The 57,671-nt window shown below is 27.5% G+C and carries 45 protein-coding genes, 1 tRNA gene and 3 pseudogenes (1 of these 49 running past the window's edge); 32 read left to right on the forward strand and 17 right to left on the reverse strand.

What is annotated here, in order from left to right; genetic code table 11:
* Nucleotides 1–312, forward strand: a pseudogene (locus tag BFL38_RS07645) (variable surface family protein); the annotation flags it as partial.
* 180 nt (nucleotides 313–492) lie between these two features.
* Nucleotides 493–639 (forward strand): annotated as a pseudogene (locus tag BFL38_RS14640) (cell surface protein); the annotation flags it as partial.
* Nucleotides 640–651: 12 nt separating this feature from the next.
* Here BFL38_RS14640 and BFL38_RS07650 read toward each other — a convergent pair.
* The 3 genes and pseudogenes from BFL38_RS07650 to BFL38_RS07660 all read right to left on the reverse strand — a co-directional run.
* Nucleotides 652–966: pseudogene (locus BFL38_RS07650) on the reverse strand (PD-(D/E)XK nuclease family transposase); the annotation flags it as partial.
* A 58-nt stretch (nucleotides 967–1,024) separates the two neighbouring features.
* Nucleotides 1,025–3,301, reverse strand: a complete 2,277-nt coding sequence (locus tag BFL38_RS07655; protein ID WP_083249404.1) for an ankyrin repeat domain-containing protein — start codon at nucleotides 3,299–3,301, stop codon at nucleotides 1,025–1,027.
* A 575-nt stretch (nucleotides 3,302–3,876) separates the two neighbouring features.
* On the reverse strand, nucleotides 3,877–5,430 hold the full coding sequence (locus tag BFL38_RS07660) for a xylulokinase (RefSeq protein ID WP_069726505.1): 1,554 nt from the start codon (nucleotides 5,428–5,430) through the stop codon (nucleotides 3,877–3,879).
* Between the two features lie 194 nt (nucleotides 5,431–5,624).
* Between BFL38_RS07660 and BFL38_RS07665 the strand changes: the two genes are divergently transcribed.
* From BFL38_RS07665 to BFL38_RS07685, 5 genes are all read left to right on the forward strand, one after another.
* Nucleotides 5,625–6,770: an ROK family protein gene (locus BFL38_RS07665; RefSeq protein ID WP_069726506.1), complete on the forward strand. Its 1,146-nt coding sequence runs from the start codon at nucleotides 5,625–5,627 to the stop codon at nucleotides 6,768–6,770.
* A gap of 116 nt (nucleotides 6,771–6,886) precedes the next feature.
* Nucleotides 6,887–8,200, forward strand: a complete 1,314-nt coding sequence (gene xylA / locus BFL38_RS07670) for a xylose isomerase (protein ID WP_069726507.1) — start codon at nucleotides 6,887–6,889, stop codon at nucleotides 8,198–8,200.
* Between the two features lie 27 nt (nucleotides 8,201–8,227).
* The gene (gene xylF / locus BFL38_RS07675) at nucleotides 8,228–9,253 is read left to right on the forward strand and encodes a D-xylose ABC transporter substrate-binding protein (RefSeq protein WP_069726508.1); all 1,026 of its coding nucleotides are present in this window, start codon (nucleotides 8,228–8,230) and stop codon (nucleotides 9,251–9,253) included.
* 109 nt (nucleotides 9,254–9,362) lie between these two features.
* Nucleotides 9,363–10,877, forward strand: a complete 1,515-nt coding sequence (locus BFL38_RS07680; protein WP_069726509.1) for an ATP-binding cassette domain-containing protein — start codon at nucleotides 9,363–9,365, stop codon at nucleotides 10,875–10,877.
* A 2-nt stretch (nucleotides 10,878–10,879) separates the two neighbouring features.
* Nucleotides 10,880–12,001, forward strand: coding sequence for a sugar ABC transporter permease (locus tag BFL38_RS07685; RefSeq protein WP_256097226.1), 1,122 nt, complete (start codon nucleotides 10,880–10,882; stop codon nucleotides 11,999–12,001).
* Between the two features lie 56 nt (nucleotides 12,002–12,057).
* Here BFL38_RS07685 and recN read toward each other — a convergent pair whose 3' ends face one another.
* Entirely contained in the window at nucleotides 12,058–13,773 is a 1,716-nt protein-coding gene (gene recN, locus BFL38_RS07690) for a DNA repair protein RecN (protein WP_069726510.1), read from the reverse strand.
* Nucleotides 13,773–14,642: an NAD(+)/NADH kinase gene (locus BFL38_RS07695; protein ID WP_069726511.1), complete on the reverse strand. Its 870-nt coding sequence runs from the start codon at nucleotides 14,640–14,642 to the stop codon at nucleotides 13,773–13,775. Before BFL38_RS07695 ends, recN begins: the two co-directional genes overlap by 1 nt.
* Nucleotides 14,643–14,889: 247 nt before the next feature.
* Between BFL38_RS07695 and BFL38_RS07700 the strand changes: the two genes are divergently transcribed.
* On the forward strand, nucleotides 14,890–15,504 hold the full coding sequence (locus BFL38_RS07700; protein WP_176720560.1) for a lysophospholipid acyltransferase family protein: 615 nt from the start codon (nucleotides 14,890–14,892) through the stop codon (nucleotides 15,502–15,504).
* 494 nt (nucleotides 15,505–15,998) lie between these two features.
* Nucleotides 15,999–17,471 (forward strand): 4Fe-4S dicluster domain-containing protein, encoded by a 1,473-nt coding sequence (locus BFL38_RS07705; protein ID WP_069726513.1) that lies wholly within the window; start codon nucleotides 15,999–16,001, stop codon nucleotides 17,469–17,471.
* 67 nt (nucleotides 17,472–17,538) lie between these two features.
* Here BFL38_RS07705 and BFL38_RS07710 read toward each other — a convergent pair whose 3' ends face one another.
* A complete protein-coding gene (locus BFL38_RS07710) occupies nucleotides 17,539–18,180 on the reverse strand; it encodes an ankyrin repeat domain-containing protein (protein ID WP_069726514.1) in 642 nt (213 codons plus the stop codon).
* 194 nt (nucleotides 18,181–18,374) lie between these two features.
* Here BFL38_RS07710 and BFL38_RS07715 point away from each other — a divergent pair, with 194 nt between their 5' ends.
* The 5 genes from BFL38_RS07715 to BFL38_RS14645 all read left to right on the forward strand — a co-directional run bounded on the left by BFL38_RS07715 (nucleotide 18,375) and on the right by BFL38_RS14645 (nucleotide 23,216).
* Nucleotides 18,375–19,787, forward strand: a complete 1,413-nt coding sequence (locus BFL38_RS07715) for a fibronectin type III domain-containing protein (protein ID WP_069726515.1) — start codon at nucleotides 18,375–18,377, stop codon at nucleotides 19,785–19,787.
* A 14-nt stretch (nucleotides 19,788–19,801) separates the two neighbouring features.
* Nucleotides 19,802–20,665, forward strand: coding sequence for a tetratricopeptide repeat protein (locus BFL38_RS07720; RefSeq protein WP_069726516.1), 864 nt, complete (start codon nucleotides 19,802–19,804; stop codon nucleotides 20,663–20,665).
* Nucleotides 20,666–21,039: 374 nt separating this feature from the next.
* Nucleotides 21,040–22,311, forward strand: a complete 1,272-nt coding sequence (locus BFL38_RS07725) for a tetratricopeptide repeat protein (protein WP_069726517.1) — start codon at nucleotides 21,040–21,042, stop codon at nucleotides 22,309–22,311.
* Between the two features lie 326 nt (nucleotides 22,312–22,637).
* A complete protein-coding gene (locus BFL38_RS07730) occupies nucleotides 22,638–22,985 on the forward strand; it encodes an immunity 51 family protein (protein WP_069726518.1) in 348 nt (115 codons plus the stop codon).
* A gap of 60 nt (nucleotides 22,986–23,045) precedes the next feature.
* Entirely contained in the window at nucleotides 23,046–23,216 is a 171-nt protein-coding gene (locus BFL38_RS14645; RefSeq protein WP_256097238.1) for a hypothetical protein, read from the forward strand.
* Nucleotides 23,217–23,315: 99 nt separating this feature from the next.
* On the opposite strand, the gene BFL38_RS07735 is transcribed toward BFL38_RS14645, so the two are convergent.
* From BFL38_RS07735 to BFL38_RS07745, 3 genes are all read right to left on the reverse strand, one after another.
* Complete coding sequence (locus tag BFL38_RS07735) at nucleotides 23,316–23,951, reverse strand: NAD(P)-dependent oxidoreductase (RefSeq protein WP_069726519.1); 636 nt, start codon at nucleotides 23,949–23,951, stop codon at nucleotides 23,316–23,318.
* Between the two features lie 115 nt (nucleotides 23,952–24,066).
* Entirely contained in the window at nucleotides 24,067–24,909 is an 843-nt protein-coding gene (locus tag BFL38_RS07740) for an SIR2 family NAD-dependent protein deacylase (protein WP_069726520.1), read from the reverse strand.
* A 15-nt stretch (nucleotides 24,910–24,924) separates the two neighbouring features.
* A complete protein-coding gene (locus BFL38_RS07745) occupies nucleotides 24,925–25,698 on the reverse strand; it encodes a protein-ADP-ribose hydrolase (protein ID WP_069726521.1) in 774 nt (257 codons plus the stop codon).
* A gap of 157 nt (nucleotides 25,699–25,855) precedes the next feature.
* Between BFL38_RS07745 and BFL38_RS07750 the strand changes: the two genes are divergently transcribed.
* The 3 genes from BFL38_RS07750 (at nucleotide 25,856) to pepT (ending at nucleotide 29,173) form a co-directional block, all read left to right on the forward strand.
* Nucleotides 25,856–26,275 carry an Rrf2 family transcriptional regulator gene (locus BFL38_RS07750; RefSeq protein ID WP_069726522.1) on the forward strand — a complete coding sequence of 140 codons (420 nt, stop codon included), beginning with the start codon at nucleotides 25,856–25,858 and terminating at the stop codon, nucleotides 26,273–26,275.
* Nucleotides 26,276–26,341: 66 nt separating this feature from the next.
* A complete protein-coding gene (locus tag BFL38_RS07755; protein ID WP_069726523.1) occupies nucleotides 26,342–27,907 on the forward strand; it encodes an AbgT family transporter in 1,566 nt (521 codons plus the stop codon).
* Between the two features lie 24 nt (nucleotides 27,908–27,931).
* Nucleotides 27,932–29,173, forward strand: a complete 1,242-nt coding sequence (gene pepT / locus BFL38_RS07760; protein ID WP_176720561.1) for a peptidase T — start codon at nucleotides 27,932–27,934, stop codon at nucleotides 29,171–29,173.
* A gap of 655 nt (nucleotides 29,174–29,828) precedes the next feature.
* Here pepT and BFL38_RS07765 read toward each other — a convergent pair.
* From BFL38_RS07765 to BFL38_RS07780, 4 genes are all read right to left on the reverse strand, one after another.
* Complete coding sequence (locus BFL38_RS07765; RefSeq protein ID WP_069726524.1) at nucleotides 29,829–30,866, reverse strand: hypothetical protein; 1,038 nt, start codon at nucleotides 30,864–30,866, stop codon at nucleotides 29,829–29,831.
* 456 nt (nucleotides 30,867–31,322) lie between these two features.
* The gene (locus tag BFL38_RS07770; RefSeq protein WP_069726525.1) at nucleotides 31,323–33,977 is read right to left on the reverse strand and encodes a valine--tRNA ligase; all 2,655 of its coding nucleotides are present in this window, start codon (nucleotides 33,975–33,977) and stop codon (nucleotides 31,323–31,325) included.
* Nucleotides 33,978–34,135: 158 nt separating this feature from the next.
* On the reverse strand, nucleotides 34,136–34,549 hold the full coding sequence (locus BFL38_RS07775) for a hypothetical protein (protein WP_069726526.1): 414 nt from the start codon (nucleotides 34,547–34,549) through the stop codon (nucleotides 34,136–34,138).
* A 360-nt stretch (nucleotides 34,550–34,909) separates the two neighbouring features.
* Nucleotides 34,910–35,365: a hypothetical protein gene (locus BFL38_RS07780; RefSeq protein ID WP_069726527.1), complete on the reverse strand. Its 456-nt coding sequence runs from the start codon at nucleotides 35,363–35,365 to the stop codon at nucleotides 34,910–34,912.
* Between the two features lie 416 nt (nucleotides 35,366–35,781).
* On the opposite strand from BFL38_RS07780, the gene BFL38_RS07785 reads away from it, so the two are divergent.
* A complete protein-coding gene (locus BFL38_RS07785; RefSeq protein WP_069726528.1) occupies nucleotides 35,782–37,092 on the forward strand; it encodes a bifunctional folylpolyglutamate synthase/dihydrofolate synthase in 1,311 nt (436 codons plus the stop codon).
* 362 nt (nucleotides 37,093–37,454) lie between these two features.
* Here the strand turns inward: BFL38_RS07785 and BFL38_RS07790 are convergent, their stop codons facing one another.
* Together BFL38_RS07790 and BFL38_RS07795 are read right to left on the reverse strand one after the other, a co-directional pair.
* On the reverse strand, nucleotides 37,455–38,165 hold the full coding sequence (locus BFL38_RS07790) for a hypothetical protein (RefSeq protein WP_069726529.1): 711 nt from the start codon (nucleotides 38,163–38,165) through the stop codon (nucleotides 37,455–37,457).
* Nucleotides 38,166–38,500: 335 nt separating this feature from the next.
* Complete coding sequence (locus tag BFL38_RS07795; RefSeq protein WP_069726530.1) at nucleotides 38,501–39,196, reverse strand: hypothetical protein; 696 nt, start codon at nucleotides 39,194–39,196, stop codon at nucleotides 38,501–38,503.
* Between the two features lie 278 nt (nucleotides 39,197–39,474).
* Between BFL38_RS07795 and BFL38_RS07800 the strand changes: the two genes are divergently transcribed.
* The 9 genes from BFL38_RS07800 to BFL38_RS07840 all read left to right on the forward strand — a co-directional run bounded on the left by BFL38_RS07800 (nucleotide 39,475) and on the right by BFL38_RS07840 (nucleotide 46,427).
* Complete coding sequence (locus tag BFL38_RS07800; protein WP_069726531.1) at nucleotides 39,475–40,104, forward strand: hypothetical protein; 630 nt, start codon at nucleotides 39,475–39,477, stop codon at nucleotides 40,102–40,104.
* A gap of 20 nt (nucleotides 40,105–40,124) precedes the next feature.
* Nucleotides 40,125–40,799, forward strand: coding sequence for a ribonuclease HII (gene rnhB / locus BFL38_RS07805; protein WP_069726532.1), 675 nt, complete (start codon nucleotides 40,125–40,127; stop codon nucleotides 40,797–40,799).
* A 39-nt stretch (nucleotides 40,800–40,838) separates the two neighbouring features.
* Nucleotides 40,839–41,630 (forward strand): Cof-type HAD-IIB family hydrolase, encoded by a 792-nt coding sequence (locus BFL38_RS07810; RefSeq protein WP_083249405.1) that lies wholly within the window; start codon nucleotides 40,839–40,841, stop codon nucleotides 41,628–41,630.
* An 84-nt stretch (nucleotides 41,631–41,714) separates the two neighbouring features.
* Nucleotides 41,715–41,787 (forward strand) — tRNA-Gly (locus BFL38_RS07815).
* Between the two features lie 80 nt (nucleotides 41,788–41,867).
* Nucleotides 41,868–43,178 carry a trigger factor gene (locus tag BFL38_RS07820; RefSeq protein WP_069726533.1) on the forward strand — a complete coding sequence of 437 codons (1,311 nt, stop codon included), beginning with the start codon at nucleotides 41,868–41,870 and terminating at the stop codon, nucleotides 43,176–43,178.
* Between the two features lie 44 nt (nucleotides 43,179–43,222).
* Nucleotides 43,223–43,804, forward strand: a complete 582-nt coding sequence (gene clpP / locus BFL38_RS07825) for an ATP-dependent Clp endopeptidase proteolytic subunit ClpP (RefSeq protein ID WP_008729298.1) — start codon at nucleotides 43,223–43,225, stop codon at nucleotides 43,802–43,804.
* A 192-nt stretch (nucleotides 43,805–43,996) separates the two neighbouring features.
* A complete protein-coding gene (clpX, locus tag BFL38_RS07830) occupies nucleotides 43,997–45,238 on the forward strand; it encodes an ATP-dependent Clp protease ATP-binding subunit ClpX (RefSeq protein ID WP_069726534.1) in 1,242 nt (413 codons plus the stop codon).
* 62 nt (nucleotides 45,239–45,300) lie between these two features.
* Nucleotides 45,301–45,864, forward strand: a complete 564-nt coding sequence (gene efp / locus BFL38_RS07835; protein WP_008723578.1) for an elongation factor P — start codon at nucleotides 45,301–45,303, stop codon at nucleotides 45,862–45,864.
* A complete protein-coding gene (locus BFL38_RS07840) occupies nucleotides 45,864–46,427 on the forward strand; it encodes an energy-coupling factor transporter transmembrane component T family protein (protein WP_069726535.1) in 564 nt (187 codons plus the stop codon). The genes efp and BFL38_RS07840 overlap by 1 nt, the downstream gene beginning before the upstream one ends.
* A 405-nt stretch (nucleotides 46,428–46,832) precedes the next feature.
* On the opposite strand, the gene BFL38_RS07845 is transcribed toward BFL38_RS07840, so the two are convergent.
* Both BFL38_RS07845 and BFL38_RS07850 read right to left on the reverse strand, forming a co-directional pair.
* Complete coding sequence (locus BFL38_RS07845) at nucleotides 46,833–48,419, reverse strand: peptide ABC transporter substrate-binding protein (RefSeq protein ID WP_069726536.1); 1,587 nt, start codon at nucleotides 48,417–48,419, stop codon at nucleotides 46,833–46,835.
* A 92-nt stretch (nucleotides 48,420–48,511) separates the two neighbouring features.
* A complete protein-coding gene (locus tag BFL38_RS07850; RefSeq protein ID WP_083249406.1) occupies nucleotides 48,512–50,122 on the reverse strand; it encodes a peptide ABC transporter substrate-binding protein in 1,611 nt (536 codons plus the stop codon).
* A gap of 633 nt (nucleotides 50,123–50,755) precedes the next feature.
* Here BFL38_RS07850 and BFL38_RS07855 point away from each other — a divergent pair.
* The 5 genes from BFL38_RS07855 to prfA form a co-directional block, all read left to right on the forward strand.
* Entirely contained in the window at nucleotides 50,756–52,102 is a 1,347-nt protein-coding gene (locus BFL38_RS07855) for a butyryl-CoA:acetate CoA-transferase (protein WP_069726537.1), read from the forward strand.
* A 64-nt stretch (nucleotides 52,103–52,166) separates the two neighbouring features.
* Complete coding sequence (locus tag BFL38_RS15460) at nucleotides 52,167–54,086, forward strand: acyl-CoA dehydrogenase family protein (protein WP_083249407.1); 1,920 nt, start codon at nucleotides 52,167–52,169, stop codon at nucleotides 54,084–54,086.
* Nucleotides 54,087–54,124: 38 nt separating this feature from the next.
* On the forward strand, nucleotides 54,125–55,339 hold the full coding sequence (locus BFL38_RS07865; protein ID WP_069726538.1) for an FprA family A-type flavoprotein: 1,215 nt from the start codon (nucleotides 54,125–54,127) through the stop codon (nucleotides 55,337–55,339).
* A gap of 137 nt (nucleotides 55,340–55,476) precedes the next feature.
* A complete protein-coding gene (locus BFL38_RS07870) occupies nucleotides 55,477–57,096 on the forward strand; it encodes a hypothetical protein (RefSeq protein WP_069726539.1) in 1,620 nt (539 codons plus the stop codon).
* 87 nt (nucleotides 57,097–57,183) lie between these two features.
* Nucleotides 57,184–57,671, forward strand: the 5' portion of a protein-coding gene (gene prfA, locus BFL38_RS07875; RefSeq protein ID WP_069726540.1) for a peptide chain release factor 1. It continues 589 nt past the right edge of the window; 488 of the gene's 1,077 nt are visible here — the first part of the coding sequence; the start codon lies at nucleotides 57,184–57,186; its stop codon lies beyond the right edge, outside the window.

Here is a 57,671-nt window from a genome sequence, read left to right on the forward strand (position 1 = left end):
AAAAAAAAAAAAGATATAGTTACTTTATATGTTGAACCTTCTTTAGGTTATACTGCTACTTATGATGGAAAACTAACTGCTAACTATGGCGGAACTACTGATCCTAAAGTAAAACATAGCTTAGCTTGGGGAGCTTATACAGAGCTTTATATCAGACCTACTCAAGACTTAGAATGGTACTTCGAGATGGATGTTAATAACAGCGGAACAAAACAAGGTTCTACAGTAAATAATACTTTCATAGGAAGCGGTATTCCTGTATACTTTGAAACTACTACAGGTATAACTTGGTATTTACCTGCTTTCAATTAATTAGTAATTGACTAGAGAATATATAACTTATAAGGGGGGCTTAAACCCCTCCTTTTTTTATTTGAATTTTTTATCAATTTTACAGCAAATTGAGTGAAATCAAAATAATATTTACATTTAAAAAATATTACTATATAATATAATGAATAAAAAACATTTAATATTTATGGAGAAAATAAGATGAAAAAAATTTTATTAACAGCCATAGCTCTATTGACTATTGCAAGTGCATCAGCATTAGCTATGTATGGAGACCAGGACGACTGGATTGATTTTCTTACAGATGGAAATCAGTTTAGAGCTAGAATGGATCAATTAGGATTTTTATGAGAAATATTAATGTTTTAATAATTTACTATAATTTGAAGCCCAATAATATAATATGCGTTCTGGAAATCTTGAATTACCTTGTAACTGTATTTCTATAATGACAACTGTACCATTTTGAGTTATACATTTAACATCTGCTATTGTTTCTTTATCCTCATAATTTTCCTTATAATTAAATGGTGTGAGTATTTCTACTGACCTAAAAGTTTTCATATTAGAATCGAGCATTGTAGAGTTAATAAAATCAAGCAGTATTAAATTACTGTCTGGTGATGAGAATAGATATCTCACAAAATAGTCATTTAAAACATTAATATCTCTCATAACTTTATTATACTAAATTATAATATAAATATAAAGTTACAAGTTTAATCATCAAAATTTAATTTCTATTTCTTTGAGCTTTTTTTAGAATACCTGCAATTTTTCTAAGTTTAAAATACTCTGCCATATCTAAAGCAGTATCTCCATCGTCATCTTCTATATTTACATCGGCTCCTTTTTCTACTAGAAATTTAACAAATGATTCATTAGATTTTCTTGTACAAGCCCACATTAAAGAAGTGTATCCATTATAATCTTGAGCATTAATATCTGCACCTTTTTCTAATAAAACTTCAGCTAATTTTATACGATATTTCTGAAAACTTTTATTATTAAAATTACCTTCACCCATACCAAGATATATCAAAGGAGTATATTCTCGTTTATTCTTTATGTTTACATCAGCACCTTGCTCTATTAAAAAATTAGCTATTTCAAAGTCTAGTATATCAATACTGCCTTCACCTGAAGTATCAAGAGTTTTATTTAAAGCTGTGTTTCCTTCATTATCTTGGGCATTTATATCGGCATTTTTTGAAACTAAATATTTTATTACATCTATATTTCTTTCATGACTATACTCACATGCTGATATTAAAGCAGTACTTCCTCCTTTATAAAAGTTTATATCAGCACCATTTTCCACTAATAATTTTACTGTTTCTAAATTATTTACACCATATATTAAGGCTGTATTTCCATAATCATTGAAAGCATTTATATCTGCACCTTTTTGTATTAGAAGTTCTACCACTTTTATATTATGAACTTTGGAAGCATACATTAAAGGTGTCTCTCCATCCTCATTTGTTACATTTATATCTGCACCATTATTTATTAAAAATTCTGCAGCAGATGAATTTTCATTTTTATAATAATAATATCTATAGTCAGGATGTTCATTATCTAATGAGAGTAATAGGGGAGTTTCTACTGAGCTATGTTCAGAATGTGTTTTAGCATTTACATCGGCACCTTTTTCAACTAAAAATTTAACCATATCATAGTCATTTCTTAAAGCTGCTATCATTAAAGGAGTATAATCATAATCAGCAGGAGAATAATACTCCCCACCCTTTATTCTTGATTCTAAGTCAAAACCATTTTCTACTAATACTTTAAACATTTCTCTATTTAGTGCCAATTCTGTTGTATAAGCTGTATCAAGAAGTGATGCTCCATAATTGTTTTTAGTATTTACATCAGCACCATATTTTATTAATAAATTAAATATTTTTTTAGCATTTTCTAGTTTTTCTTCTTTTTCGTAATGATCATAGCGAATATTGTAATATAATACAGTGTTTCCATCATTATCTTTAGTATTTATATTGGCACCATTTTCTAGTAAAAATTTAACCATTTCATAGTCTCCTATCATAGCAGCGTTCATTAATGCTGTAAGACCGTGTTCATCTTGTGTGTTTATATTTGCACCTTGTTGTATAAGTAATTTTGAAATATCAAATTTTCCATAATCATTAGCAATCGTTAAAGCTGTTTTGTTTTCATTATTTGCTGTATTAGGATTGGCACCTTTATCAAGCAAATATTTAACCATATCATAATCATTTCTTAAAGCTGCTATCATTAAAGGAGTATAATCATAATCATAATCAGATATACCCGTCTTTATTCTTGACTCTAAATCAAAACCATTTTCAACTAATATTTTAAACATTTCTTTATTTTTATCAAAAGAAATTCTATAGGATACATCAAGGAGAGATGCTCCATCATTGTCTTTAGTATTTACATCAGCACCGTATTTTATTAATAAATTAAGTATTTTTATAGCATTTTCTTGCCCGAAACTATCATGCTTAATACTATAATATAATGCAGTTTCTCCTGATGTATCTCTAATGTTTACATCGGCACCATTTTTTAATAAAAATTCAGCCATTTCATAATTTGTATTTCTAGCAGCATACATTAATGCTGTAGCACCTGCATTATCTTTAATATTGACATCAGTACCTTCTTCTATAAGTAATTTTGCTATATCATCATATCCCATTAAAGCAGCGTACATTAATGCTGTAAAACCGTATTCATCTTGAGAATTTGGATTTGCTCCTTTAGCTAAATATGATTTAACTCCTTCTATGTTATTATATCTTACAGCTGAAAAGAAAGTCTGAGAATACATAGGATACATTTTTGTAACTTGAACATATTCATTAGTATTTGTAGTTGTTGGATTAATATATACTTGTTCATTTGTTTGAGTTTGATTAGTTTGAGTATTTTCTGTTTGTTTAGTATTGCTGCTGCAGGAAATTATCAAAACTATTAAAACAAAAATAGAAATAATGGAAATAATATTTTTCATATATACCCATCCAATGCTTGCCGTATATAATTGGATTATATAATTATAATTATTTTATGTCAATTAAAATTTGCTTTATGAAAATGTTTAAAATATATTTCATACTTTTTAGTTAAAAAAAGCGTGTATTCATCATAATTTAAATTATCACAATAATCGAAAGTATAATACCTATCAAAATAAAGAGAAAAAAATAATGAAAAAACATAGATGAAAGCATGCTTTTTATATCAAATAAACTAGTACGATGTATGACTTTTACTGAAAAGATTCAAATTTATGAATAAAAGAATTTTAGAATTAAATTCAAAATATATTTTAAATATGGATCCATATTTATTAAAAGGGAATACATAGTTATGTGCTTTGTCAAAAGAGGTATTGGTAATGTGCAGATATAAATACAATTAGAGAAATGATATTATGGTCAAAAATAGCATGAGTATATAATAGTACATATAGTAATGCAGCATTTATAGGAACGCCGATATATCATTGCTATTATACTAATAATGCATACATACAGAAGAATGGCTTATAGAAAAAAGCTTTAATTATAATACAGTTGTATTATTTTATAATGTACCTTTATTTATTTCATTAAATTTTTCTTTTAAAAGTATCATATAGTCATGATATTTATTTGCAAGATTATCATCAGGTTCTATTACTGTATTATCAATTAAAGAATTTCTTATATCATCTAATGAAATTTTTTTTCCTAATAATAATATAGCAGATAAAGCAGCACCAAGTGAAGCACCGCCTGAAGGAAGTGTTCTTATAGGGCATTTCCAGATATTTGCTATTATTTTTAATATCTCTTTATCTTTTGTAGGTCCTCCTGTAACAGCAAGATCCATTTTATCTTTGGAAGTAAATTTTTCAGAGTATAAAGCTACTAAACCCAAAGAACTTAATACTATGCCTTTATAATCATTATCAAAAGAAGGAGTTTCATGGAATCTTTTTATAGGGAATGCCATACTTATAGGCACTGATTCATTTTCCTTCTGCCATAGTACTATAGGCATGTTATCAATATTTTTTTCTAAAGATTCTGTAATTTCTTTATAATCTCTTGTATATAATTTCATTATTTCGTCCCATAATATAGCACCATTAGTTCGGCAGAATATCATAAAAGGATTTCCTGTTCCGTCATACATAGCATTTGATACTCCGGAATAATCTCTGCTGTTTTCATCAATATTTAGCATATAAACAAAACTGCTTCCTAATGATAATATATCGCCTTTATACAAAACCTTTGTTTGAGGATTATCTCCGCTTCCTATACCAACTATGCATTCACTATCAAATCCGTATTTTGTTATAAAATATTCGCTTATATATCCTGCAAAACTAGAAGGATCATTTATATTTCCTAATTTTTCTTTTAAATCATTTGATACAGTATTTAATAAAGTATTATTCCATTCTCTTTTTGTATAATCCATTAAACTCATTCCTGAAGCATTTCCAAAATCTACAGGTATATTATCTTTTGCTGTTAGTATTGATGCTATAAATGTATTTAATAAAAATATTTTATATGTATTTTTTGATAATTCAGGATTGTTGTCAAAATTGTATTTTATTATTGCCCCTGTAAATCTGAGCGGAGAATTTGAAGCGGTTATTTTTATCATATTGTCTTTTCCGCCTACTGCATTTCTCAATTCTTCAGCCTCTTTCTGAGTACATGAAGTTCTCCATATAGGAGCATAATCATAAGAATATGAATCTTTTAATATTTCAGCTAAACTATTATTTATTGATGATTTGTCTTTTAATTTTTCTATATTTGATTTATATTTTTCTGAAAGATAAACATGTCCATGCTGCTGAGCTGATATTTGTATTGCTTTTATGTCTTTTGTATTAAATTTTTCTTTTAGCTGTAATAGTGATTTATCCAATGCCGCTAAAAATATATTTATATCTTGTTCCGATTTTCCTTTGATATTTGAATCTATCAGCAATGTATTTTTATTCATTTTTGAATATTTCATTTCTTCCATTGAATTAAATGCTATTGAAATATTTAATTCATTTTTATAGTTCTCACAATTTATAATACTTAAAGTTATACTCTGTGTGCTTAAATCTATTCCTAATGTATACATTTTCCTATCCTTGAAAATATTTATTAAATCATTTTACTAAATTGTTATATTTGAAGTATATAAAAATATATATAAAAAATCAATATTTTTAATACTAAATTATAAAAAACTTTATATTTAGAAATTGATTTTTATATATTTTTAGTATTTAATATTATCTGAAAAAATTAATAATTTTCATTTAATTAATAATTATGAAATATCAAGTATTAGCAAAAGAAAAAACTTTAAGAAATATTTTAAAAGAATGCATTAAAAAAGATAGATTTACAAGTATTGATATAGTTGAAAGTTTGAAACTTACAAAACCTACTGTAAATGAATCTTTGGATATATTATTTAAAAATGATTTTATAACAAAAGAAAATTTTACAGAAGGTATGGTTGGCAGAAAAGCACAGATTTGGAAAACAACTCTTCATAAAAAAAAATCTTTGGCAATAGATATAGATTTTAATTTAGTAAAGATAGCTATTGTTGATATGGCTGGAAATTATTATAATTATCAAGAGTATAAAAAGACTATTAATAATAATAATTTTTTTAATGTTATATTGTTTATCATAAATGATTATAGAAAAAAATATAAAGAATCTGAAGAAATAAAAAGATTGGGAATATCAATACCTGGAAATATTAGTTTTGATAGGAAAAATATATTATATGCTACCAACTTGGGGCTTGAAAATATTAATATAAGGTATTTGGAAAACGAATTAAATTTGGATATTATTTTGGAGAATGAGGCGAACAGTGCGGTATTGGGAGAATTTTTTCTGTCAAAAGAAGCTGATAAAAATAATTATATGCTTATATCCATATCCAATTTCGGAGTAGGAGGAGGTCAAATAGTTGATGGTAAATTATTAAAAGGTGCCCATAGATTAGCTGGAGAAATAGGGCATTTTACTATTATTATGGATGGTGAACCTTGCACTTGCGGAAATAGGGGATGCTTTGAAAGATATGCATCTTATGAGGGATTAAAAAATATTATGAAAAAACAAAAAATCGATTTTGATGATATTAATCAGCTTTTTGAAAGTTATGATAAAAAGAGTGAAAAAGTGATAAAAGAATACTGCAAATTTTTAGGCAGAGGAATAAGAAGTTTGCTTTCTATATATGATTCTAATAAAATTATTTTAAGCGGAAAAATGACTGATTATTGGGATAGAATTTACCCTTATATACAAAAAGAAATATTTGAAAATAATAATTTTTATTCAAAATTCAATGTTCTTCTATTAAAATCTAAATTAGGCGATAAAGCTTCTCTAGTAGGTGTAGGTCTTATCAATTTTTTTGATTTTATATATGACAGTGATTTTTTTAGTTAAAAATGATATTTTTTCTTGACAAATCTAATTTTTTTACTAAAATTTAATTAGTAAAATGATTTTATTATTTATTAAGTAAACTCATTTTACTAAATTAATGATCGGAGAGTAAAGAAATGGAATATTTTACAAGTACAGATAAAGTGTTTTATAAAGGAAAAGATAGTAAAGATGCTTTTTCATTCAAACAATATAATGCTTCAGAAGTTATATCAGGTAAAACTATGGAAGAGTGGATGCCTTTTGCAATGAGTTGGTGGCATACATTAGCTGCCGGAAGTGCTGATCCTTTTGGTGCTCCTGCTGCAAGCAGACCTTGGAATGGTAAAGAGGCATTAGAGGCTTCTAAGATGAGAGTAGAGGCTGGATTTGAACTTATGCAGAAGTTAGGAATGAATTATTTCTGTTTTCATGACAGAGATTTAGCTCCTGAATATAAAACTTTGAAAGAAACTAATGAAAAATTAGACATGATAGTAGATTTAGTAGCAGAAAGTATGTCTAAAACAGGCAAAAAACTTTTATGGGCTACTTCTTCTTTATTTACAAATCCTAGATATATGCATGGTGCTGCTACTAGCCCTTATGCTGATGTTTTTGCAGTTGCTGCTGCTCAGACTAAAAAAACTATGGATATAGCTAAAAAATTAGATGCTAAAGGATATGTATTCTGGGGTGGAAGAGAAGGTTACGAAACTTTACTCAATACTGATATGAAAAGAGAATTGGATCATTTAGCTTATTTCTTATCTATGGCAGTTGAATATAAAGAAAAAATAGGATTTAAAGGACAATTCTTCATTGAACCAAAACCAAAAGAACCAACAAAACATCAATATGATTTTGATGCTGCTGCTACTTTAGAATTCTTATATCACTATAATTTGGATAAATATTTTGAGCTTAATTTAGAAGTCAATCATGCCACTTTGGCAGGACATACTATGCAGCATGAAATGCAGGTTGCTAGAAATCATGGAAAATTGGGCTCTGTTGATATTAACTATGGAGATACTTTCTTGGGTTGGGATACAGATATGTTCCTTACTAATGTATATGATGCTGTATTAATGATGGTAGAGATTATAAGAAACGGCGGATTAAAAAACGGCGGATTTAACTTTGATGCTAAAGTAAGAAGACCATCTCATACTATGGACGATTTAATGTATGCATACATTGCTGGAATGGATACTTTAGCTTGGGGTTTAAGAATAGCTGACAAAATAGTTAAAGATGGATGTTTTGATAAATTTATAGAAGAAAGATATAGTTCTTATAATAGCGGAATCGGTGCAAAAATAGAAAGTAAATCAACTTCATTAGAAGAATTATATAATTATGCACTAGAGTTAGAAGAAAAAGAACTTCCTAGCGGAAATCAGGAATTACTTGAAGCCAAATTAAATCAATTTATATATAATTTATAATTATAATAATTTTAAGGAGACATCATTATGAAAAAAATCATAGCCATTTTAATTTCTTTATCTCTATTTGCTTTATCATGTTCAAATAAAGCATCTGATACAGCAGCTGATAAAGGAGGGGATAAAATCAAAATAGGTTTATCTTTAGATGACTTGAGACTTGAGCGTTGGCAAAAAGATAGAGATTATTTTGTAAAAGAAGCTGAAAGTTTGGGTGCTGAAGTTATTTATATTTCAAGCGATGGAAATGCTACTAAACAGCTTGCTGATATTGAAAATTTAATAGCACAGAATGTTGATGTTTTAGTAGTTATAGCAAATGACGGAAATAGTCTTTCTCCAGCTATAATGCAGGCATCTCAGGACGGTATACCAACATTAGCCTATGACAGAATGATAAATAATTGCGATATAGCACATTATGTAACTTTTGACTTAGAAAAAGTTGGAAGAATGCAGGCAGAAGGTATATTGGAAATTACTAATAAAGGAAGATTTTATTATTTAGGAGGATCTCCTACTGATAATAATGCTCAATATTTCAGAAAAGGTGCTATGGATGCTCTTAAACCTTATATAGACAGCGGAGATATAGAACTTATAGGCGAACAATCTACAAGAGATTGGCTTCCTGATGTTGCTTTACAAATAATAGAGGATATGTTAACAGCTCAGAATAATAATGTTACTGCTATAGTAGCAGCTAATGATGCTATAGGCGGTGCAGCTGTTCAGGCTTTAAAAGCTCAAGGATTAGCAGGAAAAGTACCTGTTTCAGGACAAGACGCTGATTTAGCAGCTTTACAAAGAATAGCTAGAGGTGAGCAGGCTGTTACAGTTTATAAACCTATACATTTAATAGCTAAAGAATGTGCTAAGGCAGCTGTAGCATTAGCTAAAGGAGAGCAAGCATTAAGCAACAGTTCATTAAATAATGGCTATAAAGATGTTCATACATTTTATATTGAACCAATCAAAGTTACAAAAGATAATTTAGATTCTACTGTAATAGCTGATGGTTGGGCTACAAAAGAAGATGTTTATGGGAATTAATTATAAATTATAAAGTTTGGGTTATAAAATAATAATAAAATTACTGCTAAAATAAATTTATGTAATCAATTATTTTAGCAGTAATATTAAATTAATGGGGAACATATCTATGCAAGAGTGCATTCTTGAAATGAAAGATATACATAAAAGTTTTTCCGGTGTAAAAGCATTATCTGGAATATCCTTATCTTTAAGGAAACAGGAGATATTAGGACTATGCGGAGAAAATGGGGCTGGTAAATCTACATTAATGAAAATATTATCCGGAATATATCCTTTTGGTACTTATGATGGAAGTATATTTGTTAATGGTAAAGAAATGAGATTTAACGGCATAAAAGATGCAGAAAGTGCGGGTATTGCTATTATACATCAGGAGCTTAATTTAATACCTGAAATGAATGTTGTAGAAAATTTATTTCTTGGAAATTTTATTAATAAATTCGGTATTCTAAATAAAGATGAAATGTATATAAAAGCTAAAGAGGCTTTATCCGTTATAGCACCTAATATAGATCCTGAATCTAAAATAAAAGATTTAGGTACAGGCGAACAGCAGATGGTAGAAATAGCAAAAGCTATTTTAAAAAATGCAAATATATTAATATTTGATGAACCTACATCTTCGTTAACAGAAAAAGAAATTTCAAAACTTATAGAAATAATATTTTCACTTAAAGAAAATGGTTTAAGTGCCATATATATAAGTCATAAATTAGATGAGATAGAAGCTGTTACTGACAGTGTAGAAGTTATAAGAGATGGTAAAAGTGTAGGCGGCGGAAAAACTATTGAAATGAATAGCAATAAAATTATATCCATGATGGTTGGAAGAAGTATAGATAATTTAATACCTAGAAGAAGCAGAGAAATAGGAGATATAATTTTTGAAGCTAAGAATTATACTTTATATGATAAAGTAAATTCAAATATAAAAAAAGTTGATGATGCTTCATTTTTCCTAAGAGAAAGAGAAATATTAGGTTTTTCAGGTTTAGTAGGATCCGGAAGAACCGAACTTCTTTCTGCCATATATGGAGCTTATAGCGGTGATTATGTAGGAGAAAGTTACTTATATGGAAAGAAACTTAATATAAAAAAGACAGAAGATGCTGTAGATTTAAAAATAGGTTTTGTTCCTGAAGAAAGAAAAACTCAGGGCGTAATTTTAAATGATAGTGTGCAAAACAACATAGTTCTTTCTACTATTAAAAACTATGCAGTAAGGGGTATTTTAGATAAAAATTTACAAAAAGAAGCAGCTTTAAATTATAAAGAAAAGCTTTCTATTAAGATACCTAGTTTAGATTTTCCTATAAAGAATTTAAGCGGAGGTAATCAGCAAAAATGTGTTTTAGCAAAAAGTCTATTAATTAATCCTAAAATATTAATATTAGACGAGCCTACAAGAGGTATAGATGTAGGGGCAAAATATGAAATATATCAATACATATTTTCTATAGTAGAGGAGGGATGTTCTGTGATACTTATATCCTCAGAATTACCAGAAATACTCGGTTTAAGCGATAGGGTTATAGTTATGCATGAAGGTAAAATAAAAGCCTCATTAGATAATAATGGATTAACTCAAGAAACAATAATGACAGCAGCAATAGGAGAATAATAATGTTCAGATTAAAAAACTTTTTAAAAAAATATAATTTATTCATGTTATTTATAATAGTTATTATTCTTTGGGGTTTTTTTGGTGCAATAACCTCAGGAAGTTTTTTATCTTCTAGGAATATATCAAATTTATTCAGACAGATGAGTATTACAGGTATACTTTCTATAGGGATGTCATTCGTAATTATTACCTCAAATATAGATTTATCAGTTGGTTCTATGTTAGGTTTACTAGGGGCTATATCCGGAATCTTATTAAGAAGTGATATAAATGCACCTTTGGCTATAGCTATTACATTAATATTTGGTTTAATAATAGGTGCTATCAATGGTTTTTGGTGTGCATATAGAAAAGTACCGGCTTTTATTGTTACATTAGCAGGATTATTGGCATATAGAGGAGTTGTTTTATATATAACAAAGGGACAGACATTAGCAATACAAGATAATCATTTTAATTATATAGGAAACGGAAATATTTCTCCTATAGCAGCTTGGATAATATTGATTATTTCTATAATTATATTGATATTATCTAATATGAATAAATTGCTTCATAGCAGAAATAAAAGTGAAAAGAAATCTTTGATAATGAATTTAGCTTTTATAATAGTAATTTCTTCAATATTTGTTTATTGGATGAATGGATATAGGGGTATTCCTTTACCTGTTATTATTATGATGATTATTACTGTTATCGCTTCTTATATATCCAATAATACAGTTTATGGAAGAATAGTATATTCTATAGGCGGTAATTCAGAGGCTTGTAAATATTCTGGTATAGATATAAAAAAATATATATTTATGGTATTTACTGTTAATGGCGTTATAGCTGCCGTTGCTGGTATAATAAATACTGCCAGATTAGCTTCTGCAGTACCTTCAACAGGTGTTAATAGTGAATTAGATGCTATTGCAGCTTGTGTTATAGGAGGAATAAGTTTAAGCGGAGGTACAGGAGCTGTACTTGGTGCTTTACTTGGTTCTTTAATAATAGCTAGTTTGAATAATGGTATGAGTATTATAGGACTAGATTCATCTTGGCAGAATATCATTAAAGGTATAGTTTTACTATTGGCTGTTTGGATGGATATTGCCACTAAAAATAAATCTAATTAATATTTTCTAGTTAGAACAGAAATATCTAATTTATTTCTGTTCTAATTTTTTATCATTTAAATATTATTTTTGGCATGTTCAAGCATTTCTTCGGCATGTTTTATGCTTGCTTCTGTGATTTCTTTTCCTGTTATCATTCTTGCTATTTCATTAACTCTCATACTGTCATCAAGCTCTTCAATAGTTGAAGTAACAATATCATCGCCTTCATTTTTTGTAACTTTAAAATGATTATTAGCATATATTGCAATTTGTGCTAGATGAGTAACGCTAAGCACCTGTTTTCTTTTTGATAAAGCAGCTATTTTTTCGCCTATAACTTCAGCAATTCTTCCTCCAACACCTACATCTATTTCATCGAATACACATGTTTCAGAGTAATCTCCTAAAGAAAGTACATTTTTTAGTGAAAGCATTATCCTAGATATCTCACCTCCTGAAGCAATTTTTCTAAGAGGCTGAAACATACTCTGCTTATTCGGTGCTATTATAAATTCTATATTATCAATACCCGTAGAATTAGCCTTTATATTAGCACCGTCTATATTAAGTATACCATCATCATCTTCATCTAAAGTTATTTCAACATCAAATTTTGTAGACGACATTCCTAAATCATTCATTTCATTTTCTATTGCTTTTATAAAATCTTCTTTTCTATTATGTCTTATATCAGATATTTCTTTTGCAAGTACGGAAGTTTTTTTTCTTAATTCTTCTATTTCTTTTTTTAAGTTTTCAATATCCTCTTCAGAGAAATTTAGAGATTCTAATTTTTCTTTGGATTCTTTGGCATAAGATATTATTTCTTTTATATTAGAACCATATTTCTTTTTTAAATTATTAATGAAGAAAAGTCTTTCATTAAGAGATTGAAGTTCTTCAGGATCAAATTTGGTTTTGGATCTTATTTCAGTTAAAACAGTTTTTATATCTTCAAGATTTAATGTTATGCCTTCTATTTGCGATGCAATATCTGAAAGTCTATTATCATATTTTGATATGCTTTGTAATGCCGAAATGCTTCTAGTTAATTTTATATAAGCTCCTGATTCGCTTCCAAATATATCTTTATTAATAGAAGATAGCGATGAAGCTATGCTTTCGGCATTTGACATCATTGTAATATCATTTTTTATATCTTCATCTTCATTTGGCTTTAATTTAGCCTTTTCTATTTCATCTATTGCATATTCTAAAAAAGATTTTTCTTTTAAAATATTATTTTTATTTTGATATATTTCATTATACTGTTTTATTAATTTTATAAGTTTATTATAATGATTTTTATAATTTTCAAGCTTTTCATCAATATTTAAATAACTGTCATAAAAGTTTAAATGATTTGCCGGATTAAAAAGAGACTGATGTTCATGCTGTCCATGTATATCTACTATTAAATCTCCAAGTTCTTTTAATTCGGCTACTTTAACACCTACATTATTGATGAAAGATTTGCTTTTTCCGTCTTTTGTTATTTCTCTTTTTATATTAAGCTCATCATTATTTATTTCTATATTCCATTCTTTTAATTTATTTTTTACAATATCTGCAGATGACTGCAGAGAAAAATTTCCTGAAACAATTAATCTGTCGCCATTAGCTCCAACCATTCTAGTAGAACCTTTTTCACCTGTTATAAGCTCTAATGCACTGATTATAATGCTTTTACCAGCACCTGTTTCACCTGTAAGTACATTGAAACCGCTGCTGAAATTTATTTTTAATTTATCTATTAAGACAAAATTTCTAATTTCGAGATATTTAAGCATTATCTACCCCAATTAAGTTTATTCCTAAGTATATCATAAAATAGCCTGTTTGCACTTTGAAATATATAGCAGTTCTTATTACTTATTTTTGCTTTTATTTTATCATTATTTTTAAATTGACATATATCATATCCGTCTACTGTTATCATAGCCTTTAATGATTTTTGTGTCAATTCCAATTCTATATTATCATGTTTAGGAATAACAAGCGGTCTGAAAGTTAATGAATGAGGTGCTATAGGTACAAAAGACATAGCATCAATGGTTGGGGCAAGTATAGGTCCGCCTGCACTTAAAGCATAAGCAGTTGAACCTGTAGGGGTTGCTATTACAACGCCATCTCCAACTATTGAAGATATTAGTTTACCTGATATTATAATATTTATATGTATTGCTCTGCCGTCGCATTTACTTAGAACTAACTCATTAACAGCAAGATGTTCCCTATATGTATCTTTTTCTTTTGAATAAACACTTATAGATAATAATGTTCTAGGTTCTATTTCATATAATGTTTTTTTATTTTCAAAATATTCTTCTAATATTAAATATGCTTCTTCAGGGGGTATTTCTGAGATAAAACCTAATGTACCGTTATATATTGGAAGAACTGATATATCATATTTTATTGCTATTTTTAAAGCTGAAAGCAATGTACCATCTCCGCCTATAGATATCAGCATTGATACATTTTTTAATTCTTTTGCCGCTTTTTTTACATTATTGTAAGATGATATATCATAATTTATTATTATAGCTTCTATATTATATTTTTTAATTATAGTATTTATTTTTTTTAAAATTCCATCAGTATCAGTTCTAAGAACATTAACTATGATTCCTATTTGTTGCTTTTTACTGTTATTCATAATTATTAATTAATTTAATTAAAAATAAAAAAATATTCATTAATTATAACAAACAGTTATTAATATATCAAGTTGTATATTGATAATTTTTTATTTTTATAATAAACTACTTATTATGATATTATTTAGTTTAATTTATTTTTTATTAAGTTTTATTTTTACATTATTGTGTATAATTGCTGCCTTTTCAATTTATCCTTTTATCAGGTTATTTTCTAAGAGAAAAGCTTCGCAATATGTTCATACTATGGCTAAATTTTGGGGCAGAATGCTTATGAAAATGGCATTTATTTCTTTTGATATAGAAGGAAAAGAAAATTATGATCCTAATAAAACTTATTTATTAACTCCTAATCATCAAAGTGCTTTTGATATATTTGCATGCTTCAGTATATTTAAAAATTCTTTTGCATTTGTATCAAAGGATACTTATGGAAAAGTACCTTTAATTGGTTTTGGTATGTCTCTTGCCAATTATATATTTGTTAAAAGAGGTACGGTTGGTGCTGTAAAATCTATATATGATATGGAAAACAGATTAAGAAATAATATAAGTATAGTTATTTATCCTGAAGGAACAAGAAGTGCTACAGGAGAAGTCAAAAAACCTAAAAGGGGAATATTAAAGATATCAGAAAGATGCTCAGATATACCTGTTCTTCCTGTTGTTATATATGGTACTAGAGATATTATGAAAGCTAGAAGTATTAAGATTGTTCCATTTAAAAAGATAACTGTGAGATTTTTAGAGCCTTTCTATTTTAAAGATATAAATGGTGATGATAATGATAAATTGGATTATTGGTATGATATTATGAGTAAAAATTATAATGAATTAAGAGATAAATTAATATCAAATTAAGTTTTGACTATTGGACTTGTTTGAAAAGCACTTGATAAGATTAAGTATAGAATTATTTAATTTTTAAATTAATATATAATGTTTTATATGTTATATAAATTACTATTTTAGTATATAAACATGTACTATTTTGCAAAGCGTATACGAGCTTGTCTAGTATAGAATCTTTTTACATACAGGCATTAAAGTAGGATTTTTGCGGAATAGAGAAAGGATGCAAAATAATAATTAGATATTATCAAATGCGTAATTTTGCAATTAATAAATAAAATTAGTTTTGAAACAACTTTATTATTAGGAATACAGATATTTTTATAGAATATATAGAAATAAGAGTTTTATATACTAATAAATGTTTTTATTCTATAATAAGAGGTTAAAATGTATATATTATTTTTATGTTATACTTGAAAAAAATAATCTTCGTATTATAATTATATGAATTATGCGTTTATATTAAACCAAAAATCACTTAAAAAATTAGGAGTATAAAATTGAATATTAATAATAACGCTTCTCAGTTAAAAAAAGATATCTTGGTAAAGATTGCATTAATGTTTATTGAAGACAGGCTTGTAGAAGATATTGATAGATTACCTATAGAGATAATACCTAGAGATAGCAAATCTATAAGATGCTGTATACACAATGACAGAGAGATAATAAAAAATAGAATTATGGCAAGACTTGGAATAAGTGTTGAGGGTAAAGAGGATAGCGGAATACCATTATCCGGATATGCTAAATTAGCATTAGAAAGAGATAAACCTACTTGGCCTATGCTCACAGTTCTTGATGAGGCTTGCAATGCTTGTGTAAGGGCTAATTTTATGGTAACTAATGCATGTCAGGCTTGTTTAGCTAGACCTTGTATAGTTAATTGTCCTAAAGATGCTATAACAATATTAGATGAAAAAAGGGCGCATATAGACAGCAGTAAATGTATTAACTGCGGATTATGTTTAAAAAACTGTCCTTATCATGCTATTATTTATATACCTGTTCCTTGTGAGGAGTCTTGTCCTGTTGGAGCTATTAATAAAAATGAGTATGGCAAAGAAGTAATAGATTATCATAAATGTATATTCTGCGGAAATTGTATGAGAGAATGTCCATTTGGTGCTATGATGGATAAGGGTCAGCTTATAGATGTTTTAAAGCATTTAAAAGAGGATAAAAAGGTTAATGTAATGTATGCTCCTGCCATAGCTTCTCAATTTAATGCTAAACCGGGACAATTAAAAAGTGCTTTATTAAAAATAGGCTTTAATAAGGTATGGGAAGTTGCTTTGGGAGCAGATGTTACATCGGATAAAGAGGCTGCTGAGTTTGAAGAGAGAATGGAAAGAGGGGATAAACTAATGACCACTTCATGCTGTCCTGCCTATGTAAAAGCGGTAAGAAAGCATGTACCTGAACTTATTCCTTGCGTATCTGAGACTAGAACCCCTATGCATTATACGGCTGAAATGATGCATAAAGATGATCCTGATGCTATTAATGTATTTATAGGACCTTGTCTTGCAAAGAGAAGAGAAGGTTTAGATGATGAGTTAGTAGATTATGGTTTATCTATGGAAGAGCTTGATGCTTTATTTATAGCTACAGGTACAGATGTATCAAAAGAGCCTGATTTGGATATAGAAACTGTTCCTACTGCTTCAGGAAGAAAATATGCTATGAGCGGCGGTGTGGCTGAGGCTGTTAAAGTAAGATTAAAACACCCTGAAAAATTAAAAGCTGCTGTGATTAACGGACTTGATAAAGAGGGTATGAAACAGTTAAAAGGTTATGGAAAAGTTCAGTCAGGAGAAACTCCTATGACAGATGCTACTCCTAATCTTGTTGAAGTTATGGCTTGTAATGGAGGCTGTGTAGGCGGTCCTTGCGTAGTTAAAAATCCTAAGGCTGCTGCTGTTCAATTACAGAGATATGCTTCTACAGGTACTGAAGTAAAAAAAGATTAATTAATTTTTAATAAACTATTAAATAAAGGTAAAAGTCTTATTTTTTAGGCTTTTGCCTTTATTTTTATTATTCCGCTAATAGTTTTTCTATATTTTTTAAATTTCTTGCTTTGGCATAATATAGAGCATCATGTCCGTTTTTATCTTTAATAGTCTTGTCGGCTCCATGTTCTAATAGAATCTTAACTATTTCAGCATAATTTAAACTGTCATTTCCAACAATGGTAACTTCTAATAATGCTGTATATGATAGGTGATTAATATGATTAACATCTATATCAGTGTTTTCAAGAAGAAATTTTACTGTTCCTAAATGCTCTTTTTCGCATGCTAATATTAATGCATTTGATCCGAAAATATTTAAAACATTTCTTGTATCAGCTTTTTTATATATTAGTTTTATTATATTAAGCATTCCTCTCGAACTTGCATATAGAAAAGGAGAATTCAATTTCTCGTCTTGTATATTGACATTTGCATCATTATCAACTAAAAGTTTAACCATTTTTATATCATTTTTATATGCAGCTATCATTAAAGGAGTTCTTTTTCTTTCATCTTGTAAATTTATATTTATTCCCATTTCTATATATTCTTTTACAGACTTTATATCTCCGCTATTTACAGCAGAAAAAAAATCTATTCTTGTATCAGCCAATAAAATACTGCCTATATATAAAGTAAATGCAAATACAAATGACAATTTCATAATCGCTCCTAGTATATTTTTATTATTTATTTATATAACAAATCTTTTTTTAATTAGTTTTATTAATATAGTTTAATTATAGTTTTTACAACTATATAAACATACATTATGGTTTTTATTATATTTTTAATAATGATATTTAAAAAATATCCGAATAAGTATTAAAGAATTATAATAATAACTGGGACTTGAAAATGCATTATATATGTTTTTTAATGGCTTTTGTTTTATATTTTGCAGCTAATTTAAATGCTGCTGTTTATGATGTTTTTTCAAACACAAATAATATTTATTATACTACATTAAATAATATTACTAATAGTTATATATTGAGCGATAGCGACTCGGCACTTAATTATCTAAAAGGCGATACGGCTCTTGATTCTAGTATTTTACAGGGGCTTATATATAGTAAAGACATTAAAGCTATAAAAGGTGCTAATGGCGGAGATGCCATATTCTTCCATAACATTAAATCTTATGTAAAAATAGATTATTATGTAGGAGATGGTACCCATAATTTTGATGATACTATGACTAGTTTTACTTTGGAGTTTTATTTGAATCCTTATAAAATAAGAATGAACTCTCAGGTATTATCAAAAACTGCTATATATAATGAAAATGGTGTTACAAAATCTTCAGGTATAAAAGCTAATATTGTTAATGGCAGATTAGTTTGGCAGTTTAATAATCTATTTTCCTATAATGGAGTATATACAAATGTTATATTATCTGAAGGAGAATATTTGAAAGAAAATGAATGGAGACATCATAGCGTAAGTTTCAATGCCTCTACAGGAAAATTAGTGAAATATATAGACGGACTTGAAGAGCAGGTTGTATATTTGACTAGTACCGGAGATGCAACAGGTTCTCCTTATAATATAGAGTTTGATAATATAAAATTGGATCCTCTATATTTAGGAAATGGTTTTATAGGCGGATTAGATGCCTTCTATTTTACACCTCGTTATAAGCAGATTTTTAATTTATATAATTATACTTCAGACGGAGAGATAATAAGTAAAGTTATAGATTTTGGAAATATAAATACATTTATTGACTCAATAAATTATGTTGGAAATTCTACAAATGGAAGTTATATAGATTTGTATTATAGAACTTCAGATTATTATTTTGCTCCTGAAGATGTTAATATAGCTTGGGAGACTTTAAAAAATTATACAAATATAATGACAAATACAATGACTAGATATATTCAGCTTAGAGCGGTATTGAAGAGTAATGTTGATAGAAATGTTACACCTATATTGAATAATGTTTCTATAGATTATCATTATCCTGAAAAACCTTTGGTGCCGTCTAATTTAAGAGCTAATGTTGTAAGCGGAACTTCTGTTATGCTAAGTTGGAATGGCTCTCATGAAAATATATCAGGATATAAAATTTATTATGGAACTAAGTCAGGTGAATATAATGAAGCACAATATACACCTATAGTAATAGAGAATGTACATGAATATACAATAGAAGGACTTGAAGAAGGAAAGGTTTATTATTTTACCATTACAGCTATAGGCGGAGAGGGCGGAAATATAGAAAGTGGTTTTTCTGAAGAAGTTTATGTAAGACCAATTCAATAAAAAGGAGTATGAACGTGTCTACTAATACTAAAGCAATGAAATTAAGTAATCTTGCCGAAGAATTATTAAAGAAAGGAGTAAATGAAGAAGCTATAGAAGCTTTGAAAAGAAGTATGAGATTAAGTACTTCTGATGATATGAAGGCATATTTACAAGTAGCTGTTTCTTTATTTGAAAATGGGGATTATGATCATGCTAAAATATTTTTAAATACTTTTCTGGAATATTGGATGGCGGCAGAAGCCTATTTTATTTTAGGGGCTATTGCTAAAAAAGAATATAGACTTGAAGAGGCTTTTGAACTTTATAGAAAAGGAATTACTTTATATACTTCATCAAATCTTGATCCTTATTATGAATTTTTATCTTTATGTACTCTTCTTAAGGAAGAAGATAAAGGATTGGAAGCTGCTAAAAATGTACTTAAAATCAATTCCAAAGATAGGGTTGCTTTAGTTTATATGGCTAATTACTTCTTTAGAAATAAACTTTATAAAGAAGCTATGAATTTTTATAAGATATTAGTAGATAATAAATTGGCTGATCATAATGATTATCATTATTATGGTGTTTGTTTGCATGAAATTAAAGATTATAAAAAGGCAGAAAATATGTATTTGCAGGCTTTGGCTATGTATCCTGTTGATACTCCTGAAGTTTTAGCTCTTAAAAACCTTAGAAGTAAAACTCTAAAAGATAATTATCCTAATTTAAAAGAAAGCAGAGAAAAGTATACAAATAAAATAAAAGAAAATCCTGAATCTAGTGATTATTTCCATTTAGGCAATATTGAATTTATTGATGGAAATTATGAAAAGGCTGCTGAATTTTATTCTAAAGCTAAAGAAGTTTATGAAGAGCAAGTTTGCATTTCATAATATAAGTTGTTAGTATTGCTTTTATATTTTTATTATATATCCTATATATAATTTAATTTTAGATTAATATCTTAATAAATTTTTCTATATCTATTTTATAAAATAAATTTTTTATTTGTGTGTATGATATTTTTATAATAAAAAATACAAAAATATAATATAAAATTTCTTGCAAAAATATTATTTTATTTTATATTTCAATTTAATAATTATGTGTCTCTGACAAGTTTACTTGTCAAAGTATTTATTTATAAATTATAATTAATACTAATTTTAAAGCTATAAACGAGCAGCTGATAACTTTAGTTGTCAGCTCTTTTAAGCGAGTTTATAGCTAGCAATAATAAACAATTTTTATTAATTAAGGAAGGCATATGTCATATTTTGAAGAAGGTTTGCAATTATTTAGAGAAACTCAGTTTGCGAAAGCATCAGAATTATTTATTAAAGCATTAGAAGAAGATTGTAATAATTCTGAAATATATAATTATTTAGGTCTTTCTAAACAGGCATTAGGATTTTTTGAAGAGGCTATTAATTATTATAGTAAAGGTATAGAAATAGATGAAAACTACGGAGAACTTTATTATAATAGGGCAAATTGTGAATGTAATCTTGGACTTTATGAAGCAGCTATAAAAGATTATGATAAAGTTATAGAGTTAGTACCTACTCATTCAAGGGCTTATGATGACAGAGGATATGCTAAGGGTAATTTAGGCTTATATGAAGAGGCACTAAAAGATATTGATAAAGCTGTTATTTTAGATAGTAATAATATAGATGCTTATATAGATAGGGCATTCATAAAATTAATGTCAAAAAAATATATTGAAGCTATAGAAGATTATAAAAAAGTATTGGAATTAGATGATACAGAAGTATATGCTTATAATGGAATAGGAGATGCTAAAAGGAGTATGGGGCTTTATGAAGAGGCTATTAGCTGCTATAATAAAGTTATAGAACTTTCCAATAGTTCTTCTTATGCTTATAATAATAGAGGTGCATGCAAAATAGGATTGGGGTTGTATAATGAGGCTATAACAGATATAAATAAAGCATTAGAAATATACGATGAATATGCTGATGCTTACAATAATAGAGGAACAGCGGAATATAATTTAGAGCTTTATGAAGATGCAATAGCAGATTATGATAAAGCTATAGAATTATCGCCTCAATATTTTTATGCTTATAATAATAGAGGAAATGCAAAAAGTGCATTAGGATTATATGAAGATGCTTTAGAAGATTTTAGTAAAGCAATTAATATCGAACCTAAATATATTGACGCATATTATAATAGAGCAATTACTAAAAATAATATGGGGCTTCATAATGATGCTGTAAAAGATTATGATATGGTAATAGAATTGGATAATAATAATATAAATGCTTATTATAATAGAGGTCTTTCATATTATAGTTTAGGAGATTATGAAAAAGCTTTAAAAGATTATGATAGAGTTATAGAGTTAAATCCAAAATTGGCTGATGCATATAATAATAGAGGATTTACAAAATATAGTATGGGTTTATATAAAGAAGCTATAAATGATTATGATAAAGCCATAGAGATAGATTCAAATTATGAAAAGGCTAAACAGAATAAGGAAGAAGCTTTGAAAAAAGTACATAACTAATTTTGATAATTTGACAAAATACATTTTTAATGATATAATATAAAAACAGATTAAAGAGAAACTCTAAACTCTAAACTCTAAACTCTAAACTCTAAACTCTAAACTCTAAACTCTAAACTCTAAACTCTAAACTCTAAACTCTAAACTCTAAACTCTAAACTCTAAACTCTAAACTTATTTAAAGTTTAGGAGTAAAATATTTATTGTTAATATTTTGTTATTTATAATTTTAGAGTATTAAAAGATTAAACATTTTAATTATTGCAGTAAAGTTTTGATATGAATATTATGAACGTATGGTAAATTTAATTAAGGGGGAATTAAAAATGAAAAATGATTTTGAAAAACAAATAGAACCATTCTTTTTTGTAGAACATGAAAATAGTGCTTCTCTATGTTTAAATGTTGGAGAATATAAAGCAGAAATATTTGAAGAAAGAGAAGATGAAGGCTTTGAAGGAGGAGGGTATGATTGGCAGTCTTTAGCTATAGTATTTTTAGAAGAAAAAGCTCCAGATTTAAAAGGCATTATTGATTTTGATTCTGAATCAAGTATGTTTTGTGCTTACAGCAGTGATACTGAGGCATTAAAGAAATTTGCTTTATCATTTAAAGAGGCATGTGAAGATGATAAACTGATAAGAGATTTATTTTCTAGGGCTGAACTTGATTAAACATTCATATTTTATTATACTGTTGAAATAAAATAATAAAAAATATTAAAAGGAAACATAATGAACATAATTGAAAAAATCAATCAGCTGCATGAAAATGATGAACATGAAAAGATTATTGAGATTATAAATACTATTGCAGAAGATGAAAGAGATATAGAACTTTTTAGTCTTCTTGCTAGAGCATATAATAATGTTGGAAAATATGATGAGGCTTTGAATAATTTTTGATAGTTTTTTATATATATTTTGGTTTTTATTGCTGGTTAATATTATATAATAGAAGTTAATAGATAATATTGTATTTCTCTATTAACTTCGTTATCAATATTATTTTGAACAGAATGTTATTTGCTGATTTAAATATTTTTTATTTTGTATCTCATCAACAAAAGCTATAGCATAATCAGCATAACTTATAGCACTTTCACCTTTAGAATTAAAAAGTAATTCATTATGTCCTATATTATATTGTCCTGTTTTTTCTCCGTCAGCTTGGAAATCAGCAGAAGGAGATATATACGTCCATAAAACATCTTTTTTACTTTTTAATATATCAAATGCCTTGATAGAGCTTACAGCTACACCCATAAAAATATCTGGAAAATCAGGAGTATCTTTTAATATCATAGTATGCTCTTTGTTTACATATAAACTTGAAGCACCTCCTATTACCATCAATCTAATATTGGTATTGGCTAGTATTTTACATAAATGCTCCATAACTAATGAATGCTTATCAAGTTCTTTTTCCTCCCACACTCCGAATGCACTTACTACAGTATCGAATGCTTTCAAATCATCTTTTGTCAAATCGAATAAATCTTTTTCTATAACTTTTGCTTTTGAATTATTTATTTTTGTTTTATCTCTTACTATGGCTGTAACATCTAGCCCTCTTTCTAATGCCTCATTCATGATTAATTTTCCGGCTCTTCCGTTTGCTGCTATTATTGCAATTTTCATTTTAATTCTCCTTTTTTATATAAAATATTTTCTTTAATTAAAGAGTTGTAATAGCTATTATTACAATTATAATAACATGATTTAGTTGTAATGTCAAGTATTACAACTAAATTTTTTAACTTTTTATATATTCTAATACTTTAGATATATCATCATTTATACATATAGAGCGTTCTTTCAAATTATCAGGTGCATATGAATCATTCAAATTTACAGATGCATAAATAGAGTTTTCATTTTTTAAAGCCATATCCCAAAAAGAATATTTTATTATACCTGGGGTATTAAATCCAACACCTAATTCTAAAAATAATATATTTTTATTTTCTGCTTCATCTAAGAATTTTTTATATCTATCCATAGAATGATACCAATTATCATCTTGCACAAAAGTATTATCGCATCTTAAGTTCATTGACATATTTCTGCCGCAATGAGGACATTTTGGTATAAGTTCTTTTGGTATCTTTAAATCTTTTCTTGACTTTACCATTTCTCTTATTTGTTTTTCATTATAAAAAGTTTCTTGTCGGCATGGAAGAGAACATTGAAAAAGAGAATAGTCTCCTTGAACTTTGAATAATTTTTCCTTATCAAATTTTGCCTCTTCAAATCTTCCGTCAACATTAGTAGTAATAACAAAATAATTCTTATTTTTTACTATTTCTAATAGATTTAAATGAGTCTCATCTGCTGGTATATCATATCTATTAATATACACAAGAAGCGAAAAATATCCCCAAAAATCTTCCAAAGTAGGATAATTATAAAATCCTGCACTATACATATCAGTTAAACCGTATCTATCTTTATATTCACTAAAATATTTATCGAATCTCTCACCGTCATAAGAAAATCCTGCAGAAACAGAAAGTCCTGCTCCTGCCCCTATTAATATATAATCTGATTTTTCTATACTTGATTTTAATTTTTTTATTAATTCTAATTGCTCATTCATTTATGATTCTCCTAATTATTTTAAAATATTATAATAAAGTTCATAATACAAATCTTTAAATACATTAAATAATATCTTTATATCATATTTACTATTATTTAAAAAATCTTTTACAGCATTTACTGCTATCTGAGAAGCCGCCTTATTTGGAAACTTAAACTCTCCTGTAGATATACAGCAAAATGCTATGCTTTTTATATTATTATCTTTTGCCGTTTCTAAGCATGATTTATAACAATTATATAAAAGCTCCTCATCTTTTTTTGAAACACTGTTCTGTATTATAGGTCCTACTGTGTGAAGTATATATTTACTTGGTAAATTGAATGCTTTAGTTATTATGCATTTTCCCGTCTCTTCAGTTTTTCCTTTCATTATATTATTTAGGCATAATCTTAACCTAGTACCGGAAGCACTATGTATGGCATTATCTATACATTTATGAAGAGGAATAAAACAGCCAAGCATAGAAGAATTGGCAGCATTAACTACAGCATCTATATTTAATGTTGTTATGTCTCCCTGCCATAAATATAAATTATCTCTTATAGGTTTTATATCTTCTATATTTGTTATTATTTTCTTTTTTAATCTCTCCTGTAAATATTCATCTTCTATTTTAAGATACTCTTCGCTTATATTGTTTGGAAGTCTTATATTCATTAAATATCTGAAATAGTTATAGAGTACTTCTTCATTATTTTCTTTTAATGCATTTTCTAATTCTTTATTATATTCATAATTACCTTCTTTAATAAGATAATCTATTAAAAATAATAATTTATTCATATTTTATCCTTATTGTAAGTATAATCATTACAATAATACTATAATATAATTGTAATGTCAAGTATTACAACAAAATTTAAATTTCTTTATTTAATTTTTTTATTTGCATTAAGAAAATAAATATATTATAATTTTTAATAATTTTAAGGATAATTTAATGAAGATTAGTTCAAGATTTACAATAGCGGTTCATACATTGCTTTGCATATTAGAGTTTAAATACGAAAAAATAACATCAAATTTTATATCAGAAAGTGTTCAAGTTAATCCTGTTATTATAAGAAATATATTAATACAGCTTCAAAAAGCAGATATTATCACTGTAAAAAGAGGAACAGGAGGAATAAGTCTGAATAAAAAAACAGAAAATATTACATTGCTTGATATATTTAATGCTGTAGAAAGCCTAGATGAAGGAAAACTTTTCAGCTTTCATGAAAACCCCAACAAAAAATGCCCTGTTGGAAGTAAAATTAATGATATACTTCAGCCTAAACTTAATGATGTACAGCATGCTATGGAAAATGAGCTAAAAAAAACTACATTAAAAGATATTTATAAAAGTTTAAAAAATTAATATATTTTTTTACAAAGTTAAGATATGTTGGTATTTAATATAAAAAATATATTAAGGATATATTTTATGGAGAAAGAAAATATTAAATTAGAAAATGGAAATAGCAAATTTGAACATTTCCTGAAAGCAGTTGAATTTCTTGGGAATAAACTTCCAGATATAACCATTTTATTTTTGATAGCATTTTTTATAATGGTAATACTTTCTTGGATATTATCTCATTTCACATTCAATTACTTTCACCCTACTACAGGCGAGCAGATAAAAATTATAAATATGCTTGCTCCTAATGAATTAGCAAAATTCATCACTAAAATGATAAGTAATTTTGTAAGTTTCCCTCCTCTTGGAATAACACTAGTAGGAACATTGGGAATAGGAGTAGCAAACGGCAGCGGATTTATTAGAATGATTATAATTAAAATTTCAAGTATAATACCAAAAAAAGCTGTAACTCCGGCTGTTATGTTTATATCTATATTGAGTCATATAAGTTCAGATTCAGCTTATGTTATACTGATGCCTGTAGCGGCTATGATGTTTTTTTCTTTTGGAAAGCATCCGCTGGCAGGAATTGCAGCTTCATTTGCAGGGTTGGCTGGAGGGCATTCAGCAAGCTATACTCCTTCTATAATAGATCCAATAATGCAGGGTTTCACACAAAATGCAGCGAGAATGATAGATCCTACATATACAGTTAATGTTTTATGTAATTATTTTTTAAGTTTTTCTTCTACATTTGCTGTGATACTAGTAGGCTGGTTTGTAACAGACAGAATAGTAGAGCCTTTTTTATGGAGAACTATGCCTATTGATAAAGATGCAGATATAGAAAATGCCGATATATCTTTGCTAACTAAAGAGGAAAATAAAGCTTTTAAAATAGCGGTATTAGTTTTAATATCTATGATTATTCTTTTAATAGCTTTGCTTGTACCTAAAAATTCTTTACTTAGAGCTCCTGACGGACAATTAACCACACCTGATGCTCCTATTATGCAGGCAATAGTTCCGGTAATATTTTTATTTTTAGTTATACCCGGATTTGTATACGGAAAATTAACTAATAAATTTAGAACATCAAAAGATTTCAGCAATGCTATGGCTGATAGTATAAAAAATCTGGCATCATTTTTAACTTTTGCTTTTTTCTGTGCTCAGTTTTTATATATGTTTGGAAATTCAAATGTAGGTACATTAATGGCAATAGCCGGTGCTGAGTTTTTAAAATCTTTGAATATGCCTCCTCAAATAACCATTGCCGGTATTATTCTTCTTACAGGTGTATTGGATATATTAATAAGTTCTGCATCATCTAAATGGGCTATAATGGCTCCTGTTCTCGTACCTATGCTTATGGCAGTTGGTATATCTCCGGAATTAACTCAGGCATCATACAGAGTAAGCGATTCTGCTATGAATATTGTTACTCCTATGTTTTCATTTTATCCTTTGATTATTTCTTACTGTCAAAAATATTGTAAGAAAACAGGTGTCGGTACATTATCTTCAATGATGATACCTTATAGTATAGGAATATTCATTGCTTTATTAATAATGCTCTATGGTTTTTGGGCATTAAATATACCTATTGGATTTAACAGCGGATATGTTTATCCTCCTGTTCATTAATATATTATTATAAAAGGTTTAAAAATGATTAGTAATGAAGATATTAAAAAATTTCAAATAGATAGTTTTTTTAAATATGTAGAAATACCAAGTCAGAGTAAAGGAGGTTCTGATACTATTCCAAGCTCTGAAGGTCAGATGAAACTTGCTGAGGTTCTTGCCAATGATTTAAAAAATTTAGGGCTGCAAAATATTATATTTAACGATAATGCTATAGTAACAGCAATTCTTCCAAAAAATAAAGATAATGTTCATTCTGTTGGTTTTTTAGCACATCTCGATACTGTAGACATAGGGCTTGATGGAAATGTTAATCCTCAAATATTAACTTTCAAAGGCGATGATTTTTATTTGAATAAAGAAAAAAATATAATATTTAAAGTGTCAGACCACCCTGAAATAACAAATTATCTTAATGAAGATATTATATTTTCTGATGGAGAAAATGTATTAGGTGCGGATAATAAAGCAGCAATAGCTACTATAATGTCAGCATTAAAATATATTATAGAAAATAATATAGAACATGGAGATATATACATAGCATTTGTACCTGATGAGGAGATTGGGCTTTTAGGTTCTAAGGCATTGGATTTGAATATATTCAAACCTGATTTTGCATACACAATAGATTCTTGCGAAATAGGGGAAATTGTGTATGAAACATTTAATGCCGCATCTGCTATTATAAATATAGAAGGTGTAACCGCCCATCCTATGAGTGCTAAAAATGTATTGGTTAATCCTATATTAATAGCAATAGATATAGCTAATGAATTTGACAGAAAAGAAACTCCAGAATGCACTGAAAAAAAGGAAGGCTATATTTGGATTCAGGGTATAAGCGGAAATCAGAGAAATGCATCTTTAAGATTAAGCATAAGAGATCATGATAAAGCTCTTTATGAAGAAAAGAAATTAAAAATAAAAGAAGCTGTTAACAAATATCAGAAATTAATTCCAAAAGCAAAGATAGAATTAACTATAAAAGATGTATATTCTAATATTGCCGATTCTATAAAAGGAGATAGATTTGCAATAGATGTTATTTATGAGGCTATGGAAAATCTTAATATAGAACCTAAAACTTTATCTATGAGAGGTGGTACTGATGGTTCTGTTTTATCATCAAGAGGTCTTCTTACTCCAAATTATTTTACAGGGGCTCATAACTTTCATTCTATATATGAGTTTCTTCCTTTATCATCATTTTATAAAAGTTTAGAAACTACTATTGAAATAATAAAAATTATATCTTCTAAATAAATTATTAATATGTAAATATTTAATTTTTTATTATGTATTTAGTAAATTTATAAGGTTTAATTATATTCAAAGTTTATAATATTATTTTTAGTCAACATAATATTATTATAATGTCAAAATTAGGTATTGCTGATTAAGTCTGTAGTTTCTGTTTTATTGCTGCGAATTGTAATTTTATCTGTATTATTAACTTTTACGAATAAATTAGTTTTTTATATCTTATTTTACTTATTTCTATAAGCGAGATTATAACATTAGACCTGTTGCAATTTTATACATATATAGTGATATTATTATATAATAAATTAAAAAATAATATTTATAGTTTTAATAATTGGGGCTTTGCCCCAAACCCCACTTCTTTTGGTGACCCAAAGAAGCAAAAGGACTGCATCTTTATATCTTATTTACATAATATTATATTACATTTAAAACAAAAAATACTCTATATAAATTACTGTAAATAAAATTATATCCTATATTTTTTTATATCAACTGTGTAAATTTACAAAATTACAACAGGTATATTAATTGCATCGATAGCTTTATACAAAAATAGAAATCCTGATACTATAATTAACGGCAATTTTAATCGACTTTGTATATCATAAAAAATTAATATACAAAGCCAATTAAATAATTAGATACTTATAATTTATAATTGAGTAAAGTACCAATTTATTCCTGTTGCCGACCTAAAATTAACAGGTATCGGATTATTTGAAGAGTTTACGCCCATTTCAAAATACCATTCTAAATTTTTTACAGGGTATATTCTAACTTCAGAGTAAGCTCCCCAAGTAAGTGCATGATTAAGCTCTCCAACTTTTTTACCGTCATATATTATTTTATATCCTATACTAGGTTCAAAGTATAAACTCACTATATCAGAATTAGCATACAGTGATAATGCAGGAGTTATTCTAAAAATATAAGGATTAGACTCATATATTTCATTTGCATTATGTGAAGTATATAATATTCTGTCTTGAGACTGTATGTTTACTAAAGTATCTGTACTTTTATTAATAATATCTTTACCCTTAGCATCCAATGCTGAATAATAAAGCACTTTGATAAAAGGATTAATCCAAACATCATTAATAGTAGTAGGCAGAAAATAAAATCTTAACTCCAATCCAAAAGAAGAAGCACTATTAGCATTATAATTATTTTTACCATAATTAATATAAAGTCTTACAGCATTAACAGAATCAAGTCCCGTATAATATCTTATTTCAGAAGCCGTACTAAAAGCAGAATAATCAGAATCATTTTTAGAATCTGCTATTTGAAAAGGAATACATATTCTAAAACTATCATTCATAGCATTAACCATTAAAACAGGAGTATGAACATCTAAAGAAGAATCTATATAAGTATAATTATATCCAAGTCCTACACTTATAATCTCCGATGTATATGCCAACCCCAAAGAAACGGTTGCATCTAATGATGATTTTCCATTATTAACATAGCTCATTATATTACCAAAAGAGAGAGTATCAGCCTTAAATCCCAAAGTGCCTTTAACTGTACCATTTCCTAATACAAAACCTAATTGATCCGTCCTAGCCCTAAGATGACTGCTGTCTGTAAGAAAATCCATCCAATCATTACTAAAGCCGTACATACCAAATACCGATGCAGACGAGACTGCAAAACAAAAGATTGTTTTTAATAAAGTTTTCATTTATGTTTCCTTAAAAATTAATATTTTAATAGAGAGCGATTATAACAAATATAAAAATAAAGTAAACAAATACATAGCATAGAATAAATAATATAATGTAAAAATATTATTCTATTGTATTTTAATATTTTTACAGATATAATTTCATTAAATAATAATGTAGTATAAAATATAAAATTCTTAAAAGAAGGGTATTTGGAATTAAAATTGTGAGCGTATATCAAATTCATTTGCTATACATTTTTAGCGAATAATTTTTATTAGCAATAATAAAAAAATAATAATTCTGTTATATACTTTAGAAAAAGATTAGAAATTTCTTAATAAAATATTCATTTTTGTATGATTAATACTTGATTTTTTTATTAAGTATTAAAAAACTTGACCTACATTTTACAATAAATATAAGCCAAGTTTTTTATTTTTTAATTATAAAATATTATTTAAGCATTAAAATTATAAAGAAGCCAAAACTTCCTCTATACCTTTTAATTTATCCTCAAACTCTTTTTTCTTCCTATTTTCTGTATCAATAGCTTCCTGTTTAGCTTTCTTAATAAAGTTTTCATTAGAAAGTTTTTTGTCTACAGCTTCCAAATCTTTTTTATATTTAGATGCCTCTTTTTCTAATCTTTTTTTCTCTGCTTCTAAATCTATTATACCAACAAGATTAACATTTATTTCTCCGCCTTCAAATACTTTGACAAATGCTCCTTTATTTCTTTGAGTATCTTTTGAAGAAACTATATTCAATGATTCAGTAAGCGAAAGTGATGATATAATATCTTTATAGCTTTCAGAAGTATTTTTGAAATAGTCTGAACTGCATCTTATTATAACATCAAGTTTTTTATTAGGAGGCAAATTAAATGATGAACGTGCATTTCTTATTCCAGACACTATATCCTGAATTAAGTTAAAATCTTTTTCTATATCTTCAAATATATATTTACTATTAGCTTTAGGATACTCTCTAATCATCAATGCCTTTGAATCAATATTATGTTTAGGTAAATTAGAATAAATCTCTTCTGTAATAAAAGGCATAAATGGGTGAATCATAGCCATTGACTCTTCAAGCACATACAATAATACAGCAATAGTTTTTTCTTTTTTGCTTTCGTCTTTCAAATCAAACTTGCTTATCTCTATATACCAATCGCAGAACTCATTCCAATAGAATTTATAAATAGTTTGAGAAGCCTCATCAAATCTATACTCTTTTAATTTTTTAGTTGTATCATCAATAGCCTTCTGAAGTCTTGATAATATCCATTTATCTTTATTTTCAAGAATGTAATTATCTAAATCTTTTATATCAGCATTATCTTCAATGTTTCCGAAAATATATTTAGCACTATTGTATATTTTATTAGCGAACTTTCCGCCCATTTTGAAAAGTTCTCTGTCAAGCCAAATATCCTGACCGCCTAATGAAGTTATGAATGATAGAGTAAATCTAAAAGCATCAGCTCCATGCTCATCAATAATTTCTATAGGGTCAATACCATTTCTTAAACTTTTAGACATTTTTCTTCCTATTTTATCTCTTATAAGTCCGTTAAGATAAACATCTTTAAAAGGCACATCATTCATAAAATGAACTCCAGCCATAATCATTCTAGCAACCCAGAAGAATAATATATCATAACCTGTAACAAGCACAGTAGTAGGATAAAAATATTTTAATTCTTCATTAATCTCAGGCCAGCCGAAAGTAGAAAAAGGCCATAGCCAAGAAGAAAACCAAGTATCAAGTACATCTTCGTCTTGATGAATATTTTTACTTTTGCATTTAGTACATTCTGTAATATCAGTTTTTGACACCATCATCTCACCGCAGTCATCACAGTACCATACAGGAATCCTATGTCCCCACCATAATTGTCTGCTTATACACCAATCTCTAATATCAGTCATCCAGTGATTATAAGTATTAATCCATCTTTCCGGATAAATTTTTGTATTGCCGTCATTAACTGCCTTGTATGCTTTTTCTGCTAAAGGCTTCATTTTTACAAACCATTGATCGCTGTAATAAGGCTCTACAACATTATGACATCTGTAGCAGTGTCCCACTTGGTGTTTAATATTATCCTTTCCAACAAAAGCACCTAATTTTTCAAGTTCCTGTATAATTAAAGCTCTTGCCTCTTTTACAGTTTTACCCTGATAATGAGAAGGAGTATTTTCATTGAATGTACCGTCTGGATTTAATATATTGATAATCTCTAAATTATGTCTTTGAGCTATAGCAAAGTCATTAGGGTCATGGGCTGGTGTGATTTTTAAAGCCCCTGTACCGAAATCTTTATCAACATAAGTATCTTTTACAAGTCTTAATTTTCTGCCTACTATAGGAAGTATCAAAACATTATCTTCTGTAAGATGTGCATATCTTTCATCATCTGGGTGAACAGCAATAGCAACATCGGCCAAAATAGTTTCTGGTCTTGTAGTAGCTATTTCAATATAATCATTAGTGCCGTCTATTTGGTATTTAACATGATACAAAGCACCTGCCACCTCTTCATGTTCTACTTCATCATTAGCCAAAGCAGTGCCGCAGCTAGGACAATAGTTGATAAGATATTTTCCTCTGTATATTAAACCCTGATTATAAAGCTCAACAAATACTTCTCTAACAGCATTACTTAAACCTTCATCAAGAGTAAATCTTTCTCTCTCCCAATCGCATGAACAGCCTATTTTTTCTAATTGTTTTACTATAATAGAGTGATGTTCATTAGCTACTTCCCAAGTTTTTTTAACAAAAGCCTCTCTTCCCAAATCATATTTATTTTTGCCTTCTGTTTTTAATCTTCTCTCAACAACATTTTGTGTAGCAATACCAGCATGGTCAGTACCAGGCATCCATAAGGTGCATTTGCCTAGCATTCTATGAAATCTTATAAGTATATCCTGAAGTGTATTATTAAGACCATGTCCCATATGAAGTACGCCTGTAACATTTGGAGGAGGTATGACTATAGAATATGGTTCTTTATTTTTATCCATAACGGCATGAAAAAATCCGTTTTCCTTCCAGAAATTATATAATTTGTCTTCGATATTTTTAGGAGTGTATGCTCCTTCTAAAGTGTGTTTCATATTCTTTTTTCCTCCGATAAAATCGCAAATTGATACTAAAAATTGATAATATATTTTATACTATATAGAATATTTTTCAATTATTAAAATAAACTTAATAAATAAAAAGTGCTGCCTTTAATTAAAAAAGCATCACCAATTATTTAATAAATTTAAACTCAATTAATTCCATAAACTGGATTTTCATAATAATCATGTCCGATTAAACTCAAATTATAACCATTTTGATGACATGGAATGTAATTATTATGATTTGAAAGACCATTTTCTAAATAATTGAAACAAATATATGATATGCTATTGAAAATATCAACTCCAAGATTTAAAGCATATTTTGTAGAATTAATATTCATTTCTTGATTATAAAAACTAGCTTTTGAAGCGAATAGTTTTGTTATTATATCTCTTATTACAGTTACTTCATGATTTTTTCTTATAAATGTTTCCTCTACATATCTAGGATTAGGATTGTATAAATATGAAAATATCTTTAAGCCGCAAGAAATAAATGAGGCTCCAATTAAAATATATGATACAATTTTTGGATTTAAAGTAGAATAATTTGAACTCATTAAATATTGTTCAGACTTAGTATTATAATTTGTTGAATTGATATTCTGTTGATAAGGTTCATATGGTTACATATCATTGGAAATGGTATTTGTATTATATTTACATGTTTTATATTTAAACATGGTTACCTTCTTTGTTTAATATTTGAAATTAATTAGTATTTTAGGATTAATACTAATTAACATATCTTGTACAAGATATATTTAAGTATGCTATAACTTTTGTTAATAGCAAACTATTTATCCATTTGTATTTATATAAAATATTTTGTCAATAGTATATGACACATTATTTTAAAAAATATAAATATATATTTTATTTATAATTAAATATATATTTATATTTTTAATAAAATAGTTTTAATGTTTAATATAATATGTTATTTTACCATATTCATCAAGTTGTGGATATAAATCGAATATTTTAGATTTAGTTTCAGAAATACAAGCAGAAGAAGTATTTTCAATTCTCACTGTATTATTATTAAATCTGTCTAAAAAAACACCTGCTATTTTTAAAATAGCCCCTGCAACATTTAAAATAAACTTTTCATTATTGATAGATTGTTCTTGAGCATAATAAAGATCTCTTCTAGCAAATAGTTTAGATTCCATATCTCTAACTATCATACGAGGTTGACCGTAAACAGATATTATTTCTAATCCATATTTACGATTTTGATCATCTAAATTGTTAGCCACATCAGTAAGTAAATTACCCAAGCCATTACAACCGCTAGATAATATTGATGGTATATTATAATTTATTTTCATATAATTTGAAAGTAAGTTATTTAATTTTATCAAATTAGACATTATAACCTCCATTTATTATACATACCAATATTATATTGTAAATTTATATTTTGTCAAGTTATTAATAATTTTATCTATATTAATATAATATACATTTATATACTGTTTTTTATAGTATGTATTTTTAGTTGTATTTAACTAAAAAGTATATATATTTATTTTGTAATGTAAGTTACTGAATATAAGTATATTATTAAATTTAATAATACATATATAATGAAAAATATAAAAATATATTATGTTATAAAATTAAAGTTCTTTCAAGTATGTATGCTAAATTATAATTATATTAAACATTTAATATGAAAATTTTATTTAATATATTTTATTCTTTTATATTGCAGTCTTTTTTAAAATATGATATTCTTATGCATTTGAAAGAAGCAAAGAAAATATGTTAGATAATGGAAACAATTATGGAGAATATGAATGAAGCTTTAGACTATATATACTCTTTTATTGGTAAAAAGACATTGCATAAAAATAGTTTTAATCATATAAACAATGTGAAAAGTATTTTAAAAATTTTAGGCTATAAGCAGATTTTTAAAGTTATACATGTAACGGGAACAAAAGGCAAAGGGTCTACAACATTAGTATTGTCTAAAATGCTTTCATCTATAGGATATAAGTCTGGAGCTTTCATATCACCTCATATAGTTAATGAAAGAGAAAGAATATCTATAAATGAAGAATGGATAAGCGAAGAAGATTTTATCTATATAACAAAAAAAATAAAGAATATTGTAGATAATAATGAAATATATAGTAATATAACCGTTTTTGAGATATTCACAATAATGGGATTATATTACTTTTTTATAAAAGGTATAGATTATGCATGTATTGAAGTTGGTATAGGCGGAAAGTTGGACTGTACTAATATAGTAGAGTCAGATATAAGTATTCTTACATCAATATCTTATGATCATATGGAAGTATTGGGATATACTATAGAAGAAATAACCGTACAGAAAGCAGGGATCATAAAACCTAATTCTGTTGTAATCTCAGCATATCAGGAAGAAAATTCTATAAAAATAATAGAGAATATATCAAAAGAAAATAATTGCGAATTATATATTTTTAAAAAAGATTTTGATGCTGAAATAATACTCAACAGTAATGAAAAATTAGAATTTAATTATATTGATAATAATAAAAAATATAACTTCTCAACTGTTTTGCTTGGAGAACATCAGGCAGAAAATATCTCTCTTTCTTTTAAAGCATTAAATCTGCTTCTTAAAGAGGATAATAATTATACAGAAAAAAATATAAATAAAGCTATAAAGTCTTTAAAAGATTTTAACATAAATGCACGCCTTACATTTATGCATAGGAATCCTGATATAATAGTGGACGGTGCTCATAATTCAAAATCATTAGAAAGAATACTCAATACTATATATAAATGGTATGATGATATCATAATATTATTTGCTCCTTTAAGTCAGAAGGATATAAAAAATATGGCTGATGTATTAAAAAGACATGATTCGTTAATAATATTAAGCTCCCCTGATAATGTATCTCATAAAGAAACGGATAGCTATAAAACTTATCAATATTTTAAAGATAATAGTAATGTTAAGCATATACCAATTTTTCATGATGCTATTAAGGATATAAAATCAATTAATAAAAATAATAAACCTGTACTTGTAATAGGTTCATTATATGCTGCTAGTGAATTTATAAGTTTATATAAAGATATGGATATATAAAAATATGTCCAAAATATATTATACTTGCTTCAAAAGTATTTGATGAGATTATATATAAAAATTTCATAATTTATCAATTATAAAAATAATATATTATATGTTGTTGTTATTTTAGTGTATAAATATGAGGCTTTCACCTAATTGTACTTTGAATGCTTCTTGCCTTCGTAGGTACGCTTCATGAAGTACAGGATATGCATGATTTCTCTAATTATACCATATATTGACTTTGTTTGTACGACTTTGTGCTGTGCCGGATATTTGCCGTGCAATTATAAATAAAATTAATTTTGAAACAAGTATAATTTTTCAAATATAGATTTAAATACTGTATAAATTAATTACACAAATTTTTCATAATGCTATCTGTCAATGCTATTTCTAATATAATAATTATCATTCTTTTTACCAAATTCTATAATAGGTAAATGTACACCTATTTGAGCACCTATATCAACAGAAGCTAATTTTCCGATATATTTATATCCTTCACCTAATGAAGCCAAATTATTCTTTATCTGTATGGTTGGTATATCAAAATTAGCATAAAATGATAAACTTACTAAAGCGAAATTTACACCTGTATAAAGTTTTACATAAGGTATAACTAGATTATTAAATCTTGATGATAAGGTTTTGTAATCTAATAATGTATAATTGTCCCCTGTCCAATATTTACCAGATAAAGGAACTTTAACACCGCCTCCTATACCTATTTGGAATATTGAAGGCTTCCATTCAAGACTAAGTCCTGTAATAATACTATCAAATTCATGTGTAAAATCTTGATAATTGTCATGAAATTTAAATGTATCTCTATACCATCCGAAATCTACTGCTAATACTATATAATGGAATTTATTCAGCTGAAAATAAATTGACGGCTGAAATATAACTCCTGCTTCAAATGCAGATTCTGCCTGTTCTGTTAAATACTCTGATAAAATACCATTTTGATAAAAACTAGGACGGCTACCAGCTAACGGAATATACAAACTCATTACAAAGTTATGAGAATATGCTAATACTGATGTCATTATAAATATAGTGCTTAGTATAATAATTTTTTTCATATTTTTTCCTTAAAACTAATGAGAGTATTGTATTATAGCAAGATATAATAATTTATAATATTGCTTTTCGATAAAAAATTTTGAAACAATAGATGAATAAATATAAAAATTGAATGCCTATTTAAATACTGCATAAATTAATTCCATAAACCTTATACTAGTATAAATATTATTGTGTAAAAGTCAATATAAAATATATAATTTTATTATACAATATATTGGTATTTACTTGTTTTTAATTAAATTATGAATTTAATAGTTTATATAAAAATAGGGATATATAAAAATATATCCCCATTGTAATAAAACTTTTTCTATAGTGAACTATTTGATAGTTAGTTAATTAATAGCTTATTGATTTTCTCCGCGAATTTGAATATATCTAAGTATAAACCAAGCTGAACACCTATGTCAACAGAAGCTAACTTTCCCGGATAACTATATCCTTCGCCTAATGAAGCTAAATTATCTTTTATCTGCATATTTGGTATGTCAAAATTAACATATAGCGATAAACTTACAAGATATAAATCTATACCTGTATAAAGTCTTACATAAGGTATAACAGGATTATTAAATCTTGATGAGAAATTACCTCCGCTTAATGCTACATTATTATTTCCTTCCCAATATTTACCGGTGAAAGGAATTTTGACTCCTCCTCCTATACCTAATTCAAATATAGCAGGATTCCATCTGAAATTAAGACCAACCATAACATTATCAAATTCATGCGTAAAGTTTTTTGAAGAAGTTTGAAATTTAAATGTATCTCTATACCAACCAACATCTATACCTAGAGATACATCATTATGCTCATTTATATTAAAAGTAACTCTAGGATTGAATATAACACCTACTTCAAAAGCTGATTTCGGACTTAATGATGAGGTTGGGTTTAAATTGTCATTTTGATAGAGGCTAGGAATACTTCCTCCTAATGGTACATAAAGTCCTATACCTAAAGTATGAGAGTAGGCTAAGGCCGATGTAATCAGAAATAAACTGATTAGAATAGTAATTTTTTTCATATTTTTCTCCTTGAAATTTATCTTAGTATACTGCAGAAATATGGAATAATTTAGGATATTTATTTTAGAAAAAAAATAATGAAATAATAATTAAAATTTTTGAGTTTGAAAATAGAAATAAAAAAATTGTCAAAATATAAATTTAGATATTGCATAAATTAATTCCATAAAACTTTCATAAACCTGATAGTAGTATAAAGTTTTTTCTATAAAAGTCAATATGAAATATATAATTTTATTATGCAATATATTGGTATTTACTTGTTTTTAATTAAATTATGAATTTTATTAGATTTGAGGAAGTCAGAGAAGAACAAACTAAATTCCTAGAAGAAGAAAAAGAAAATTTAAATAATCTCAAAGAAGAATTGTCAAATAGTGTAGATGAAAAGATAGATGAAAGAATAGAGAAAAATAATTCTAATTACAATAGTATAATGCTTGAACAGAATCTCAAGAATTTTAAAGAACTATCAGATTTGAGAAAACATTATAAAGAATTAGAAGAAGAGATTGATAAACTTGCTAATAAAGATATTCAATATAATCCTAGCAATTCTAATTTTGAAGAGTTTGCTGATTTCATTAATGAAAGATTGAACAATCAGGAAGCAAAAAATGATGAGTTCATAAAAACTGTAAATGATATTTTAAATAAAAATAATATAAAGTATGAAGAGTTATTTGATTCAGTAAGCAGAAAATCTGAAGTTTATAATGATGTTAATAATAATTCTGAATATATAAGATATGTGAAAAATAAAGAGGAAAGATGTAAAGATATTAATGCAGATAGAGTAATTAAAGATAATAAAACATTAGATAAAAAAATAAGCGATGTTGCTATATTATCCATTTCTATTTTTGCAGTTATAGTTGTTATATTTTTAGCATATCAGCTGCTGTAATTTTGTATGAAGATGTGTATATGTTTTTTGATAATAAAGCAGATAAATTTGTCTATGAAAGAGAATATTTATCATTGGGGCATAAATATATATGCGGTATAGATGAGGTAGGAAGGGGCTGTTTATTTGGTCCTGTTACAGCTGCTGCGGTTATAATGCCTTTAGAACTTTACAATGATACTGAATTAAAAATAGAAAATATAGTAGAAGAAGTTGATGATTCAAAAAAAATATCTGCTAAAAAAAGAGAAGAGCTTTATGATAAAATTATAGATAAGGCTTTATCTTTTAGTATTTACTCGGTTGATTCAAAAACTATAGATGAGATAAATATTTATAATGCCGTAAAACTCGCTATGATTAATGCGGTTGAGAAATTGACTATTAAACCTGATATATTATTAATAGATGCTCTAAAATTGGATACTAATATAAAGCAATGTTCTATAATTAAAGGCGATTCTAAATCCTATAGTATAGGCTGTGCAAGCATATTAGCAAAAGTATACAGAGATAGAATGATGAATGAGCTTTCAGATTTTTATCAGAAATATAAAGTTTCAAAAAATAAAGGATACGGCACTAAAGAGCATATAAAAGCCATAGAAATGTACGGACCAAGCGATATGCATAGATACTCTTTTGAGCCTGTAAAATCAAATTATAAAAAAACAGAAGATAATTTATTATTATAAAATACTTGTCTTTGATAAATTTTATGATAATATATTTATATGATTAATAATATAAAATTAGTAGCAACCGATTTAGACGGCACATTTTTTAATGGTAATAGTTCTATAAGCGATTATAATAAAAATATTTTTCAATTTCTGATGAAAAACGGTATAGAAATAATACTTGCTACAGGAAGATCTTTCAGCGGTATGAAGCCGTATAAAGATATTCTCTCTAATAATAATTATTCTATAATATTTAATGGTGCTATAATAATAGATAATAAAGAAAATTTTATATATGATAGGGTTATAGATTCTGATACATCAAAATCTATTATAGATATTTATGATAAGTATAATGTTCATTTGCATGTTTATAAGGGAAATAGACATATAGCATCGGAATCTGATTTTTATTTGGAGAAATATATTAGAAAGTCAAAAATTAATGATATATCTATAGGTTTAGAAAATATTGATAATTTTGAATTTAATAAAATGGTATTCATAGGTGATAGAGAAGAGCTAGAAATACTTCAAAATGATATAAGAAATAATTTTAATGTTCATACATGTTTTTCACACACTAATTTTTTAGAGATATTGGCTTCAGGTGTTAATAAAGGCATTGCTTTGGAATGGATATGTTCTAAAAAAGGAATAAACAGAGATGAAATAATAGCTTTTGGGGATAATTATAATGATATTGAAATGATAGAATATGCAGGAATTGGTGTTGCTATGGGAAATGCAGAAGATGAATTAAAAAGAAAAGCCGATTATATATGTTTAAGTAATAATGAAGACGGAGTAGGAAGATTTTTAAAAACATATATGAAATTTTAGTTATATAAGTTTTATTAAATATATTTTTATCAACGGCCTATTGACATTTTTTATATTTAATGTTATATTTCTTTCAATGTCTATGCGGGAATAACTCAGTTGGTAGAGTTTCTGCTTGCCATGCAGACTGTCGCGGGTTCGAGTCCCGTTTCCCGCTCATTAATAAACCCCAATAGATATGTTTTTTCTATTGGGGTTATTTTTTTATTTTTTAATTTAAAAAAGGTATTGTTAAAAATGGATATTAAAGATTTAAATTTTGAAACTTCAACCGATGAAAAAGATTTAGTTACACTTAAAATTACTATTTCTAAAGATGCTTATGATAAAGAATTGGAAAAGCAAATAGAATATTATAAGCCTAGAGTTAATGTTAAAGGTTTTAGAGTAGGGCATGCCCCTAATAATATTATACTTTCCAGATACAGAGATGCTTTGGAAGGTGCTACTAATGAAGTTTTGATAGAAGAGGCTTGGAATACTTATCATGATGAAAAAAATGTTAAGGCCTTAGGTACTCCTAAACTTCTTAATTTAGAAAAGAAAGATGACGGACTTCATCTTGATTATGAATATTATCCTATACCTGAATTTGATTTGCCTGATTTGTCATCTATCAATGTAGAAAAAAATAAATATACAGTTGATGACAATGTTGTAGAAGAAGCTTATAAACTTTCTCTTCAAAGATTTTCTCATTTTGAAGAAAGTGAATTGAAATCTGAACTTGGAGACAGAGTTTTTGTAAAAATAGAATTTGATGATGATGAAAATAAAAAGTATGATAAAGAACTTACTGTAGTAGCAAGCGACGATGAAAATGAAAGCATATTTGCTAGAAATGCTATCGGTGTAAAAAAAGATGATAAAAAACTCCTTAAAACTTATGTTGACGGCAGAGAAGCTACTTTAATGATGAATATAGTAAAAGTAGAAAAACCAGATATGAAAGATGATTCCAAAGAAGAAGACAGACAAAAAGTAAAAGAATCTTTGAAAGAACATTTAATAAAAAGAGCAGAAGACAGAGCTAATAGCGAACTTATTAATGATACATTATTTAATAAATTAATAGAGTTAGTTAATATCACGCTTCCTAAAGGTTATTTTGAAGAGCAATTAGAAATCTCTTTAAATGAATTTGATAGATCTATGTCCAGCAGAGGAATGAGCAAAACAGATTTCTTAATTTCAGTTGCAAAAACAGATGAAGATATTAAAAAAGAATATGAAGAAAATGTAAGAAAGCAAATAACTTTTGATATGATTATGGCTAAACTTTCAGAAACTTATAAAGATTCTATAACAGTGAATGAAGAAAAAGCTAAAGAATATGCTAATAGAATGTATCAGTATCAAAGCTATATGGGACTTGCTAAACTTCCAAAAGAAGAACAGCAGAATATAGTTAATTATATAATGCGTGATGCACATACAAGAGCTACTTCTGAAGCTATAATGGACTATGTTAAAGAGCATGTAAATGTTTCAGAAAAAGATGCTGGTGAATTTAAGCCTGAAGAAAGCGATATTTGGGGCGGATATTAATAATTAATTATATGTAGAGGTAATATAGAATGGAGAAGAATTATATGACTATACCTTATGTAATAGAGCAAACAAGCAGAGGAGAGCGTTCCTACGATATATATTCCAGACTTTTAAAAGACAGAATTATATTTTTGGGCGGTGAGATTAATGATGATGTTGCTAATGTAGTTATAGCACAGCTTTTATTTTTGGAATCAGCTGATCCTGAAAAAGATATTTCACTATATATAAATAGTCCGGGAGGAGTTGTTACTGCTGCTTTGGGTATGTATGATACTATGCAGTATGTTAAGCCGGATGTTGCTACTTTATGTGTTGGACAGGCTGCTTCAGCAGGTGCTTTGCTTCTTGCCGGAGGAGCTAAAGGTAAAAGATTTGCAACTGCAAACTCAAGAATAATGATACACCAGCCTTCAGGAGGCTCCAGAGGTATGGTTACCGATATGGAAATACAGCTTAAAGAAACTATTCGTTTGAAAAGCATACTTAATAATATTATGGCTAATCATACAGGTCAGGATATTAAAAAACTTGAAGCTGATATGGATAGAGATTATTTTATGAGTGCTGATGAAGCTAAAGAGTATGGAATTATAGATAAGGTTTTTTCCAGCAGAGAATAATTTTTTTAGTATTAAAATATAAAAGCTAATAATCTTTTTATTAAGTTTATTAGCTTTTAATTTTTTTATTGTAATTTTTTATTTTAATTTTTTATTTTAATTTTTTATTGCAATAGTTCTATTATAATATAGAATATGTTAATTAAATTTAAATTATTTTTATAAAAAATAATATGGTTGTATTGGAGAGATATGTCTAAAAAGAATAATGATAAAAAAGAAGTTTGTTCTCTATGCGGAAGAGAATTAAAAGAATTAAGCCGATATATTGAAGGCAATGAAGGATATTTATGTTCTGATTGTTCTGCTATAGCAAATGATTATTTTAACATGAATGTTCAAAAGAAAAAATCTAAAGAAAAAGATTATGATATAAAAATACTTCCTCCGAAGCAGATAAAATCTTTACTAGATGAATATGTTGTAGGACAGGATTATGCTAAAAAAGTTTTGTCTGTTGCTGTTTATAATCATTATAAGAGAATAACACAGAATACTGAAGATAAAAACGATGTTGAGATAGAGAAGTCTAATGTACTTTTGATAGGTCCTACAGGAAGCGGTAAAACATTACTTGCCCGTACTTTAGCTAAGGCTCTGAATGTGCCTTTTGCCATTGCTGATGCTACTACTGTAACAGAGGCTGGATATGTGGGTGATGATGTTGAAAATATTTTACTCAGACTTATACAGAATGCTGACGGCGATATAAAATTAGCTGAAAAAGGAATAATATACATTGACGAGATAGATAAAATTTCCCGTAAAAGTGAATCCCGTTCTATTACAAGAGATGTATCAGGCGAAGGCGTACAGCAGGCATTATTAAAAATTGTGGAAGGTACTGTTGCTACTGTTCCTCCTCATGGCGGAAGAAAACATCCGCATCAGGATAATCTGCATATAGATACTTCTAATATACTTTTTATATGCGGAGGGGCTTTCATTGATATAGAAAAATCTATTGCTGAGAGAACTTCTAAAAAAGGTTTGGGTTTTGCAGCTGAGGTTAATTCTATAGATAATCTTAATTATGATGAGATAATGAAAAATATTTCTACAGAAGATTTAGTTAAATATGGACTTATACCTGAGCTTATAGGAAGGCTTCCTGTCATAGCTACTTTGGAAGAGCTTAAAGAGGAAGAACTTATGAAAATATTAAAAGAGCCTAAAAATGCTTTGACTAAACAGTATCAGAAATTATTTTCTTATGATAATATAGAATTAAAAATAGATGATGAGGCATTAAAATCAATAGTGAAAAAAACTATGGAAGAGCATACAGGAGCAAGAGGTTTAAGAGCTTTATTTGAGCGGGTTATGCTTGATGCTATGTACGATATGCCTAATGATAGTAAAGAAAAACAAGTCTTTGAGCTTGATAAAGAATATGTTGAAAGCAGATTGGGGGCTATTGCCATAAGCGAATAATTTTATGTATTTAATTATATTATAAATAAAAAAATAACAAAATAATTTTTTAGGGAGTTTTAATGTTACCAGTAAATGATTTAAGAAAAGGTGATGCTATAATTTTAGACGGAGAAACTTATTTAGTTGTAGATGCACATTTTCACAGAGCACAGCAGAGAAAAGCAAATGTAAAAACAAAATTAAAAAATATGCTTAAAGGAAATATGATAGAAAAAACTTTTTCTTCTACTGAAAGTGTTGAAGAAGCTGATTTATCATATAAAAAAGCCCAATATCTTTATGAAGAGGGTGATAGCTATGTGTTTATGATATTAGATAATTATGAGCAGGTTCATGTAAGTGCTGATATTTTGGGCGACAGCAAATATTATTTATTAGACAGCAGCGAAGTTGATTTACAATACATTAATGATGAAGTTACAGCTGTTCGTTTCCCTATTCATGTAATATTAGAGGTTACTTATACAGAGCCTGGTTTTAAAGGCGATACTACAGGTTCTACTTTGAAGCCTGCTAAACTTGAAACAGGCATAGAGGTTAATGTGCCTTTATTCATTAATATCGGAGATAAAATTAAAGTTGATACTAGAGATGACAGCTATGTTGAGCGTGTAAATAAATAATGCTTTATATATTATATATCATCTCAGCTTTATTTTTGTTAATAACTATATTTTTTATTAAAGTTAATTATTTGATATATATTGCAATAGCTTTTTTTATACTTCATATAATATTTACTAAATCTATTTTTATGACTATAAAAAAGCTATTGTATTTAATACCATATTTTCTAGCTATATTTCTAATTCAGGCTTTAAACTCAAGAGGAGAGTATTATAATTTATTTGGTTTTTATATAGATAAAGTGGGTGCTGATTTTACTATTATATATTTTATTAGAATAGCTTCTGTTCTTTATTTATTATCAATTTTCTTTATTATCATAAAAAAGTTAAAAGTTCCTGGAGGATACATTTTTGACGAGATGATAAGAATAAGTATTTTTATGCAAATAGTAAGAAAATCGTTTTTTGCAGAATTTGCTAAAATAAGGGATAAAAATAAAACTTTTAAAGATAAGTTTAATTTAATAAAAAATTTACTTGAGAATGTTTATAATGATTCTTTTAAACTTTATCCTTATGATATGCTAATTTATCACTACAGAAATTTAAAAAAATAAATTTATTCTAATTTGCCCGCCCTCTATATTTACTGCTTTATTTTTTGTAAGAATTTTATTATTTTTCATTGTTTAATTCAGACATTATAGTATCCCACCCAAGCGGAGTTTAAATTTTTTATTTCTCAAACGCACGGTTAGTGAATCTAAAGTTTTTAAATTAATTATAAATACAATTTTTATTATATTTTAAATTTTCCTAACCGTGCGGTAAAGAATACAATAAACCTAATAACAACTAGGGTGGGGCATGCTTTTTCTTTTTTAGCCGTATATCTTATCAAAACTATTAAAATACAGTGTTAGCAATAAATTTAAAGGGCGGGGTATGTAATTGATTTTAATAAAAAAGGAAATCAGTAAAACCGACTTCCTTTTTATTTAATTTAATTTTTTATTTTCAAATTACTTTTCTAAATAAGAGTAATGGAATCTATATTTAGCTAAAGGATCTAATTTATAATCTTTAAGCTGTTTTGAAACCATTAAAGCATTTGCTCTATAATGTATAGGTATTATAGGCATATCATACATAAGTATTTTTTCAGCATCATGAAGAACTTTCATTCTTTCTTCTGGATTAACTATATGTTTAGAGCTTTCTATAAGTCTGTCATATTCAGGATTATTATATCCAGGATTACTTGGAGCATAACTTAAATATAATTCCAGCATAGTCATAGGATCATTATAATCACCTGTCCAGCCGCTAAGCACCATTTGATAACTTAAATCTCTGAAACTCTGAAGTATAACAGACCATTCTCTAGGTACTATAACAGCATCAACACCAATATTCTTCCACATTTGCTGTATAGCTTCAACCATAACAACATTTCCGTCATTTGATACTAAAACTTCTAAAACAGGATAATTCTCCCCATTAGTATATCCTGCTTTAGCCATCAATCTTTTAGCTTCTTCTATATTTTTCTGATAATCATTGCTTTGTACGCTTATATAATCTCCCCCTTTAGCTCTGAATTCACCTTCATAATCACTGATTAAAGGAGGAACAAAAGCACCAGCAGGTTTCTGACCGGATTTATTTATTGAATCTACTATATAGTTTCTGTCAATAGCAAGAGCTAAAGCTCTTCTCACTCTGGAATCTTTTAATGCTTCATTTGTAAGATTCATTTCAAAGAATACAGTACCATACGCCTGATTCATCACAATTAATCCTTCTTTTTGCAGATTCTCAACTTCCTGAGCAGGTACTAAAGTAGAAAAATGTATTTGCCCGTTTCTTAAAGCAGCCAATGCAGTATTTTTATCTGATATCATTGATACAGTAATTTTTTTGGCGACTATTGAATCTTTATCATAATAGTTAGTATTAATTTCCATAACTATTTTGTCGTCTCTTATTCTTTCAGTCATTTTATAAGGTCCGTTGCCGATATAGCTTTCAGGGTTAGAAACCCAATCATCACCATATTTTTCTATAATGTCTTTTCTAACAGGTACAAACATATCAGCAAGTTCTAAAAAGTATGCAGTAGGATTTTCTAATGTTATTTCTATAGTATAATCATTAATCTTTTTTATTCCTAATTCTTCAACATTAGTATCACTGCTTGATATTTTTAAAGCATTTTTTATAGGTGCCATAAGTGAAGCATAAGGAGCAGCAGTATTAGGATCAACAAATCTTCTATAGCTATATACAAAATCATCAGCGGTAACAGGTACTCCGTCAGACCATTTTGCATTGGTTCTTAAATAGAATGTATATGTAATTCCATCTTCACTCATTTCATATTTTTCAGCCATTCCCCCAACTAATTTTCCCTCTTTATCTTTTTTCATAAGCCCTTCAAAAAAATGTCTTATATAAACAGTACCTGCACTTGCAGTATTAAGATGAGGATCTATAGTAGCAACTTCTCCTCCTAAGGAGATAGCTATTGAATCATCTTTAGCTTCTTTAGATGAGCATGAAAATATAAAAAATGATAAAATAACTATTGAGATTAAAATTTTTTTCATTGTATTCATCCTTTTATAAGTATGTTATATTTTAGTATGAAATTATAAAAAGTACAAATTTTTATAGAAATATTATTAACTTAAATAATATATTATTTATTATCTATATAGCAGTAGTTGAATCTGTGTTTTCCAAATGGATTTAAAACAAGCCCTTTTAAATTAGTTGATACTATGAAAGAATCAGCTCTGTAATAAAGAGGTATAATTGGCATTTCATCTAACAATATAGCCTCAGCCTGCTTCATATTATCTATTCTGAAACTGTTATTTGTATATATTGTCTTAGCTTCCATTATTAGTTCATCATATTTTGCATTAGAAAAACCTGAATGATTAACCCCTCCATAACTAACCATAATATCAAGCATAGTCATCGGATCATAATAATCCCCTGTCCATCCCATTCTTGCAATTTGATATCTTTTTTTTGTAAGAGATAATAAAGTAATAGGAAATTCCTCTTCTAAAAGTTTGACATCAATATTGAGATTTTCTTTCCACATTTTTTGTATAGCTTCTCCTACTTTATGAAATAATCCCGGAGATACTTTAAGTTCTAAAATGGGGTAGTTTTTTCCATCAGGATATCCTGACTCTTTCATTAATTCTTTTGCTTTTATTATGTTTTTATCATAGTTATCAATATCTATAAAGTTTGATGATTCTTCTCTAAAATAATTATTTAATCCCTTTATAGCAGGCGGTACAAAAGCACCAGCAGGAGTCTGAGATCCTTTTATTATATTATTAACTATATATTTTCTATCTATAGCAAGTGATAAAGCCTGTCTTACTCTTTTATCATTTAAAGCCCCATTAGTTATATTTAATTCTAAATAAATTGTTCCTATAGCATTGTTTGCTCTAATAAGTCCTTTTTCTTTAAGATACTCTATTTCTCTAGATGAAGGTTCTAAAGATGAGAAATGTACTTCATTTTTATCAATTTTTTCTATCATATCAAATACATCAGCACTAGATATAAAAGTGAGCCTTTCAGCAACTATTTCATTTTGATCATAATAAAAAGGATTTTTTTCAAATATTATTTTTTCATTTTCTATTCTATCTTTAAGTATGTACTGCCCATTGCATATATAGTTTTCTGGTTTTAAAGTCCATTCACTTCCATATTTTTCTATTATATCCTCTCTCAATGGCAGAAATACAGTAGAAGATGCTAAAAAATCAGTAAAATATAAAGACGGAGTTTCCAATACCACTTTTAATGTATTATCATTTACAACTTCTATTGCTAAATTTGTAATATCCATAACTCCAAGATTTATATTTTTAGCATTTTTTATTATTTCAAGCATATATGCGTATGGAGCATTTAAAGTTTTATCTAAAGCTCTTTTCCATCCGTATTCAAAATCCCTAGCTGTAACCGGTTTCCTATCAGACCATTTGGCATTAGTTCTCAAATAAAAAGTATATGTAGTTCCATCTTCAGAAATATCCCATTTTTCAGCCATTCCCGGCTTTATATCATTGTTTTTATCAATTTTTGTGAGTCCCTCAAAAGAATGCAGTATGTAAGCAGCAACTACTCCTATAGAGTTTAGTGTAGGATCAATACTTACAGGTGCACTTCCCATATTAATAATTATATCTTTACTTGAATTTGTTATATAATTTTTATTACAGGAAAATATTATCAGCGATATAAAAATAAATAAAATTTTTTTTATGTACACAGATACCCCCCTAAGAAAAGAACTAATATATTTATAATATTATATTTTTTTTATATAAAGTCAATATAGTTATGATTTTAATAAATGCATATATTATTTGAATTAAGATTATATAAATTTTTATTTATCTTTATATAATATATAAGTTATTGATATTGTTCATTATGTCTTAATGTATCATATTTATGAAATTAATATGTAATTATAAAATTTTTAATAGAGAATATTTTTTTTATAAATAAAAATTTGATTAAATATAAATTTTTCAGTATACTTTTTATTATTATACCAATATCAAGTATATATTGATTATGTTTTGATGTATTATGTTTTTTGAAATTAGTATTTAAATATATTGTAAAATAAAAATAAGTGCATAGTTTAGTAGTATGTAACTTTATTTGTGTTTAAATTATATTTATAAGTAACATTTATGTATATAATATATCTTTATTCACAATAAATAGTATTTATTAATATATACTTAAAAAGTCTAAATATTAAATAAAAATTAATTAAAAAAAACGTCTAGAAATGAAAATTTATTTGACAATTGAATTTTATTTTACTATACTAGAGTTTATTAAAATAACAATTAAATTTTATTCAAAAATATTAAGTGGGGAGTTTTTTATGGATTTTAAAGCATTATACAAGCAAAAATTAACAACAGCTGATGAAGCAGTAAAAGTAGTTAAATCAGGAGATTGGATTGATTATGGTTGGGTAGTTGCTACAGCCATAGATTTGGACAAAGCCCTAGCAAAAAGATTACCTGAATTAACAGATCTTAATTTTAGAGGCGGTATATTGATGTGGGAACCTGAGATTTTCAAGATAGAAAATCCAGAAAAACATATTACATGGAATTCATGGCATATGGCAGGTTTAGAAAGAAAAGCAGTAGACAGGGGTTTCTGTTTTTATGATCCTATTCGTTATTCAGAAATGCCAAGATACTATAGAGATTTACCAAGAGGAATAGATGTAGCAATGTTCCAAGTATCAGAAATGGATGAAAACGGATATTTCAATTTTGGTCCTAATGCTTCTCATATGCAGGCTATGATAGAAAGATGTAAATGTGTTATAGTAGAAGTTAATAAAAATATGCCAAGATGTTTAGGAGCTGCTAATATAGGCGGAGAAGCAGTACATATCAATCAAGTAGATATGATAGTAGAAGGCAGCAATCCTCCTATAAAAGAAATGCCAGCAGGCGGAGCTACAGAAGTAGATAAAACAGTTGCTAAACTCATAGTAGAAGAAATACCAAATGGTGCTTGCTTACAATTAGGTATAGGCGGTATGCCTAATGCTGTAGGTTCTTTAATAGCAGAATCAGACTTAAAAGATTTAGGAGTTCATACAGAAATGTATGTTGATGCTTTCGTAGATATATCTTTAGCTGGAAAAATCACAGGTTCTAAAAAGAATATAGATAAAGGCAGACAAACTTATGCATTCGGTGCCGGTACTAAAAAACTTTATGATTATATACATAATAATCCAGAATGTTTATCAGCTCCTGTAGATTATACTAATGATGTAAGAGTAATATCTTCTATAGATAACTTTATGTCAATAAACAATGCTGTAGAAATAGACTTATTCGGACAAGTAAGTGCTGAATCAACAGGCTTCAAACACATAAGCGGAGCAGGCGGACAATTAGACTTCGTATTAGGTGCTTATCTATCTAAAGGCGGAAAAAGCTTTATCTGCTTATCTTCAACAGTTACAGGAAAAGACGGACAATTAAAATCAAGAATAGTTCCAAGCTTTACTAATGGTACTGTTATAACAGATACAAGAGCTAATACTCATTATGTAGTAACAGAATATGGTAAAGTAAACTTGAAAGGTTTAACTACTTGGCAAAGAGCTGAAGCTTTAATATCAATAGCACACCCAGATTTGAGAGACGGATTAATTAAAGAAGCAGAAAAAGCTAAAATTTGGAGAAAAAGCAATAAATAAATTTGAAAATTGATTATCATTTTATATACTATTAATTAAATAATATTGTTATAAGGAGAAGCAAATGTTTAAAACAACAGAAAAGCATGAAGAACTTCGTGCCAAAATTAGAGCATGGGCTGAAGAAGTTGTAACTCCAATAGCTCATGAGCACGATCAAACAGGTAAATTCCCAATAGAGGCTGTAAAACAATTAGGTAAAGCTAAACTAGATATAATGGGTTTGCCTTTTGAAACAAAATACGGCGGAGCAGGATTTGATAATATCGCTTATGCTATAGCTGTAGAAGAACTTTCAAGAGTAGATGGAAGTATGGGTGTAATTTTATCCGCACACTGTTCTTTAGGTTCTTATCCTATCTATGCTTTCGGTACTGAAGAACAAAAGAAAAAATATTTAGTTCCTCTTGCAGAAGGTAAAAAATTAGGTGCTTTCGGTTTAACTGAACCTGAAGCTGGATCTGATGCAGGCGGTACAGAAACTACTGCAGAATTAAAAGGTGATCACTATATATTAAATGGTGAAAAAATATTCATTACTAACTCTATAGAAGCTGAAACTTATGTAGTATTTGCAGTTACTACTCCTGGTATCGGAACTAAAGGTATCAGTGCTTTCATAGTTGAAAGAGGTTGGGAAGGTTTTGAATTCGGTGAAAAATATGACAAATTAGGTATACGCGCTTCTGCTACAGCTCAGTTGCTTTTCGATAATGTTAAAGTTCCTAAAGAAAACTTGCTTGGTAAAGAAGGACAAGGATTCAAAATTGCTATGCAGACTCTTGACGGCGGTCGTATTGGTATTGCTGCTCAAGCATTAGGTATTGCTCAAGGAGCTTATGAAGCTGCTGTTGCTTATTCTAAAGAAAGAATACAGTTCGGACGCCCTATAGCTCAACAACAAGCTATCGGCTTCAAACTTGCTGATATGGCTACTAAATTGCGTGCTGCTAGACTTCTTATCTACAGTGCTGCTGCTATGAAAGACAGACATGAACCTTATGGTACTGAATCTGCTATGGCTAAATTATATGCTTCTGAAATAGGTTTGGAAGTTGTAAACCAAGCACTTCAAATCCATGGCGGTAATGGTTATATCAAAGGTGCTTATATAGTAGAAAGAGCTTATCGTGATGCTAAAATTTGTACTATTTATGAAGGTACAAGTGAAATTCAAAAAGTTGTTATTTCTGCTTCTATACTTGGTAAAATGCCTAAATCTCCTGTTGCTGTTGCTGGTCCTATGGCTAAAAAAGGTCCTATCACTGGTGAAAGAAGAAATATTATCTTCAAAGAAGGTTCAGCTCAAGAAAAAGTTGATGCTTTAGTAGCTGCACTTAAAAAAGACGGAATTGACTTCTCTGTAGGTATTGATATTAATACACCTATTATTAATGCTGAAAGAGTTGTTTCTGCTGGTAAAGGTATTGGTGATAAAGGAAATATGAAACTAGTTGAGGACTTAGCTAAAGCTGCTGGTGCTGCTATAGGTTGTTCTCGTCCTGTTGCTGAAGAATTGAAATACTTACCTATCATCAGATATGTTGGTATGTCAGGTCAAAAATTCAATGGTAACTTATATATAGCTTGCGGTATTTCTGGTGCTAACCAACACTTGAAAGGTATTAAAAATGCTTCTATAATAGTTGCTATCAATATGAAAGCTTCTGCTAAAATATTCAAAAATGCTGACTATGGTATAGTTGGAGATGTTAAAGAAATTCTTCCATTACTTACTAAAGCTCTTGATACAGGTGCTAAAAAACCTGCAGAAGTACCATACAAAAAAATGAAAAAAATTACTCCTAAGAAAACAATCGAAATACCTAAAATCTATGTATGCAGCGGTTGTGGTTATGAGTATAATCCATTCATTGGTGATCCAGAATCTGAAATAGCTCCAGGTACAGACTTTACAGCTCTTCCAGATGAATGGGTATGTCCTGAATGTAGTGAAGAAAAAGCTAATTTCATTAAGGCTTAAAATAAATTTAATTAATAATTTTTTTGAGGAGGAAAATAATGCATTGCGTTAGAAAAGTTACTGAAGATTTATATTGGGTTGGAGCGAATGAACATCGCTTGGCTCTATTTGAAAATGTACACCCTTTAACTAGAGGTGTTTCTTATAACTCTTATGTTCTTTTAGATGAAAAAACAGTTCTTTTTGACACAGTTGACTGGGCTGTTTGCAGACAATTCTTAGATAACTTAGAATATGTTTTAAATGGTAAAAAACTTGACTATATGGTTATTAACCACATGGAACCAGACCACGCTGCTTCTATAGACGAAGTTTTAATAAGACACCCTGAAACTAAAGTTATTGCTACTGAAAAAGCATTTATGTTTATGGATCAGTTCGGATTTACTATCCCAGACGATAAAAAAATCCAAGTAAAAGAAGGCGATACTCAAAAATTTGGTAAACACGAAATACTTTTCGTTGCTGCTCAAATGGTACACTGGCCTGAAGCTATGGTTAGCTTTGATACTACTAATGGAGTATTATTCTCTGCTGATGCTTTCGGTACTTTCATCGCTTTAGACGGAAGACTCTTCAATGACGAAGTTAACTTTGATAGAGATTGGTTAGATGAGGCTAGAAGATATTATACTAATATCGTTGGTAAATATGGTCCTCATGTACAAAACTTACTTAAAAAAGCTGGCGGAATTATTGATAAAATTAAAATGTTCTGTCCTTTACATGGACCTGTTTGGAGAAGCAATTTAGGTTATATCCTTGACAAATACAACAAATGGAGTAGTTATGAACCTGAAGAAAAAGGTGTATTAATTGTATATGCTTCTATGTACGGTAATACTGAAAATATGGTTGGCGTTTTAGCTGCTAAATTAGCTGAAAAAGGTGTTACTAATATAGCTATGCATGATGTATCAAGCACTCATGTTTCTTACTTGATTTCTGATACTTTCAAATTAAGCCATATTGTATTAGCTTCTGTTACTTACAACCTTAATATTTATCCTCCAATGCATAACTATTTAGATGATATGAGAGCTCTTAATGTTCAAAAACGTAAGTTTGCTATCATAGAAAATGGTTCTTGGGCTCCTAAATCTGGTACTTTGATGCAAGAGTTCATTGAAGCTAACTTGAAACAATGTGAAGTTTTAGATGCTCAGGTTTCTGTTTCTTCTTCTATGAAAGCTGCTAATGTAGGCGAAATGGACGCTTTAGTTGATGCTTTAGTTGAATCTATTAATAAATAATACCATAATTATTTATTAAGCTATATAATAAAGACCGATTCAGGTGATAAACTTGAATCGGTTTTTTATTAAAACATTATTAAATTTTGACGAAAATAAAAATAATATAGATAATATAGTTAAGGAAATAATTTTTTATGGTAAGTATTAAAAGACAAAGACAGATTAAGTTATTTTGTATATTATCTATTATTTTAATAGTAATAATTTCTTTATTTATTATATTTGGATATTTTCCTTATGGGCTTCATAAAAAAGATATGTCTGAGGTCAAAATACCTAAAGATAATATTGCCTATGTAAGTGTTAAAAGTCTTGATAAAAGTTTACTTAAATTTTCTGATTCTATATATGCTTATAGAATATCTCATGATGAATCTATGTATGACTTTTCTATTTTGCTTAGAAAGGCAGATGCATTTGCAGATAGACTAAGAACAAATGATAATTTTTTTGTTAAAATGGCTTCTAAACCTATATTAAAAAGAAATGCTGCTTTACTTTTTTGGGGGTATAATGGAAATTTGGATAATGCAGAAATTTTTTACCTATTTGATATAGGAAGATTAAATTCTTTTATACTAAGCTCTTTTTTTAATTCTGAGAGTTTAACTATAGATAATATTGATTATGAAGTAAAAAAAATTAATTATAATGGAAAAAGAATATATGCTTTAGATAATGGAAGTCCTTATTTATTTTTTCATTTTCATAAGGGACTTTTAATAGTTACTAAAAACTATAATCATATAAAAAAATTAATTGATTTTCTAAATTCTGATGCTGAAAGTATTAATGAAATAAGATTGCTTAACAATGTTGAAAATAAATATGAATCTGATATTTCTTTTTATGTTAATAAACAGCTTTTTGATTATAATAATTGCGAAGGTTCTTTATTATTTACACCATTAAGATATTTTAATAATGCATATATCATATATGGAAATGCTAAAATAAATGATGATAACGGATTAATTGATATTTTTGTTGATTATGAATACGGAGGATCTGAAAGATATTCACTTTATGGTTTAGAAGGTGAAATAGATATACAGAATTATTTGCCTAAAGAAAAAACTGTTATGTATTTAGCATTAAAGTCATATTTAGCAGGACTTTATCCTATAATATATAATGATTTAAAAATGAATCATAATAATAAGCTTTATTCTGAATTATATGATTTATTTACAAAGATGAATGATGTTTACTCATTTGGAAGCATTATAAATGATTTGTATGGAGAAATGGCTGCGGCATACATAGAATCAAAAAGATCTGAATTAATTTATCCTGTGATTATTTTTAATATAGAAAATGATATTGATTTGCTTCCTAAATTGGAAATAGCACTATTAGAAAAATATGATAATCTTATCAAAAAAGAAAGAAATTACAATAATCATTATATATATTCTTATGATTTAAATAATGGAAATATGTTTTATTATACTTTTATAGATAAAATATATTTTGTCAGTGAGAATGAAAAGGCTATAGAAACTATTATAGACAGTGTTTATGATGGGGAATCTTTAGATACTTATATAAAAGAGCAAATATCAAAAAATATTAATCCTGATTATATATTTACAATACAGCTTTCAAAATCTCAGGATATATTAAAATATTTTAATATACCGTTAAGAACTTGGAGCTATCCTAACAGTATTATAGTTGGGTCTTCTATTAATTCTAATTATACACATATTAATATAGATTTTGAAGCTAATTTTAATAGCGTAAGTAAATAATTAATAATTATCAAAAATTATATAATAGTTGATAAATATCATTATTTGTATATAATTATACTTATTTTTTGGAGTGAAATTTATTTTATGTCAATAATTGATAAATTGTCATTAGTAGAAAAAACTTATGAAGATATAGTACAGAAACTTAATGATGCTAATATAAAAGATAATAGAGTTATACAGGATTTGATGAAAAAAAAATCAGAAATTGAAGATATTGTAGAAGAATATAAAAAATTAAAAGTGGTATTAAAAGAAATTGAAGAATCTAATGAAATGATTAATAATCCTGATACTGACAAAGAACTTAAAGACATGGCATTATTAGAGATAGAAGAACTTAATAAAAAGAAAGAAGATATAATTAATGGACTTAGACTTCTTCTGCTTCCTAAGGATAAAAATGACGGTAAAAATATTATAGTTGAAATTAGAGTTGGTACGGGAGGAGATGAATCGGCATTGTTTGTGGGCGATTTATTTAGAATGTATACTCGTTTTATAGAGAGAACTAATTTAAAAATGGAAATAATAGATACTAGTCCTACAGAGCTTGGCGGATATAAAGAGGT

Source organism: Brachyspira hampsonii, from assembly GCF_001746205.1.
GTDB classification, from domain to species: Bacteria; Spirochaetota; Brachyspiria; order Brachyspirales; family Brachyspiraceae; genus Brachyspira; species Brachyspira hampsonii_B.

Bases quoted from the DNA above. Each gene is read 5' to 3' on its own strand.
- BFL38_RS07765 (WP_069726524.1), bottom strand. From the start codon at position 30,866: ATGAAAACTTTATTAAAAACAATCTTTTGTTTTGCAGTCTCGTCTGCA.
- BFL38_RS07780 (WP_069726527.1), bottom strand. From the start codon at position 35,365: ATGTCTAATTTGATAAAATTAAATAACTTACTTTCAAATTATATGAAA.
- BFL38_RS07865 (WP_069726538.1), top strand. From the start codon at position 54,125: ATGCATTGCGTTAGAAAAGTTACTGAAGATTTATATTGGGTTGGAGCG.
- recN (WP_069726510.1), bottom strand. From the start codon at position 13,773: ATGCTTAAATATCTCGAAATTAGAAATTTTGTCTTAATAGATAAATTA.
- BFL38_RS07845 (WP_069726536.1), bottom strand. From the start codon at position 48,419: ATGAAAAAAATTTTAATCTCAATAGTTATTTTATCATTTTTTATATTT.
- BFL38_RS07715 (WP_069726515.1), top strand. From the start codon at position 18,375: ATGCATTATATATGTTTTTTAATGGCTTTTGTTTTATATTTTGCAGCT.
- BFL38_RS15460 (WP_083249407.1), top strand. From the start codon at position 52,167: ATGTTTAAAACAACAGAAAAGCATGAAGAACTTCGTGCCAAAATTAGA.
- BFL38_RS07755 (WP_069726523.1), top strand. From the start codon at position 26,342: ATGGAGAAAGAAAATATTAAATTAGAAAATGGAAATAGCAAATTTGAA.
- BFL38_RS07735 (WP_069726519.1), bottom strand. From the start codon at position 23,951: ATGAAAATTGCAATAATAGCAGCAAACGGAAGAGCCGGAAAATTAATC.
- BFL38_RS07750 (WP_069726522.1), top strand. From the start codon at position 25,856: ATGAAGATTAGTTCAAGATTTACAATAGCGGTTCATACATTGCTTTGC.
- BFL38_RS07730 (WP_069726518.1), top strand. From the start codon at position 22,638: ATGAAAAATGATTTTGAAAAACAAATAGAACCATTCTTTTTTGTAGAA.
- BFL38_RS07740 (WP_069726520.1), bottom strand. From the start codon at position 24,909: ATGAATGAGCAATTAGAATTAATAAAAAAATTAAAATCAAGTATAGAA.
- BFL38_RS07665 (WP_069726506.1), top strand. From the start codon at position 5,625: ATGAAATATCAAGTATTAGCAAAAGAAAAAACTTTAAGAAATATTTTA.
- efp (WP_008723578.1), top strand. From the start codon at position 45,301: ATGTTACCAGTAAATGATTTAAGAAAAGGTGATGCTATAATTTTAGAC.
- BFL38_RS07660 (WP_069726505.1), bottom strand. From the start codon at position 5,430: ATGTATACATTAGGAATAGATTTAAGCACACAGAGTATAACTTTAAGT.
- BFL38_RS07685 (WP_256097226.1), top strand. From the start codon at position 10,880: ATGTTCAGATTAAAAAACTTTTTAAAAAAATATAATTTATTCATGTTA.
- BFL38_RS07770 (WP_069726525.1), bottom strand. From the start codon at position 33,977: ATGAAACACACTTTAGAAGGAGCATACACTCCTAAAAATATCGAAGAC.
- BFL38_RS07700 (WP_176720560.1), top strand. From the start codon at position 14,890: ATGGCTAAATTTTGGGGCAGAATGCTTATGAAAATGGCATTTATTTCT.
- rnhB (WP_069726532.1), top strand. From the start codon at position 40,125: ATGTTTTTTGATAATAAAGCAGATAAATTTGTCTATGAAAGAGAATAT.
- BFL38_RS07790 (WP_069726529.1), bottom strand. From the start codon at position 38,165: ATGAAAAAAATTATTATACTAAGCACTATATTTATAATGACATCAGTA.
- clpX (WP_069726534.1), top strand. From the start codon at position 43,997: ATGTCTAAAAAGAATAATGATAAAAAAGAAGTTTGTTCTCTATGCGGA.
- clpP (WP_008729298.1), top strand. From the start codon at position 43,223: ATGACTATACCTTATGTAATAGAGCAAACAAGCAGAGGAGAGCGTTCC.
- BFL38_RS07695 (WP_069726511.1), bottom strand. From the start codon at position 14,642: ATGAATAACAGTAAAAAGCAACAAATAGGAATCATAGTTAATGTTCTT.
- BFL38_RS07710 (WP_069726514.1), bottom strand. From the start codon at position 18,180: ATGAAATTGTCATTTGTATTTGCATTTACTTTATATATAGGCAGTATT.
- BFL38_RS07855 (WP_069726537.1), top strand. From the start codon at position 50,756: ATGGATTTTAAAGCATTATACAAGCAAAAATTAACAACAGCTGATGAA.
- BFL38_RS07800 (WP_069726531.1), top strand. From the start codon at position 39,475: ATGAATTTTATTAGATTTGAGGAAGTCAGAGAAGAACAAACTAAATTC.
- BFL38_RS07820 (WP_069726533.1), top strand. From the start codon at position 41,868: ATGGATATTAAAGATTTAAATTTTGAAACTTCAACCGATGAAAAAGAT.
- BFL38_RS07680 (WP_069726509.1), top strand. From the start codon at position 9,363: ATGCAAGAGTGCATTCTTGAAATGAAAGATATACATAAAAGTTTTTCC.
- xylF (WP_069726508.1), top strand. From the start codon at position 8,228: ATGAAAAAAATCATAGCCATTTTAATTTCTTTATCTCTATTTGCTTTA.
- xylA (WP_069726507.1), top strand. From the start codon at position 6,887: ATGGAATATTTTACAAGTACAGATAAAGTGTTTTATAAAGGAAAAGAT.
- BFL38_RS07725 (WP_069726517.1), top strand. From the start codon at position 21,040: ATGTCATATTTTGAAGAAGGTTTGCAATTATTTAGAGAAACTCAGTTT.
- BFL38_RS07745 (WP_069726521.1), bottom strand. From the start codon at position 25,698: ATGAATAAATTATTATTTTTAATAGATTATCTTATTAAAGAAGGTAAT.
- BFL38_RS07795 (WP_069726530.1), bottom strand. From the start codon at position 39,196: ATGAAAAAAATTACTATTCTAATCAGTTTATTTCTGATTACATCGGCC.
- BFL38_RS07810 (WP_083249405.1), top strand. From the start codon at position 40,839: ATGATTAATAATATAAAATTAGTAGCAACCGATTTAGACGGCACATTT.
- BFL38_RS07870 (WP_069726539.1), top strand. From the start codon at position 55,477: ATGGTAAGTATTAAAAGACAAAGACAGATTAAGTTATTTTGTATATTA.
- pepT (WP_176720561.1), top strand. From the start codon at position 27,932: ATGATTAGTAATGAAGATATTAAAAAATTTCAAATAGATAGTTTTTTT.
- BFL38_RS07775 (WP_069726526.1), bottom strand. From the start codon at position 34,549: ATGAGTTCAAATTATTCTACTTTAAATCCAAAAATTGTATCATATATT.
- BFL38_RS07785 (WP_069726528.1), top strand. From the start codon at position 35,782: ATGGAGAATATGAATGAAGCTTTAGACTATATATACTCTTTTATTGGT.
- BFL38_RS14645 (WP_256097238.1), top strand. From the start codon at position 23,046: ATGAACATAATTGAAAAAATCAATCAGCTGCATGAAAATGATGAACAT.
- BFL38_RS07655 (WP_083249404.1), bottom strand. From the start codon at position 3,301: ATGAAAAATATTATTTCCATTATTTCTATTTTTGTTTTAATAGTTTTG.
- BFL38_RS07840 (WP_069726535.1), top strand. From the start codon at position 45,864: ATGCTTTATATATTATATATCATCTCAGCTTTATTTTTGTTAATAACT.